45 protein-coding genes, 1 tRNA gene, 1 rRNA gene, 1 other RNA gene, 2 riboswitches and 2 other annotated features (2 of these 52 running past the window's edge) are annotated in these 50,000 nt (G+C 47.8%); of the genes, 14 read left to right on the top strand and 34 right to left on the bottom strand.

What is annotated here, in order from left to right; genetic code table 11:
• From recR to rpoE, 12 genes are all read right to left on the bottom strand, one after another.
• Positions 1–579: the 5' portion of a recombination mediator RecR gene (recR, locus tag E6W40_RS21460; RefSeq protein WP_136607633.1), read on the bottom strand. The gene continues 21 nt to the left of window position 1, outside the view; 579 of the gene's 600 nt are visible here — the first part of the coding sequence; it begins with the start codon at positions 577–579; the stop codon falls past the left edge of the window.
• Positions 580–604: 25 nt separating this feature from the next.
• Positions 605–916, bottom strand: a complete 312-nt coding sequence (locus tag E6W40_RS21455) for a YbaB/EbfC family nucleoid-associated protein (protein ID WP_136607632.1) — start codon at positions 914–916, stop codon at positions 605–607.
• Positions 917–963: 47 nt separating this feature from the next.
• Positions 964–2,712, bottom strand: a complete 1,749-nt coding sequence (gene dnaX, locus E6W40_RS21450; RefSeq protein ID WP_136607631.1) for a DNA polymerase III subunit gamma/tau — start codon at positions 2,710–2,712, stop codon at positions 964–966.
• Between the two features lie 223 nt (positions 2,713–2,935).
• An RNA gene (ffs, locus tag E6W40_RS21445) (signal recognition particle sRNA large type) lies at positions 2,936–3,203 on the bottom strand.
• Between the two features lie 106 nt (positions 3,204–3,309).
• Complete coding sequence (gene rpmE, locus E6W40_RS21440) at positions 3,310–3,507, bottom strand: 50S ribosomal protein L31 (protein WP_127607030.1); 198 nt, start codon at positions 3,505–3,507, stop codon at positions 3,310–3,312.
• A 110-nt stretch (positions 3,508–3,617) separates the two neighbouring features.
• Positions 3,618–4,898, bottom strand: coding sequence for a radical SAM family protein (locus E6W40_RS21435; protein ID WP_136607630.1), 1,281 nt, complete (start codon positions 4,896–4,898; stop codon positions 3,618–3,620).
• A gap of 28 nt (positions 4,899–4,926) precedes the next feature.
• A complete protein-coding gene (gene rho / locus E6W40_RS21430; protein ID WP_136607629.1) occupies positions 4,927–6,258 on the bottom strand; it encodes a transcription termination factor Rho in 1,332 nt (443 codons plus the stop codon).
• Between the two features lie 181 nt (positions 6,259–6,439).
• A complete protein-coding gene (locus E6W40_RS21425) occupies positions 6,440–7,693 on the bottom strand; it encodes a UDP-N-acetylglucosamine 1-carboxyvinyltransferase (RefSeq protein ID WP_136607628.1) in 1,254 nt (417 codons plus the stop codon).
• A gap of 201 nt (positions 7,694–7,894) precedes the next feature.
• On the bottom strand, positions 7,895–8,749 hold the full coding sequence (gene fba, locus E6W40_RS21420) for a class II fructose-1,6-bisphosphate aldolase (RefSeq protein ID WP_136607627.1): 855 nt from the start codon (positions 8,747–8,749) through the stop codon (positions 7,895–7,897).
• A gap of 177 nt (positions 8,750–8,926) precedes the next feature.
• Entirely contained in the window at positions 8,927–9,310 is a 384-nt protein-coding gene (locus tag E6W40_RS21415; protein ID WP_136607626.1) for a response regulator, read from the bottom strand.
• A gap of 173 nt (positions 9,311–9,483) precedes the next feature.
• Positions 9,484–11,088: a CTP synthase gene (locus E6W40_RS21410; protein WP_136607625.1), complete on the bottom strand. Its 1,605-nt coding sequence runs from the start codon at positions 11,086–11,088 to the stop codon at positions 9,484–9,486.
• A gap of 396 nt (positions 11,089–11,484) precedes the next feature.
• Positions 11,485–12,033, bottom strand: coding sequence for a DNA-directed RNA polymerase subunit delta (gene rpoE, locus E6W40_RS21405; RefSeq protein WP_136607624.1), 549 nt, complete (start codon positions 12,031–12,033; stop codon positions 11,485–11,487).
• A gap of 404 nt (positions 12,034–12,437) precedes the next feature.
• On the opposite strand from rpoE, the gene E6W40_RS21400 reads away from it, so the two are divergent.
• On the top strand, positions 12,438–13,604 hold the full coding sequence (locus E6W40_RS21400) for a S8 family peptidase (RefSeq protein ID WP_136607623.1): 1,167 nt from the start codon (positions 12,438–12,440) through the stop codon (positions 13,602–13,604).
• Between the two features lie 74 nt (positions 13,605–13,678).
• Here E6W40_RS21400 and argS read toward each other — a convergent pair whose 3' ends face one another.
• Together argS and E6W40_RS21390 are read right to left on the bottom strand one after the other, a co-directional pair.
• Complete coding sequence (gene argS, locus E6W40_RS21395; protein ID WP_136607622.1) at positions 13,679–15,358, bottom strand: arginine--tRNA ligase; 1,680 nt, start codon at positions 15,356–15,358, stop codon at positions 13,679–13,681.
• Positions 15,355–15,780, bottom strand: coding sequence for a YwiB family protein (locus tag E6W40_RS21390; protein ID WP_136607621.1), 426 nt, complete (start codon positions 15,778–15,780; stop codon positions 15,355–15,357). Before E6W40_RS21390 ends, argS begins: the two co-directional genes overlap by 4 nt.
• Positions 15,781–16,008: 228 nt before the next feature.
• On the opposite strand from E6W40_RS21390, the gene E6W40_RS21385 reads away from it, so the two are divergent.
• The gene (locus tag E6W40_RS21385; RefSeq protein ID WP_136607620.1) at positions 16,009–16,557 is read left to right on the top strand and encodes a GNAT family N-acetyltransferase; all 549 of its coding nucleotides are present in this window, start codon (positions 16,009–16,011) and stop codon (positions 16,555–16,557) included.
• Positions 16,558–16,616: 59 nt separating this feature from the next.
• Here the strand turns inward: E6W40_RS21385 and E6W40_RS21380 are convergent, their stop codons facing one another.
• The 3 genes from E6W40_RS21380 to speE form a co-directional block, all read right to left on the bottom strand.
• On the bottom strand, positions 16,617–17,813 hold the full coding sequence (locus E6W40_RS21380) for a WD40/YVTN/BNR-like repeat-containing protein (protein WP_136607619.1): 1,197 nt from the start codon (positions 17,811–17,813) through the stop codon (positions 16,617–16,619).
• Between the two features lie 183 nt (positions 17,814–17,996).
• Positions 17,997–18,866, bottom strand: coding sequence for an agmatinase (speB, locus tag E6W40_RS21375; protein WP_136607618.1), 870 nt, complete (start codon positions 18,864–18,866; stop codon positions 17,997–17,999).
• Positions 18,867–18,880: 14 nt separating this feature from the next.
• Complete coding sequence (gene speE / locus E6W40_RS21370; RefSeq protein ID WP_136607617.1) at positions 18,881–19,708, bottom strand: polyamine aminopropyltransferase; 828 nt, start codon at positions 19,706–19,708, stop codon at positions 18,881–18,883.
• 358 nt (positions 19,709–20,066) lie between these two features.
• Here speE and E6W40_RS21365 point away from each other — a divergent pair, with 358 nt between their 5' ends.
• The 3 genes from E6W40_RS21365 (at position 20,067) to E6W40_RS21355 (ending at position 24,013) form a co-directional block, all read left to right on the top strand.
• Complete coding sequence (locus E6W40_RS21365; protein ID WP_136607616.1) at positions 20,067–22,118, top strand: transglycosylase domain-containing protein; 2,052 nt, start codon at positions 20,067–20,069, stop codon at positions 22,116–22,118.
• Positions 22,119–22,284: 166 nt separating this feature from the next.
• Positions 22,285–23,346, top strand: a complete 1,062-nt coding sequence (locus E6W40_RS21360; protein WP_136607615.1) for an endonuclease/exonuclease/phosphatase family protein — start codon at positions 22,285–22,287, stop codon at positions 23,344–23,346.
• A gap of 19 nt (positions 23,347–23,365) precedes the next feature.
• The gene (locus E6W40_RS21355) at positions 23,366–24,013 is read left to right on the top strand and encodes a DNA-3-methyladenine glycosylase (RefSeq protein WP_136607614.1); all 648 of its coding nucleotides are present in this window, start codon (positions 23,366–23,368) and stop codon (positions 24,011–24,013) included.
• 94 nt (positions 24,014–24,107) lie between these two features.
• Here the strand turns inward: E6W40_RS21355 and E6W40_RS21350 are convergent, their stop codons facing one another.
• On the bottom strand, positions 24,108–24,617 hold the full coding sequence (locus tag E6W40_RS21350; protein ID WP_136607613.1) for a YwhD family protein: 510 nt from the start codon (positions 24,615–24,617) through the stop codon (positions 24,108–24,110).
• A 203-nt stretch (positions 24,618–24,820) separates the two neighbouring features.
• On the opposite strand from E6W40_RS21350, the gene E6W40_RS21345 reads away from it, so the two are divergent.
• From E6W40_RS21345 to E6W40_RS21320, 6 genes are all read left to right on the top strand, one after another.
• The gene (locus E6W40_RS21345; RefSeq protein ID WP_136607612.1) at positions 24,821–26,809 is read left to right on the top strand and encodes a M1 family metallopeptidase; all 1,989 of its coding nucleotides are present in this window, start codon (positions 24,821–24,823) and stop codon (positions 26,807–26,809) included.
• An 11-nt stretch (positions 26,810–26,820) separates the two neighbouring features.
• On the top strand, positions 26,821–27,654 hold the full coding sequence (locus tag E6W40_RS21340) for a hypothetical protein (RefSeq protein ID WP_136607611.1): 834 nt from the start codon (positions 26,821–26,823) through the stop codon (positions 27,652–27,654).
• Between the two features lie 266 nt (positions 27,655–27,920).
• Positions 27,921–28,060: riboswitch (cyclic di-AMP (ydaO/yuaA leader) on the top strand.
• Between the two features lie 5 nt (positions 28,061–28,065).
• On the top strand, positions 28,066–28,530 hold the full coding sequence (locus E6W40_RS21335) for a C40 family peptidase (protein WP_136607610.1): 465 nt from the start codon (positions 28,066–28,068) through the stop codon (positions 28,528–28,530).
• 386 nt (positions 28,531–28,916) lie between these two features.
• Positions 28,917–29,054, top strand: a riboswitch (cyclic di-AMP (ydaO/yuaA leader).
• 4 nt (positions 29,055–29,058) lie between these two features.
• On the top strand, positions 29,059–29,550 hold the full coding sequence (locus tag E6W40_RS21330) for a C40 family peptidase (protein WP_136607609.1): 492 nt from the start codon (positions 29,059–29,061) through the stop codon (positions 29,548–29,550).
• A 245-nt stretch (positions 29,551–29,795) separates the two neighbouring features.
• Positions 29,796–30,287, top strand: a complete 492-nt coding sequence (locus E6W40_RS21325) for a GNAT family N-acetyltransferase (protein ID WP_136607608.1) — start codon at positions 29,796–29,798, stop codon at positions 30,285–30,287.
• Positions 30,288–30,443: 156 nt separating this feature from the next.
• A complete protein-coding gene (locus E6W40_RS21320; RefSeq protein ID WP_136607607.1) occupies positions 30,444–30,803 on the top strand; it encodes a c-type cytochrome in 360 nt (119 codons plus the stop codon).
• Between the two features lie 91 nt (positions 30,804–30,894).
• Here the strand turns inward: E6W40_RS21320 and E6W40_RS21315 are convergent, their stop codons facing one another.
• Positions 30,895–31,200 (bottom strand): 4a-hydroxytetrahydrobiopterin dehydratase, encoded by a 306-nt coding sequence (locus E6W40_RS21315; protein ID WP_136608188.1) that lies wholly within the window; start codon positions 31,198–31,200, stop codon positions 30,895–30,897.
• Positions 31,201–31,390: 190 nt separating this feature from the next.
• Positions 31,391–31,684, bottom strand: a complete 294-nt coding sequence (locus tag E6W40_RS21310; protein WP_136607606.1) for a hypothetical protein — start codon at positions 31,682–31,684, stop codon at positions 31,391–31,393.
• Positions 31,685–32,020: 336 nt separating this feature from the next.
• On the opposite strand from E6W40_RS21310, the gene motA reads away from it, so the two are divergent.
• Positions 32,021–32,821, top strand: a complete 801-nt coding sequence (gene motA / locus E6W40_RS21305) for a flagellar motor stator protein MotA (RefSeq protein ID WP_136607605.1) — start codon at positions 32,021–32,023, stop codon at positions 32,819–32,821.
• Positions 32,805–33,614, top strand: a complete 810-nt coding sequence (motB, locus tag E6W40_RS21300; RefSeq protein ID WP_136607604.1) for a flagellar motor protein MotB — start codon at positions 32,805–32,807, stop codon at positions 33,612–33,614. The genes motA and motB overlap by 17 nt, the downstream gene beginning before the upstream one ends.
• An 89-nt stretch (positions 33,615–33,703) precedes the next feature.
• Here motB and rluF read toward each other — a convergent pair whose 3' ends face one another.
• Together rluF and E6W40_RS21290 are read right to left on the bottom strand one after the other, a co-directional pair.
• Positions 33,704–34,408 (bottom strand): 23S rRNA pseudouridine(2604) synthase RluF, encoded by a 705-nt coding sequence (gene rluF, locus E6W40_RS21295; protein ID WP_136607603.1) that lies wholly within the window; start codon positions 34,406–34,408, stop codon positions 33,704–33,706.
• A 14-nt stretch (positions 34,409–34,422) separates the two neighbouring features.
• Positions 34,423–36,717, bottom strand: a complete 2,295-nt coding sequence (locus E6W40_RS21290; protein ID WP_136607602.1) for an ATP-binding protein — start codon at positions 36,715–36,717, stop codon at positions 34,423–34,425.
• A 343-nt stretch (positions 36,718–37,060) separates the two neighbouring features.
• Between E6W40_RS21290 and tadA the strand changes: the two genes are divergently transcribed.
• A complete protein-coding gene (tadA, locus tag E6W40_RS21285) occupies positions 37,061–37,567 on the top strand; it encodes a tRNA adenosine(34) deaminase TadA (protein WP_281281493.1) in 507 nt (168 codons plus the stop codon).
• A gap of 87 nt (positions 37,568–37,654) precedes the next feature.
• Here the strand turns inward: tadA and E6W40_RS21280 are convergent, their stop codons facing one another.
• The 12 genes from E6W40_RS21280 to rrf form a co-directional block, all read right to left on the bottom strand.
• Positions 37,655–38,737, bottom strand: a complete 1,083-nt coding sequence (locus tag E6W40_RS21280; protein WP_136607601.1) for a hypothetical protein — start codon at positions 38,735–38,737, stop codon at positions 37,655–37,657.
• Positions 38,738–39,037: 300 nt separating this feature from the next.
• Positions 39,038–39,196 (bottom strand): small acid-soluble spore protein P, encoded by a 159-nt coding sequence (locus E6W40_RS21275; RefSeq protein WP_136607600.1) that lies wholly within the window; start codon positions 39,194–39,196, stop codon positions 39,038–39,040.
• Positions 39,197–39,217: 21 nt separating this feature from the next.
• Complete coding sequence (locus tag E6W40_RS29590; RefSeq protein WP_168929000.1) at positions 39,218–39,394, bottom strand: hypothetical protein; 177 nt, start codon at positions 39,392–39,394, stop codon at positions 39,218–39,220.
• Between the two features lie 20 nt (positions 39,395–39,414).
• A complete protein-coding gene (locus E6W40_RS21270; RefSeq protein WP_136607599.1) occupies positions 39,415–39,759 on the bottom strand; it encodes a hypothetical protein in 345 nt (114 codons plus the stop codon).
• 158 nt (positions 39,760–39,917) lie between these two features.
• Positions 39,918–40,006, bottom strand: a tRNA-Ser gene (locus tag E6W40_RS21265).
• Positions 40,007–40,083: 77 nt separating this feature from the next.
• Positions 40,084–41,370, bottom strand: coding sequence for a serine--tRNA ligase (gene serS, locus E6W40_RS21260; protein ID WP_136607598.1), 1,287 nt, complete (start codon positions 41,368–41,370; stop codon positions 40,084–40,086).
• Positions 41,371–41,630: 260 nt separating this feature from the next.
• Complete coding sequence (gene pdxT, locus E6W40_RS21255) at positions 41,631–42,209, bottom strand: pyridoxal 5'-phosphate synthase glutaminase subunit PdxT (protein ID WP_136607597.1); 579 nt, start codon at positions 42,207–42,209, stop codon at positions 41,631–41,633.
• Positions 42,210–42,232: 23 nt separating this feature from the next.
• Positions 42,233–43,114, bottom strand: a complete 882-nt coding sequence (gene pdxS / locus E6W40_RS21250) for a pyridoxal 5'-phosphate synthase lyase subunit PdxS (RefSeq protein ID WP_136607596.1) — start codon at positions 43,112–43,114, stop codon at positions 42,233–42,235.
• A 140-nt stretch (positions 43,115–43,254) separates the two neighbouring features.
• On the bottom strand, positions 43,255–44,562 hold the full coding sequence (locus E6W40_RS21245; RefSeq protein WP_136608186.1) for a D-alanyl-D-alanine carboxypeptidase family protein: 1,308 nt from the start codon (positions 44,560–44,562) through the stop codon (positions 43,255–43,257).
• 231 nt (positions 44,563–44,793) lie between these two features.
• Positions 44,794–46,251, bottom strand: a complete 1,458-nt coding sequence (gene guaB / locus E6W40_RS21240; protein ID WP_136607595.1) for an IMP dehydrogenase — start codon at positions 46,249–46,251, stop codon at positions 44,794–44,796.
• Positions 46,252–46,515: 264 nt separating this feature from the next.
• Positions 46,516–47,829: an S-layer homology domain-containing protein gene (locus tag E6W40_RS21235; RefSeq protein WP_136607594.1), complete on the bottom strand. Its 1,314-nt coding sequence runs from the start codon at positions 47,827–47,829 to the stop codon at positions 46,516–46,518.
• Between the two features lie 136 nt (positions 47,830–47,965).
• Positions 47,966–48,082: ribosomal RNA gene (gene rrf, locus E6W40_RS21230) — 5S ribosomal RNA — on the bottom strand.
• 224 nt (positions 48,083–48,306) lie between these two features.
• Positions 48,307–49,167 (bottom strand) — a sequence feature (23S ribosomal RNA rRNA prediction is too short).
• Between the two features lies 1 nt (position 49,168).
• Positions 49,169–50,000 (bottom strand) — a sequence feature (most likely nonfunctional fraction of RNA operon) (it continues 193 nt past the right edge of the window).

Genomic DNA, 50,000 nt, shown 5'->3' with positions numbered 1-50,000 from the left:
TTCAAGCGCCTTGGATAATGTCACTTCATCCGCATATTCCAAATCTCCGCCTACCGGGAGTCCATGAGCAATTCGGGTAACGACAATTTCAAACGGGCGAACAAGCCGCGAAATGTACATCGCCGTTGCCTCGCCTTCGATGTTTGGATTCGTTGCCAGAATAAGCTCTTTAACGCGCTCATCACTGAGACGGGTCAGAAGCTCCTTCAGCCGGATGTCATCCGGGCCTATACCTTCCATAGGTGAAATTGCTCCCTGAAGAACATGGTAATAGCCGTCAAACTCTTTGGTGCGTTCCATGGCCACAAGATCCTTGGGATCCTGTACCACGCATATAACGGATGGATCGCGCGTTTTATCCTGGCAAATCCGGCAAGGATCGGTGTCGGTGATATTGCAGCATACGGAGCAATAGTGAAGATTACGCTTCACGCTGACGAGTGCCTTCGCAAAATCAATTACATCGTCTTCCTTCATATTCAGCACATGAAAAGCCAGCCGGGCCGCAGTTTTCGGCCCTATGCCTGGCAGTCTTGTAAATGCGTCGATCAGCTTCGCGATCGGTTCGGGATAGTACAAACGCAGGATCTCCTTCTGCCTTAAATTAGAACAAGCCCGGGATTTTCATTCCACCTGTAAACTTGCTCATGTCTGAATTGGCAATGTCATCAGCTTTAGTCAATGCGTCGTTAACAGCGGTCATAACCAAGTCTTGCAGCATTTCCACATCTTCTGGATCAACGGCTTCCGGCTTGATTGTAATGGACAGTAATTTCTTATGTCCATTCACTTCAACGGTCACCACACCGCCACCGGAGCTACCTTCTACTTTTTTGTCAGCGAGAGCTTCTTGGGCTTTCAGCATTTGTTCCTGCATTTTTTTCACTTGCTTCATCATTTGGTTCATATTATTCATAAGTATCGTCTCCTCTTAGGCTTATTGGGGTGCACTCAACGTGCGGATCAATCCTTTATGATCACGAGATCTTCTCCAAAGATTTGGAGTGCCTCATCAATCCATGGCTTTGCATTCGGGTCTTTACCTTCATGCTCATTCTCCAGCTTCAATTCCTCTTTCTGCTGGGTACCTGCGCCTTCCAGCGCCTCAGTCCAATCCTTTTGCATCATGGTGACCAAATGGTAGGGCTTGCCAAACTTGTCATTCAGCACGCCCTCAATAACCTGTTTATTCGCAGGCTTCTCCGTGGTTTCCCGGTGGATATTGTTTTTGAAAGCAACCAAAACAGCATCCTCCAGCACCGAAACCGGATCCCCATCCATAAACCAAGCGTGAACAGTGACCTTCTCTTCCTTGACTCCCTGAAGAACCTGTCCCCACTGCCGATGTACTTCCACAAATTCCGGGCTGCTCTTCTGAGCCAGAAACTGCTCCATATTGGATGGAATTTTGGCCGTAGATGATACTCTCGGTGCGGGAGCACTATGTGAAGATCGGGCGGACGCCCCTGTGGAAGCCCCAGAAGGCACAGTGCCTGTCTGTATGAGCTTCTCCAGTTTCTTCTCCAGCGCGGCAACCTGCCGCTTAAGCTGATTCACTTCATCGGGGTTTGCAGGTGCTGCAGCTTGATGCTGCGCTTGGGAATGATCATATTCTGCAGCAGCCCCTTGCGGAATACCGCAGAGCTTCAAAAGTGCTACTTCAAACAGCGTTTGCGGCTGGGAAGCATATTTCATCTCACTTTGGTAACGATTCAAGGTGTCGATCATATGGAACAGCTGTTGCCTTGAAAAGGTCGCGGCCATCTCTTTGTATTCCTCGGGATGCAGAACCCGGTCCGTCAGCTTGTCAGCATTCGGAATCATTTGAATCATCAAAAGATCGCGGAAATAGTACAGAAGGTTTTCCATGCACTTATCCGCACTTTTACCTTCCTGCATAAAATCTTCCACCATTTGCAGCACAAGACCTGCATCGCCCTTGTGAATGGCTCCAGCCAATCTGCCAAACTGCTCAGAGGCTATTCCCCCTGTCATGCTCAGCACCTGTTCATAGGATACATGACCGCCTGTAAAGGATGCAATCTGATCCAGAATGCTCAAGGCATCCCGCATACCGCCATCCGATAAGCGGGCTATATATTGAAGAGCCTCATTATCTGCTTCCATTCCCTCTTCTTGGACAATTTGACGAAGTCGCTGCGTCTGTTCCTCCAGAGAAACCCTCCGGAAGTCAAAACGCTGACAGCGTGAAATAATGGTGGCCGGCAGCTTATGAGGCTCCGTTGTTGCCAAAATAAACATGACATGCGGAGGCGGTTCCTCCAGTGTCTTTAGCAGCGCATTAAACGCTTCTGTCGTCAGCATATGCACTTCGTCGATGATGTACACTTTTTGTCTAACTTCTGTCGGCGCATATTTAACTTTCTCACGCAAATCGCGAATTTCTTCCACGCCCCGGTTCGATGCGGCATCAATTTCCTGAACGTCCATGACTGCTCCGGTCGTTATTCTCCGGCAGGATTCACATTCATTGCAGGGCTCGGCTGCTGGACCGCGTTCACAGTTGACGGCCTTGGCCAAAACTTTGGCCGCGGTTGTCTTACCGGTTCCACGCGGACCGCTGAACAGGTATGCATGAGAAACCCGCTGTTCGCGAATGGCGTTCTGCAGTGTCTGAATAATATGCTGTTGTCCAACCATGTCCTGAAACGACTGTGGCCGCCAGGCACGGTAGAGCGCTATATGTTTCACTTTGCTATACCCTCTTTCAACTTCCACTTGCGTGCGTGTTCATCGCTTCATCATTATACTATAATCCGGCGCTATACAAAACGTCTACACGCTATGGATGTATTCGCTTTTTTTAACAATCCACCCAAATAATATCGGCAGCAGGCTTCACTTTCGGTTAAAGAAAATAAAAAGCACCCTTGCCCCTTCGGGCAAAGATGCTGACATTTTATCATAAGTTATACCGTGCACCCGTTATTGATAATTGCGATCCAAGCGGCACCCCTGAGTAACAACTCGGGCTAGGCCACCCTCCGGCACAAAAGCTGACTTGCTTATGGCTGCTTCCTTCCGGACCTGACCAGATTCACAAGTGCTCATTGCGGAGGACCCAACCGTCAACATTGCACGCAGGGACCAAACCTCACATCGACAAAACCTCTAACAGGAATTCAACCTCGCTACAGCGGATTGCGAGTTACAGGGCACCGCTACCTCCCCGTCTAGCACGGTAAGGATTAGTATAGTTCATTTCAAGATAAAGTGCAACCCACGGCAAAAGTTGCCTAAAAAAAATCCCCTGTTCGCGTGGCGAACAAGGGATTTGTTGTATGCGTATTAGATACCGTATTTCTTTTTAAATCTATCAACACGGCCGCCGGCATCCAGGAATTTCTGTTTGCCTGTGAAGAATGGATGGCAGTTGGAGCAAATCTCAACGCGCAGGTCTTCTTTAACGGATCCTGTTTCAAACGTATTGCCGCAAGCACATGTTACGGTCGTTACGTGATATTTTGGTTGAATTTCTTGTTTCATGTCTTTCACCTCTTTTTGCCCTGAGTCTCATGCGTACACAGAGTTATAATGACACAATATATATATTATAACAGGGACAAACATAATAATCAATGGATTGTTGGAAACTGTTAGTCTCGCGCCAACACAGGCTTTTTCGGTCGTCTCAAGGCCTCAGGAGGCACATGGGTATAAGAACCAATGACGACATCCGGCAGTTCTTCCTGGAAGATCTCGATCATTTGCTTCATACCCAAAATTTCACCCTTAGCTGGAGAAATCAGTTCCAGATAGCTTTCCGGATCAATATTCAAATTACGCATCTGAATCAGCTTCAATCCCGTACGGCGTGCAAACTCCACCATTGCCTCAATTTCTTCCTCACGATCGGTTACGCCCGGGAAAATGAGATAGTTAATGGATGTATAGACCCCTTGGTCGGAGGCATATTTTAATGATTTTTCCACATTGGCAAGCGTATATTTACGCGGCTTGTAATAAGCGTTGTAGTGGTCATCCAGCGCACTGATTGTACTCACCCGCATTAAATCAAGACCCGCGTCAACGATACCACGGATAAAATCCGTTAGACCGGCGTTGGTGTTGATATTAATATACCCCATATCGGTAATGGAGCGGACTTCACGCATCGCTTCAATAATGATCTTGGCCTGTGTGGACGGTTCACCTTCGCAGCCTTGTCCAAAGCTGATAATGGATTCCGGTGTCTTCAGATGCTCCAGCATGATCTGAACCAGCTCTTCCACCTTTGGTTTAAAGTTCATGCGCGTCTGGGGAGCCACAAAGCCACTGTCATCCGGCTGCTCCGAAATACAGCCAAAACAGCCTGCGTTACAGGAATAGGATACCGGCACAGCTCCCTCCCAGCGATTCAAGAAGGTATTGGAGGCTGTAAGGCATTCATAACCAAGAGCACAGTTGGACATATGTTCATACAAACGGTTATCCGGATATTTCTCGGTCAGACGCTTTACACCAAGCTTAAGATCCTTTAAATCGCAATTGAGCGGATTCCACTTTTCGGGGTCATCTGAAAGACGTGCAGTCGTATAGAAACGGCCGTCCTTCCATACCACTGCGGAATATCCGAACAGCGGCAGCTTGTATTCCTTATCTGTCTTCACATATCCAGGCAGACACAGCCGGGTAAATCCTTGAGGAAGCAGAGCCCCAACGGCTTGAGCATCACCAGGTAGTGGCTGCATCTCCCCGGTTTCAGGGTCCATGCCAATAGCCCGGGTATTCGGAAGTCCCACCAGCGTGGCTCCATCCGGCAGCGGAATCAGTTCATCCTCCAAGATTTCTACGATCATATCACCACTGCGGGCTAACCCGTAGAGCGAGGGATGATCGAATACATTGCCTTTCTCATCTGCATATACCAGGTACATGATGGTTCTCCTCTTTGTTCGTAAAAGTTTAGGTCGACGGCACGGATGCTGCAGCAGGTCTTGATGTTCGGCGGTTCCCGCTGCTGCTATGGCTGCTGGACCCCTTGCTGTTCACACTGCTGACATCAAACGATGCCAAGAATTCCGCATTAGTTTTACAATCACGCAGCTTCTTTAAGAAGCCTTCGACAAAATCAGCCGATTCATTCATATTTTTACGGATCGCCCAAATGGTATCCAGTTCTTCTTTAGTTAACAGCACTTCTTCGCGGCGTGTTCCTGAGCGGCGAATATCGATGGCAGGGAAAATACGGCGTTCTGCCAGCTTACGGTCCAGATGCAATTCCATGTTGCCCGTTCCCTTAAATTCCTCGTAAATGATGTCATCCATCCGCGAACCAGTATCAATCAGTGCCGTCGCCAAAATGGTCAGGCTGCCGCCTTCTTCCACATTCCGGGCAGAACCAAAAAAGCGTTTCGGACGGTGAAAAGCAGCCGGGTCGATACCACCGCTTAGTGTACGTCCGGATGGAGGAATCACCAAGTTGTAAGCACGGGCCAGACGGGTAATACTATCCATCAGAATGACAACATCCTTCTTATGCTCTACCAGACGAAGTGCACGCTCCAAGACAAGCTCTGCCACTTTGATATGGTTCTCCGGCAGTTCATCGAACGTCGAAGCAATCACTTCACCTTTAACAGAACGCTGCATGTCCGTCACTTCTTCAGGACGTTCATCGATAAGCAGTACAAAAAGTTCAATTTCGGGATTGTTGGTAGAGATGCTGTTGGCAATTTCTTTTAAGAGGAGCGTTTTACCTGCTTTCGGAGGTGCAACGATCAAACCGCGCTGTCCCAAACCGACGGGCGCAAGCAAATCCATAATCCGGGTAGACAAATGGTTAGGGGATGTTTCAAGCACGAGCTTCTTTTGCGGAAATAGAGGTGTAAGTGCAGGGAAGTGAAGACGTTCCGCGGCTGTTTCCGGGCTTTCTCCGTTGACCGCATTAACCTGGAGCAAACCGAAGTATCGTTCATTCTCTTTTGGCGCCCGGCATTTCCCCGAGACTACATCTCCTGTTCTAAGATCAAACTTGCGGATCTGTGAGGCAGAGATATAAATATCCTCCGTACTCGGCAGGTAGTTGATCGGTCGCAGGAAGCCGTAACCTTCAGGAAGGATCTCCAGAACACCTTCCATGAACATAAGTCCGCTATGCTCTGCCTGTGCTCTCAAGATAGCAAAAATCAGCTCTTTCTTCTTCAGCTGGCCGTAGTACGGGATCTGATACTTCTTCGCAAGCTTGTACAGCTCGGTCAGCTTCAATTCTTCCAAATCGGCAATTTGCAAATCCATGTAATAACCACCTATTCAATTTTATAAGTCCAGTCAAACTATACGTTATGCAGCTTTCTATCAGTCTATGAAAATCCTCATTAGGATAGCATTACCCAAATTAGAAGGAGATATGCAATTCCACTAGAAAATAGTTGCTCCGGCGTAAACCGCCCTGCAAAATCCCCTTCAGATATATGATTTATTCTGTTTCACGCCATACGTCTGCACCCAACAGGCGCAAATTGGTTACCAGATGGTCATAACCCCGGTCGATATACTCAACACCGGTGACTTCTGTGACACCATCGGCAACAGTAAGTCCGGCAATAACCAGCGCAGCTCCAGCCCGAAGATCCGTCGCCTTCACTTTGGCAGCATTTAGCCGGCTGCGTTCTATAATGGCTGAGCGTCCTTCCACCCGGATTTTTGCGCCCATGCGAACAAGCTCAGGCACATGCTTGAACCGGTTACTGTATACAAAGTCGCTCAGCACGCTCACGCCTTCCGCCTGCGTCAACAGACTGGTCATCGGCGACTGTAAATCCGTAGCAAATCCTGGATAAATCAGTGCTTTCACGTCGACATGCTCATAGTTCGGTTGACCGAGAACACGAATGCTTTCGTCCAGCTCCTCGATACGAACTCCCATTTCAATCAGTTTTGCCGTAACCGCCTCAAGGTGCTTGGGAATGATGTTGTCGATCAAAACATCTCCGCGGGTTGCGGCAGCGGCAATCATATATGTGCCCGCTTGGATCCGGTCCGGGATAATGGAGTGACGGCAGCCGTGAAGTTCAGAAACACCCTCAATGCGGATAGTTTCCGTGCCTGCACCTTTAATCACTGCCCCCATGGAATTGAGAAGAGTTGCTACATCTATAATCTCAGGCTCTTTAGCCGCGTTTTCGATAATTGTAGAGCCTTTGGCTTTGGAAGCCGCCAGCATAATGTTAATCGTCGCACCCACACTGGATACGTCCAAATAAATTTTGGCGCCCTTCAGCTCTTTTGCGTGAAGGTGAATCGCTCCATGTTCATTTGTTACAGTAGCTCCTAACGCTTCAAAACCTTTAATGTGCTGGTCAATCGGACGAGGTTCAAAGTTGCATCCCCCAGGAAGACCGATAACAGCTTCTTTGAAACGACCGAGCATGGCTCCCATCATATAGTAAGAAGCTCTCAACTTCTTAACAGGGCCGTTAGGCATCGGTATAGACTTAATATCGGAAGGGTCGATTTTCATCTGACTGTCCTTCCAGCTGACTATCGCACCCAGCTCCTCTAGAATCTCGGCATAGACGGCCACATCACTCAGAAGCGGCAGGTTGTCGAGCACGACTTCGGACTCGGCCAAAATCGCAGCAGGTATCAGGGCAATGGCGCTGTTCTTGGCTCCGCTGATTGTTACGGTGCCATTCAGTGGGCGTCCGCCACTTATCATCAATTTTTCCATACGTTTCAGGTTCCCTCCACATACTTCGCTGCAGCAATGGTGTTAATTTTAGTGTATGAAATGGAAAAACACCGGCTAAGCGGTGTGCTTTCCATTCCAGCCTATTCGATTGGACAGACCCCGGCAGGGGCTGTCCGCTTTCTTATCAAACCACACTTAAGCTCTCTTGTGCGGCAAAGCACAGAAACAATGAAAAGCGTCTTACGCTTTGTTGTTGGAGCCGAATTCGCGGATCTTTCCAACGACAGTTGCTTTAATAGCGTCGCGACCTGGCACGATGTATTTACGCGGATCATAAGCATCCGGTTTCGCAGCGAGCACTTCGCGAACAGCTTTTGAAAACTCGATTTGGTTCTCCGTGTTTACGTTGATCTTGGATGTTCCCAAAGAAATGGCTTTTTGAATATCATGAGTAGGAATGCCTGTACCACCATGAAGAACGAGTGGAAGGTGAATTTCATTCTTGATTTCTTCCATTTCTTTAAAGCCGAGGTTTGGTTCGCCTTTGTAAGGACCGTGTACGGAACCAAGCGCAGGAGCCAGGGTATCGATACCGGTTTCTTTCACGATACGAACGCAATCTTCAAGCTTCGCGTACATTACGCCGCCGATAACATCATCTTCCTGTCCACCGACAGTACCAACTTCAGCTTCAACGGAAACACCTTTGGAATGAGCATATTCAACCACTTTTTTAGTAGTTTCAATGTTTTGCTCGATCGGGCTATGGGAATCGTCGATCATAACGGAAGTAAATCCGGCGTCGATCGCTTCTTTACATTTTTCAAAGCTGGAACCATGGTCCAAATGAATGGCTACAGGAACCGTAATTTTCATATCATGAATAAGGCCTTCAACCATTTTTACTACCGTATAGAAACCGCTCATATGACGGGCTGCACCTTCAGATACGCCAAGAATCACAGGAGATTTTTCTTCTTCCGCTGCACTCAGAATGGCTTGTGTCCACTCAAGGTTGTTGATGTTGAATTGACCCACCGCGTATTTTTCTTTAAGTGCTTTGTTTAACATGTCAGTCATAGATACTAATGGCATGGTTTCAATCCTCCTAAAGTATTTGTATTTTTCTATGGTTTTTAGCCGACTTCTCTCATTCGGAATCATTATACCACATCATGTCACAAATACTAAACAAGCATTTGAAATTAGGCTGTGCTGTATGATACATCAGGGCAAAAAAAGAATTCTGCACTAAGCAGAATTCAGGACGGGTTACCCGAATTGCACCGGGTTATGTTTAAGCTGCATGTTTACGGCAACGCGCATTTCATCGATATCGAACGGCTTGGTAAAATGCATTAAGGCGCCAAGATCGGTGGCCTCCTTGATCATGTCCAGCTCACCATAAGCGGTCATCATAATGACTTTAATGGCGGGGTTCATTTCCTTGATGTGCTTTAGAATTTCCAGCCCGTCCATTCCGGGAATCTTCATATCGAGCAAAACCAGATCGGGTGCGTCGTTCTCTACAATTTCTAACGCAATTTTGCCGTTGGCTGCCTGATACGTCGTATAGCCCTCGCTGCTGAACACTTCCATTAATAAAATGCGTATTCCGTTTTGGTCGTCAACGATCAAAACCTTTTTCTTATCCACTTCAGCAAACCTCCCAACATCAGCCTGACCAGCCTATCCATAAATCTTCATTTTTTGTCAAATCCATACTCCGCATATCCAATTAATGTTATTCGCTCCCCTGGCTACGAATTCCTGCCTCTGCGCAAAAATGAAAATAGGACCTCCGAAGAGGTCCATAAATGAAATTTATATTATAGGGATTTATGTTCAAGCGACGCTTTAACAAACTCGCGGAACAACGGCTGTGGACGGTTCGGACGGGATGTAAACTCAGGATGGAACTGTACAGCCAGGAACCACGGATGACCCGGAAGCTCTACAATTTCAACCAGACGGCCATCCGGGGAGGTACCGGAAATGCGCAGTCCTGCTTTTTCAATCATCTCGCGGTACTGATTGTTGAATTCATACCGATGACGGTGTCTTTCGTAAACCAGCTCATCATTGTAGCATTTCATTGCCAGTGAGTCATCCACAAGCTTACATGGATACAGACCAAGACGCATGGTACCACCGAGATCCTCGATATCCTTCTGCTCAGGCAGCAGATCGATGACAGGATACGGCGTAGCCGGGTTGATCTCCGAACTGTTGGCTCCTTCCATGCCAAGAACGGAACGAGCATACTCGATAACCGAAACCTGCATGCCAAGGCAAATGCCGAAAAATGGGATCTGCTGTTCACGCGCATAACGAATCGCAGAAATCTTGCCTTCGATACCACGGTCGCCGAAGCCGCCCGGAACCAGAATACCGCCGATACCATGAAGGAGATCTCCCACATTCTCATCGGTAATTTCTTCCGCGTTCACCCAGCGTACCTTGACCTCTGCATTGGAGTCGAATCCGGCATGGGAGAGCGACTCAACCACACTCAAATAAGCATCATGGAGTGCAACATACTTGCCGACAATGGCAATTTCCACTGTTTTTTCGAGCTTGTTAATCCGGTCTACCAGACCTTCCCATTCGGTCATATCCGGTTTTGGTGTGGTGAGTTTCAGGTAATTCACGACGATTTCGTCGAGACCTTCGTCACGCAGGTTCAGCGGAACCTCGTACAAGGTCGACGCATCGCGGCACTCCACAACAGCATTTTCATCAATATCGCAGAAAAGAGCAATTTTAGCCTTCATGTCTGCAGACAATTCATGCTCAGTACGGCATACGATTACGTTCGGTTGAATACCGATGCTGCGAAGTTCCTTCACACTGTGCTGAGTCGGCTTTGTTTTCACTTCTCCAGCAGCTTTAATGTATGGAATCAGCGTCACATGAATATACATGACATTCTCACGGCCGATCTCGCTCTTAATCTGACGGATCGCTTCAAGGAAAGGCAAGCTCTCGATATCGCCTACTGTACCGCCGATTTCTGTAATAACAACATCCGAACCCGCTTCACGGCCCGCACGGAATACGCGCTCTTTAATTTCATTGGTAATATGAGGGATGACCTGAACGGTACCGCCCAGATATTCGCCGCGGCGTTCTTTGCTGATAACCGACGAATACACTTTACCGGTGGTGACATTGCTGTTCTTGGACAGGTTGATGTCAATAAATCTTTCATAATGTCCCAAATCGAGGTCCGTCTCGGCTCCATCATCAGTTACGAAGACTTCACCGTGCTGATAAGGACTCATGGTTCCTGGATCCACATTCAAATAGGGATCGAATTTCTGGATCGTAACCTTTAATCCTCTGTTTTTCAGCAGCCTGCCAAGTGAAGCCGCAGTAATCCCTTTACCCAGGGAAGACACAACCCCGCCTGTCACAAAAATATACTTTGTCACTATAAAAACCCTCCTATTAAAGTCCAGTAAATTCAGGCGACATATGATGTTTAGCGTAACCCTTTTTCATGATTTCCACCCGAAAAAGAGGCTGCGCCGGTTTTATTGCTTTTTACCGTCCGCTTGAACAACAATGCGCCATTTGAAATCAAATGGCACAAAGTAGGTTATACGGCATCTATATAGAGTGAACTCTTAGCAAATCAGTCCAATCTACAGAAGCAAAACACCCTGAAAAACAGCTGTTTTTGCCTCAAAAAAACAAAAAAAGTGACACCCGTAGGACGGGGCACTTTTTATTATTTTGCGCATATTTAAATCTTAATCATAAGCCCATGCAATAGTTTACTCTGTGCCTTGTCCCCTGTCAAGAGAGAAAGGCAAACGGATTGATTTTTAGTCTTCCTCTGATTCGTCAGCGGAATCCTCTTCATCTTCATCCAGATCTTCTTCTTCATCCTCGATCTCTTCATCTTCCAAGATGCCCTCTTCTTCAACCTCTTCCTCGGAATCGTCGTCGGAATAGATATCATCATGATCCTCGTCGATGCGATCGAAATCCTCGTCGCTGTCATCCGCACTGAAGGTATCATCTTCATCAGTGAAGTCGTCATCGTCATCATCATCTTCGTCGTTGATGATACGCGGACGCTTCGCGCTTGCGATCGGATCCTCGGAGCGGTCAACCGGGTACCAGCGCTTCAATCCCCAAAGATTTGTGCCGACACAGGCAAAACGACCATCGATATTAATTTCTGTATATAGCTGCGCAACGGTATCTTTCATTTCCTCTTCCGTCAAGCCGCGAAGCTTGGCAACCTCTTTCATCAGGTCAAGATAGTAAAATGGCGTATTCGCTGCCTTCAGTACGGCAAAAGCCAAATCCACCAGAGGCATTTCCCTGATCTTTTCAGGGTCCAGCTTTAATTGGAGTGAGTTACTCACTAACGGACACTTCCTCTCACGCAATGTTCACTTATACGGAAATCTTGAAGTAGTTCAGTCCGTATAACATCCTACTTTATAACAACATATCCATTATCAAAACTAAGTAAAACCTATTTAGAAATAAATTGCAAGTTTTAATGTTGTGAACATCCTCGCAGTCGTCCAAACGAAAAAGGCAGGGTCGCCCCTGCCCATTGACTGTATCCTTCCCGAGGCAGAGCCTGCCCACCGGGAATATTGAAAGAGCCGCCTGGGACTCTTCCATTTATCTTATGTTTACGGGCTTTATTTGACATTCAGGCAGGGCCTATTTCCATAAAAAAGGGCAAGTTCCCACTCGAAGCGGCAGTCTCCCACATACAATGCAAAAGCAGGGTTCATTATGAGGGGGACTGCCCAATATGGACTACACCGGATTGATACAGATGCTGCTTGAGAGCATGGAAAGTCCCGCGCCATCCGGAGCCAAACGAATACTCACTTTTGTAAATCCCCAGCATTACGAAGCATTCCAGCAAACATTGCAGGAGCTCAAAGTTCAATATCCTGATTGGCCCGACCTGCCGTCGTCCAATCTGCTTAAGTCCGTCATGACGCCCCTGTCCGGCAGTATAAAGCATCTGGATTCTTACAAAAACCAAATTCGGGTCGAGGAAGACAGCCTTATCCAGGTGCATACGCTGGCTAACAAGGTCAACCAAGGCCCAGGCGTTCCCTATGGTGTCAAACAAATCCAAGCACCAAAGGCTTGGTCCACTTCAACCGGATACCGGGTAAAAATCGGCGTCATCGACACCGGTGCTGATTATTACCATCCGGATCTTCGTCAATCCCTGGCAAAGGGGATTAATCTGCTTAACAGGCATATGATGCCGCTCGATGACAATGGGCATGGCACCCATATTGCTGGCACCCTTGCGGCTGCCAACAGCACGGAAGGCATGATCGGCGTCGCGCCTCGGGCCACCATCTATCCGGTCAAGGCCTTCGACCATAACGGCTCGGCTTACGTGTCTGATATTATTCAGGGAATTGACTGGTGTATCCGGAACCACATGCATATCATCAACATGAGCTTCGGGATGAAAACACGCAGCAAGACCCTGCTGGATATTGTGAATAAAGCCTATCTGTCCGGCATTTCCATCGTTGCCTCCTCCGGTAATGACGGAAAACGGCGCAATATAGACTACCCCGCAAAATATCCCCAGACCATTTCAGTCGGTGCAACAGACCGTCAGCGGCGCATCGCCAGCTTCAGCAACCGCGGTGAGTTTATTGATATTTATGCGCCTGGAGACAAAATTATTTCTTCCTGGACTCATGGCAAATATCATGAAATGAGCGGCACCTCCATGGCGACATCGCATGTGAGCGGCGCTATTGCCCTGCTGCTTGCACAAAATCCTGATCTGCAGCCTGCGGAGATCAAAGCACTGCTGCTGCAAACCGCCACACCGCTGCGCACCAAAAAGGGGCAGCGGCGTTCCAGCGAAGGCTTGGAGGTTAATGCACTGAGGCTGCTAAAAGAAGGGATGAAGAGGAAGCCCTTGAATCCGCAATATTAAAAGCCGTCTCTGCTGATGCTAACAGCAGGACGGCCTTTTCTTTTTCGCTATGTGAACAAGGTCAATTCCAGAAATTACATTTGTTCCGGCGCACTCACGCCAACCAGTCTCAATACATTGGCAATGACCGTACGGACGGCTCCCAGCAAGGCAAACCGGGCCTGTGTTTGAGCGGCATCCTCAGAAATCACACGCTGCGCTCTGTAATAGCTGTGGAACAGAGATGCCAGGTCATAGACATAGCGCACCATCCGGTGAGGCGCGTAGTTTGCCGCTGCCGTGGCAATTTCTTCAGGAAGCTCACCGATTTTGCGGAGCAAATCGTATTCATGCTCGGTATTCAGCATACTTAGATCTACTTCAGCCAGCGGCAGCAGCGCAACGCCCTGTTCCTCTGCCTGACGATAGATGCTGCAAATACGGGCATGAGCATATTGCACATAGAATACCGGATTTTCATTGGATGTCGAAATGGCCAGATCCATGTCAAAATCCAGATGAGAATCCATACTGCGCATCGTAAAGAAGTAGCGAATCGCGTCGATGCCGACTTCTTCCATCAGATCTTCCATAGTTACGGCTTTGCCTGTCCGCTTGGACATCTTCACCTTTTCGCCGTTCTGGAACAGACTTACCATCTGCGCTATGAGTACCGTTAGTCTTGCCGGATCATAGCCAATCGCTTCCATAGCTGCCTTCATCCGCGGAATATATCCGTGGTGGTCGGCACCCCAAATGTTGATCAGTTGGTCATAGCCACGCTCAAATTTATTGCGGTGATACGCGATATCCGGCGTAAGGTACGTATAGGTACCGTCATTTTTTACGAGTACACGGTCCTTGTCGTCACCATAATCCGTGGTACGGAGCCAAGTTGCGCCGTCCTGCTCATACACCTGTCCCTTGGCCTTGAGTTCGTTCAGGGATTCTTCAACTAGTCCATTTTGATACAGCGAGGTTTCGCTGAACCACTCGTCAAAATTCACTCTAAACTTGCCCAAGTCGCGCTTGATCTTGTTCAGTTCCTTTTCAAGTCCATACTGACGGAAGAAAGCCGCCCGCTCTCCCGGATCCATGGACAATAACGAGTCGCCCTTCTCGGCGGCAAGCTCTTTGGCAAAGCCCTTGATGTCTTCTCCATGATATCCATCCTCAGGCATCTCAGCATTTTGGCCAAGCTCCTGCAGGTAACGGGCTTCAATGGATTTGCACAGGTTCTCGACCTGGTTGCCGGCATCATTGATGTAATACTCACGCGTCATTTTGTATCCGGCAAAATCGAGCACATTACAGAGCGCATCCCCTACGGCTGCACCGCGCGCATGACCCAAATGCAGGCTGCCTGTCGGATTGGCACTGACAAACTCCACCTGAATTTTTTGACTTTGACCGAGATTTACGCGTCCATAGTTGTCACCTTGCTCAAGAACCTGCTGTATAACGGGGTACAGGTAGCTTTTATTTAAAGTAAAGTTGATAAAGCCAGGTCCGGCAATATCCGCCTTTTCAATAGAGGCCCTTTTCATGTCGAAATGCTCTAAGATCGCCTCGGCAATCTGGCGTGGGTTTTTCTTGGCGATTCGTGTCAGCTGCATGGCTGCGTTCGTAGCCAAATCGCCGTGGGACTTGTCCTTCGGCACCTCAAGCGCAAAGACGGGCAGCTCCTCGCGGCTGACGATGCCCGCAGCAACCACTGCGTCGGCAAGAGCCTCGGTCACCAGCTGATTAATATGTTCTAATGGATTGGTTGTCATTGATTTTCCTCCTGTATATGCAAACTGATGTCGAAATGTCCTGTGCATTCCTCATAAACGTACAGATCATATGTCCAGGCAACCGTGCCTGAAAACCCGCCATCAAGGTCAACCTTGAGCGAGCTCGTCTGTGTTGAAAGATTAAATGTAGTATACGGTGAGCGGTAAAAGCCGGGCAGCATATGCCCTTCCCGAAACGTTTGTTCCGATTCCACCGCACCGTGCCGGATCATTTTCAGAATGTCCGGGGTGATCTTAAGCAGAGTCCGGGTCTTTTGCCCCTGCAGATCCACTTCCGGTTCTTCATATTTGAGATAAAGCGCGCCGCCGCGTTCGAACACTTCGGCCTCTATCTCCTGCTCCACACTCTCACCTTCTTGCCGGCTTTGAAGACGAATGCGGGCTTTTCTGGCTTCTTGCATAAGTATTCGGCTCCAATCTGTTCTTTCCTATTGTAATACTATATCCAGTTCAGTGGTTCAATTCAACAAGAAGAAACATATCGAAAATAGTATTCCGTCCCTTTTCCCTTCTGCTATTATACAGGAAAAAACGACATTCACTACGAATATAGGTATATCGCCTGATTCTATAATAACCAGATCATTCTATCTGCAAAAGCTGTCAAAGAAAAATTGGGAGGTCTTCGATTGCTATCAAATAAAGACAACAACCTCATTATCCGGCCAATACTGGAGAAAGATCTCCCCACGTTATGGGAGCTGTCTCTTAAGGAAGATGCGCCCGAGTGGAAGAAGTGGGACGCCCCTTATTATGAGCACAAGGCCATCCCTCTTGATACATATATGGAGAAGAAGCAAAATTGGCTTGCCCAGGACGATTATTGGGCGATAGAAGCGGATGGGGAGCTAATCGGGACCGTCAGCTACTATTGGGAGCATGAGCCCTCCCACTGGCTTGAAATGGGCATTGTCATTTACCACCCATCCTATTGGAGCGGAGGCTACGGGACCCAGGCGCTCACGCTGTGGATTAACCATCTGTTTGCAACCCTGCCGTTGGTCCGCGTGGGTTATACGACATGGTCGGGCAATCACCGGATGATCCGGGTCGGCGAAAAGCTGGGCTTCACAATGGAAGCCAGGCTCCGAAAATGCCGGCTGTATAACGATGTCTATTATGATTCCATCCGTATGGGTATTCTCCGTGAAGAATGGAATGCACTTCAAGGGAAATAAAGAAAATGCCTTTAAAAAAAGGGATAGACCTTGTCGGTCTATCCCTTTCCTTGCTTCAATTATGGCTGGAGCGCTTCCTTAAAGGCAAATTTCCGGCTCCAGCTAGCACCCCCGTCCAGCGTTTCATAAATGGAGGACTTGGTAGAGCTGGTGACAACCAGCCAACCCGTTTTGCCATCTACGAAGGAAATGCGTCCGTCATAACCATTTACCGTTGGTTTTACATTCTTCCACGATTTCCCTCCGTTATAGGTGACACCGATAGAAACGACACCACCTGCAGGAGAGCCGCCAGCCAGGAATGCTGTCTCTTGACCAAAGAGCTGCATATTGCCCGGATGTCCACCCGGCTGTGCAGGTCCTTCTTTAACCACCGGTGTCCAGCTCCCGGGAGCGGGGCCTCCTCCTGCTGTGTCCTGTGCAATCACCCGTTTCCAGTGCGAGCCTTGATCCGTGCTTCCATACAGGGAGTACGATACTTGAGACATACCGGCATCCCCGTAAAGGACCGTCCAAACCTGATTATCCTTGCTGTAAATTTCACCGCCAGCCATCGATGGCGTTTTCACCGTCAGCTTCGTAGTCCAGCTGTGCCCACCATTGCGTGTTTGCAGAACTTTATAGCCTCCACCTGGAACAACCGTCAGGACATACCCGGTTTTCGTATTATTGAAGTTAGTGTAGCGAGTATTGGCAGGGGTAGGAACCTTCACCCAGCTGTTGCCGCCATTATCGGTGCGATAAGCCCCCGTGCCGGTGTATCCGTATCCCGTATTCTTGTCGATCACTTGCATCCGGTCGAAATGAATTTTCCCAGTGTAAACACCTTTCCAATGTGAGCCGCCATCTGTTGTCTTGATCAAATATGAGGTCTGCTGCAAAGGCATCGTGGCCAGCGCCCAGCCGTTGACATTATCAACAAAATCCATTTGCTTAAACTGCCATTGTCCTTTATAAATTTCCTGCCAGTGACATCCGGCATCCGAAGTTCCAATCATAAAGCCTGTACCGGCTGCTCTACCGGTCTTCCCGCTGAGGAACTGAATGTCTGTAAAATGCAGCGGATCCTGATCCGGTCCGGAATGTTCTTTCTGAAGGCTTTGCAGCAGACCATGATCGCCGCTGCCGCAAGGAGCCAGTGTTTGCTGCGCCGCAGCCGATGCCTCCCGCGCCGGAGCAGCCCAGCTCATCGGTACGGCCAGCAGCAGGGCTGCAGCAGCCAGTGAGGAACGCTTCATCCATTTGTGTAATATCATCTCAACACCTCCGTGTACTATGAACTTACCCGTTTCGGGAGAGTATCACACGAATATTTCAATATTGTCATATGCCGTTTCAAAAATGAAAAAAATACAAATAAAAGCATCTCTACGTTCAGCCGGGGGCAGGCTTTCGTCTGCGCTCCCGACATCCCGTTAAAGATGCTTCTATAACCTTATTTATTTTACAAAACCGAGCAGCATTTCGCGGATCAGCTTGGCTGCCACGATTTGTGTTTGCTGTGTTGGATCATAGATCGGTGCCACTTCCACCAGATCACAACCCACAACGTTCACAGCCGAACCGGCAATCAGGTGCACGGCTTCCAGCAGTTCCTTGGAAGTAATGCCTCCAGCTTCGGCTGTACCTGTGCCAGGCGCAGCTGACGGATCAAGCACGTCAATATCAATGGTCACATAAACCGGACGGTTACCCATCTTTGGCAGTGCTTCCTTAAGCGGGGCAGCTACTTCAAACGGGTGGAAGTTAATATTTTCGTGTCCGAATTTAAACTCCTCACGCGAACCGGAACGGATACCGAATTGGTAGATGTTTTTTCCACCCATCAGTGCAGCCGCTTTACGGACCGGCGTGGAGTGCGACAATGGCTCGCCCTCATACTGCTCACGCAGATCGGCGTGTGCGTCGATGTGGATCAGAATGAGGTCAGGGTACTTCGCGTACACCTGCTCGATGATCGGCCAAGTCACCAGATGCTCGCCGCCAAGGCCAATCGGGAATTTGCCGTCGTCAAGCAGTTTGCCGACATACTCACGGATAACATCCAGGCTGCGCGCTGCGTTGCCGAAAGGCAGCAGCAGATCGCCGGCATCGAAATACGTCATATCGTCGATGCTTTTGTCCAGATAAGGACTGTACTCTTCCAGACCTACGGAAGCCTGGCGGATATGGGAAGGGCCAAATCGCGAACCTGGACGGAAGCTGACGGTATAATCCATCGGCATACCATAGATGACGGCTTTGGAGCCTGCATAATCCTCGGAGCTGCAAATAAATACGTTTCCTGAGTAAGCTTGATCAAGTTTCATCGTATTAGCGCCCCCTATTTTATCAAATCTTCCACAAATTTAGGCAGGACGAACGCTGCTTTATGAAGACGAGATGTGTAATACTTGGTATCCATTTCTGGAATGTCCGCTTCGTTTACTTCAAGCGGATCATATTTCTTGCTGCCCATCGTAAACGTCCACAAACCACTTGGGTATGTCGGAATGTTAGCACCATACACACGAACAATCGGGAAAATTTCCTTCACGTCGCGGTTGACCTGTTGAATCAGATCGGCCTTAAACCAAGGATTATCCGTTTGTGCCACGAAAATACCGTCATCTTTCAGCGCTTCGTAGATCCCTTGGTAGAAGCCGCGTTCAAACAAAGGCGCTGCCGGACCTACAGGCTCGGTAGAGTCAACCATGATAACGTCATACTCGTTTTTGTGCTGATGAATATGCATAAAACCATCATTCACATGCACTTCGACACGTGGATCCTCAAGCTTGCCAGCAATCGAAGGAAGATATTTTTTCGAATATTCAATGACTTTACCGTCGATGTCGACCAGTACCGCCTTTTCCACTTCCGGATGCTTGATGATTTCGCGGATTACACCGCCGTCACCGCCGCCGACCACAAGAACATGCTTCGGATTCGGATGCGTGTTCAGTACAGGATGCGCTACCATTTCATGATAAACGAATTCATCCTTCTCTGTGGTCATCACCATGCCGTCCAGCAAAAGCATATTTCCAAATTCTTCAGTCTCCACCATAGCCAGATCCTGAAAATCGGTTTTCTCACTTACATATGTTTGTTTGATTTTAGCCGTAATCCCGAAAGCGGGGGTCTGCTTCTCCGTGAACCACAATTCCATCGCTATTACCTTCTTTCCGCTAGAATAGAGGGGATTTCGTTCAGTTCTTTCTCACTCCCGGATGATTCCGGTCAGGCTGAATCCCCGCCTTGTCCATAGACGTTAGTCCATGCTTTGTTATTGTACCAAACTATGGATGTATAAACACATCCTTTGAATTATACGTGATGTGAGAAATAACTGTAAAGATGCAGTTCATCTCTCTTTTTATAACAAAAATATACAGGCTCCGCGCCCGAAAAATGCCGATTCTCCGGTTATTCTGTACCTGATCCCTGCGTGTTTATGATTATGAAGTGAATATCCTGTCGCCTCCTTTCCCATAATGGTTGTATATAAATGGAAGGGACGAAACGCCATGCCGCAGCCACGTCACTCTAAGCTCAAACATAAAAGCCGGTTTGCTGCATTCATCAAGCTGATCCTGGCCATGACCGTCGCCATGCTCATAGCTGGAGGTCTTTTGCTTGGGTACCTGTATCAGAAAAGCCTCCCCGTCGCCGACACGGACCGCAACTCCCGCCTTCTGGACAGTCAGGGCAGCATTATCGCCACCTTCTCAGCCAGCGGCCGCAACTATGAACCCGTCGAACTCAAACAGATATCTCCTATGCTTATTCAAGCGACACTCGCTGTTGAGGATCGGAAGTTCTATGACCATATCGGGTTTGACCTGAAGGGTATGGGCCGGGCCATTCTCGTTAATCTGAAGGAAATGGAGCGGGCGCAGGGAGCCAGTACATTAACCCAGCAGCTGGCCCGTAATCTGTATTTGTCTCATGCCAAGACCTGGACCCGTAAGATAAAAGAAGCTATGTATACCGCACAGCTGGAGATGAAATACAGTAAAAATGAAATTTTGCAGATGTACCTCAATGAAATCTATTATGGCCACGGGGCCAATGGGATAGAAGCCGCATCGCAGATGTATTTTGGAAAGCCGGCGGCTGATCTTGATCTAGCGGAAAGCGCCATGTTAGCAGGAATTCCCAAAGGGCCAACCTACTATTCCCCATATAATCATATGGACAGTGCCAAGAAGCGTCAGAAAATCGTGCTCGGTACCATGGTGGACACTGGTGATATTACGCAGCAGGAAGCAGACGAGGCCGCAGCTGAGGTACTCCACTTCAAACCGCAGAGGCAGCAGCAGGCCCGTGTGACCGCGCCCTTTTTCCGCGACTATGTTAAAAATCTCGTCACTACCCAACTCGGCATCAGCGAGGAGCAGCTGGATCATGGCGGACTGAATATCTATACGACGCTGGATCCCCATGCGCAGATAGCTGCGGAGGAGGCCGTCGCACAGGGAATGGACCCGCAAAGCGATCTGGAAACGGCCCTTGTATCCATTGACCCCCGTACGGGCTATGTCAAAGCCATGGTTGGCGGCAAGAATTATAAAACAAGCCAGTTTAATCATGCACTCGCCAAAACACGCCAGCCGGGTTCTTCCTTCAAACCGATCATGTATTTGGCAGCCTTGTCTTCGAAAACAATGACCGGTTTGAGTACGTTCAATAGTGAGCCGACTTTATTCCACTATGACAACAACCGGAAGACATACCAGCCCAGCAATTTCGGAGAAAAATATTTGGGTGAGATCAATATGCAGGAGGCTATCGCCGCATCAGACAACATTTACGCGGTCAACACTCTTCTGAAGGTAGGCGCTGACAATGTCATTGACATGGCTAAAAAGCTCGGGATTATCAGCCCGCTTCAATCCGTTCCATCCTTGGCGCTTGGCACTTCGCCGATCAGTCCATTTGAAATGGCCTCCTCCTTCGCCGTGATGAGTAATGCCGGTAAGCGCATGCCTCCTGTTGCCGTTCTTAAAATCACCGATGCCGCTGGCGAAGAACTGTACCGGGCCCCGGAAACAGTCGGTGAGCAAGTTGTTGATCCTGCGGCAGCCTACGTGCTTACACATCTCATGGAAAGTGTATTTGAGTCTGGCGGGACCGGCAGCCGTGTCTCCTCCCTTATCAAAAGACCTGTTGCCGGTAAAACCGGCACGACGGATACTGATGCCTGGATGGTCGGCTATACGCCGGAACTGGCGACCGCCGTCTGGGTCGGCTATGACAAAGGCCGCGATATTTCCACCATGGATGGTCACCGGGCGGCACCAATCTTCGCACAGTTTACCGAAAAGGCATTGGAAAATGTACCCCCGAAAATTTTTTCCATACCGAGCGGAGTCGTAACCGTGTATGTGGATGAAGCATCGGGCAAGCTGGCCTCCGCCGATTGCCCGGCCAAAAAGCTTGAGGTGTTCGTTGCCGGCACAGAACCGACCGAATACTGCTCGCTTCACGGCGGAGAGAAACAGCAGCCGTCTACAAAAAGCGGCAGCCCTGAAGAGCGCTCCTGGTGGAGCGACTTCAAACGTTGGCTGACAGAATAGAACAAGTGAATAAGGCCTCCTCGCGGTCATCCACATGATCACGGGGTTGGCCTTTTTATAATCTCAGCTCACGCTAGACCTCCCTCATCGCGCGTGATACATTAGGATTGCATCCAGAATATGGGTGATATTCGCTATGTTATTTTGTAGATAAAGGAGACTCTGAATGGCCAAAAAAATCATGTGGATCCTCGGGAGTATCGTGCTTGCCGCCGTTTTGTTCGTCGGGGGGTTTTTACTGTACGTGACATTGACAGACTATAAGCCGGATGCAACTGAACCCGTTGCAATCACGGATAATCAGGAAAATATGCTGAAAAAGGGGACCGCGTTCACCGTCACGACGTTTAATATCGGTTATGCCGGACTGGATAAGGGTGAAGACTTCTTTATGGACGGCGGAACTCAGTCACGCTCAAGCAGCAAGGTACAAACGGTTCTAAATCTGAACGGCATTGGAACCTTTTTAAAGAGCAATCATTCCGATATGATCTTTCTTCAAGAAGTTGATATCAAGTCATCGCGCAGCTATAACATTGATGAGGTTGGTGCTCTGCAGAATTTCCTTAAGGGCTATAGCTACTCCTATGCGGATAATTACAAGGTGCCTTGGGTTCCCGTGCCGGTGATGCAACCTATGGGCTCTACTCACAGCGGGATGCTGACGCTCTCTTCCTATAAAAGCACCAGCGCGACCCGTTATGCTCTTCCCGGTAAAGAAGCATGGCCGCAGCAGTTGTTCGATCTGGACCGTGCCTTTATTGAGAATCGGATTCCTGTGGAGAATGGAAAAGAGCTTGTCCTCGTCAATCTTCACCTGTCAGCGTTCGATAAAGGGGGAAGCATACGCAAGCAGCAGCTGCAATTTTTAGGTGAATATATAAAGAAGGAAGCCGAAAAGGGTAATTATCTGATTGTGGGAGGCGATTGGAATCACTCGCTGCCCGGAACCGATCCTAAAGCGTTTAAAGCTACCCAGGATTGGCCGGAGTGGCTGCAGCCGTTTCCTGAAAGCTTCAAGCCGGAAGGCTTCCAGTGGGCGGTGGACAAAAATACACCCTCTGTACGAACGGTGGATGTCGCTTATCAGGAGGGTGTGAATTTCCGGGCTGTCATTGACGGCTTTCTCGTCTCTACGAACGTGGAGATTATGAAAGCCGAGGGCCATGACTTGAAACATGAGCACAGTGATCACAATCCGGTTACAGCTCAATTTAAATTGAAGTAAAACAAGGAAGGTCTGTGACATGCACGAAACGAATCTGATCAGTCCTTCGCTGCTGTCACCGACAGCACTGGAGGCAGCCCCGCTCCTACTTGGACAAACGCTTGTCCGCGTGACCGAGGACGGCGAAATCCGCTGCCGCATTATAGAGACCGAGAGCTATGGAGGTGCAGAGGATCAGGGCAGCCATGCCTTTGGCAATCGGCGCACTGCGCGGACGGAGGTCATGTTTGCCGCCGGTGGTATCGCCTATGTGTACCTGATCTATGGTATGTACTCCTGTCTGAATGTGGTTGTGGGGGATAAGGATGATCCGCAGGCAGTTCTTATCCGTGCCGTTGAGCCATTAAGTGGTAAGGATGAGGAGCTTATGCGGAGATACCGGGGTCCGGTTTCAGGAAAGACCGTCAATCTGAGCAACGGACCCGGCAAGCTGTGCCGCGCACTGCGCATTGACAGAAGCCTGAATGGATGTTCATTGAACCAAATGAATGGACCCCTTCGTATTGAGAGCGGAGATCCCGTGCAGGATCTTCCTATTGTGGCGTCTCCGCGGGTCAACATCGATTATGCCGGTGACTATGTATCGAAGCCATGGCGCTTCTATATAGAAGGAAATCCGTATGTATCCGTCAAAGATAAACATCCGATTCCATTTATACAAGCATAAATCTTCATTTATAAAAAAAGGGTCTGACCTACTCTTGTTGATTACAACAAGCAGTCGGCAGACCCTTTTGATATTTTCGATGCCTCTTCTAAGATTAAGCTTCCAGCGCTTGCTTCAGCTCTTCAGGGGACTTCTCCCACCATTCCTCGTTATGGGAAACCAGCAGGTCCTTAAGCAGCTTCTTCTCCTCGGCACCTAGCTCATCCAGCATAAATTTGCGTTTGAGGGCAGAATCCATCCGATTGACATGCTCCGCGAGAATTTTCCAGCCCCGGCGCTCTTCCTCATCAACCCACATCTCACTGGCTGTGGCTCCGCCGTAGAACTGACCGTCCTCATTACGGTCAACCGCTACCCAAATGATCCACACCTGGCGTCCGTTTGGTACATCTTCACGGTTTGCGGAGAAACGGATCCGGCGTTCCGGCTTACTTTTGGCATGCATGGCACCGATGTCAATCGTCGCCACGCCGCGGTCAATAATGACCGGCGAAATATTATTCAGATCAATAGAACCTGCGCCAAATCCCATTTTATGCTTGCTCTTGCCACTGACAATATTCAGTGCGATTTGTTTTTTGCCTATCTGCTCCTTATTATCCATACCCTCGTGTTCCTCCTATTAGAAAAACGTCTACTCGGGCTTGCCTCTCGCTGAAGCGGGAGCCGCGTTTTTGCGGAACTGACCGAATAGGCATCCTGCTTTGATATTTTGATATCCATGAACTTAATTTTATTTTAACTAATAATCGCTGGAAAGCCAACATATACATGCTTTAGATGCTTGTCAACGGGAGGTATTCGTATATGGCTCCAGCACGCGCCAAAATCGTCATTTCGTCGTTACTCGCCCTTTGTATCCTGCTCGCGGGAACAGGGTGGCTCTTCTTCAGGGATACACCGGAAACCCAGCCTTCCTATGCTCCGGATCAGGCCAAGCCTCCCAAGGTATCCACTCCGATCGTTCAGCAAGAGAGCGTACAGAAACCAACGGCTGAGATTCTCAGCAAGCGGGTTGTGGAGTACCACATCGACACGACACTCGATCCGGGGAACCGTGTGATCAAAGGAACCCAGACGTTGACATGGACTCACCCCGGTAAAAAAACGGTGAACGAGCTTTACTTTCATCTGTATCCCAACGCCTTCTCATCCATGGACTCCACTTTTATGAAGGAATCCGGAGGCAAGCTCCGGAATGACTCCATGCCTGCGGATGGCTTTGGCTCCATGATCATTACCGATATGAAAACTGCTGAAGGCCTTTCACTTATGCATCGTATCCAGTATGTCCAGCCTGATGACGGCAACGCAAAGGACAAGACTCTTGTCAAAGTCCGGCTTCCCAAACCCGTCAAGGGTGGAGAAAGCATCACGCTCAGCATCCAGTTTGAGGTCAAGCTCCCCAAAATATTCGCCAGAATGGGTGTCGCAGACGATTTTGTTATGGCCGGACAGTGGTTCCCAAAAATCAGTGTCTACGAGCCTGCGGGCGTGAGGGGGCGGACGACAGAGGGCTGGAATCTGCATCAATACCATGGAAACTCCGAATTTTATGCTGACTTTGGCATCTACAGCGTCCGCATTCATGTACCGGACAACTATACCGTCGCCGCCACCGGATTTCCTGTACAGTCCGCACAGGTTCGCAACAACGAAAAAATCTATCAGTTCTATGCCGACGATGTTCATGACTTTGCCTGGGCAGCGTCACCAAACTTTGTTGTCGCTGAGGAGCCCTTCTCCTCTGCCGAGGTTCCGGGCGTAAAGATCAAGCTTTATTTGGACCCTGCTCATAAAGACTTGAAGGAGAGATATTTCTTCGCCGCCAAAGCTGCTCTCAAATACTTCAGTAAATGGTATGGTTCATACCCTTACTCTACCTTGTCCATAGTCGTTCCGCCTGAATCAGGCAACGGGGCTGGCGGGATGGAATATCCAACGCTGGTAACAGCCTTCGGCGCCAAAGATGAATCGCCCGGTTACGATCTGGAGCGGACGGTCATCCATGAGATCGGACATCAATATTTTTACGGCATGCTGGCCAGCAATGAGTTTGAGGAGGCTTGGCTGGATGAGGGCTTCACTTCTTATGCTGAGGATAAGCTCATGGAGCAGGAGTATGGTGTAATACCAAACCTGCCGATCCAAGCCTCAATCATCTCCTCACCCATGTCTTTAACGCAAGAGGCATGGAAATACGGCTCACAGGATCAATACGCGCTCAATGTATATTACCGCGCCAAGCTGCTTCTGAAAGGGATGGAACAGCAGGTCGGCTCGCAGACCATGAGTAAAATTATGAGCACCTATGCTAAAAAGTATCGGTTCAAGCATCCTGCATCAGCTGATTTCCAAAAGGTGGTCGAGCAGGTCACCCGTGAATCATGGCAAACCTTCTTTGACCAGTATGTATACGGCAAACAGATGGCCGATTTCGCTGTAGACTCCATTTCTGTACACAAAAAGGATAACGATACAGCACCTGTCTATGAATCCACCGTCAAGATTTCGAAAAAAGGTGGCGACTACCCTGAGGTTCCGATCATGTTCACCTTTACCGACGGCCATACGCTGAACAAGGTTTGGAACGGAACTGGTGACAGCGCCGAGTTTAAGCTGGAATACAGCGCGCCGCTGGCTTGGGCAATGGTTGATCCGAAATACTCGATTGTGATGGAGAACAAGCATATTAACAACTATCTAAAGGCGGATATGGATAACAAGGTGCTGATCCGCTGGAACTTGAGCATCACCAAGCTGATTGAGACTCTGCTTGGAAGTCTGTCCTGGTGAGGTGAGAACTGGTGAAATCCCATATTTTAAATGGCTGGAAAAGTCTTAAAAATCAATTCTATATCGTCATCATTCTCTTTTTGTACCAGCTGATCTGGGGATACTTCCTGTACCGTCTGGTCCATTCGGCCGTCGTTCCGCTGCTCATGCGCTATCCTGATCCACCACCCAATGAGCTGAGCCAGCTGCTCTACTATATTGAAGGCAAAATGAGCCTGTCCACGAGCGGAACCGTTCATACGTACATCTGGATCCTAATCTCCATGTGCGTGCTGCGCATGCTGGCCACACCTTTCATCCATGCTGGGATCTTCTACGGACTGCACCGGGAACGCGAGGGTGAAATTGGTCTGTACTTCTTCCAGGGGATGAAACGCCATGGAAAGACCGTGTTTTTATTCCACCTGGTGGAATGGATATTGATTGCGGCACCTGCCTATTGGATCGTTCCTAAGATCTATGAAATTCTGCTGAACGGTATGCAGCTGCAAACCCTTGTCCTGCAAATCCTTCCTTATGCAGCAGCATGGCTCCTGTACAGCTATATCATTCATCAGCTCAATCTCTTTATGCAGTTTGGCAAGACCAGCGGTACCGGCCTCCTTGCTCCCTTATGGCATTGTCTGCGCGGCGCGGCGCCTTTAATCGGTATTTCGATTGTGCTTGGTATAACAAGTCTGCTCCTATTTAGTCTCTGTACAGGCATCTCACTGATCTGGGCCGGGATTATCGCGCTCATTCTCCAGCAAGGCTATCATCTAATCAGTTGTACGATGAGATTATGGGGTATTTCCGCCAAGTTTGATCTATGGCATCACCAAGCTCACAAAAATATAGAAAAATAAAATTTTTAATGGTTAATTTTTTGTCATCACTTCAATCCCTTGATAGAAGAAAAACCCCACCCTTTCGCATGGAAAGGGATGGGGTTTTATTTGTTTTTAAGTGCCGGATGTATTTGCCAAAGCGGCATTCCTCTGATACAATAATCCGGTACGAACTTAGTAACAACTTTGTAATAATTACTGTAACTATTCAAATTGTGCTGTAAACGAATTTCAACAACAAATACCAATGAATTAAGATACCATGCCACCAGTCACTTTCAGGTGCTTGATCAAGGCCGAATTCCTTGGCACCGGGAAGCGGGGGAACCACTTTGGGTGAATTGATCTCGTAACAGAGGGATCATAGGGGACTACCTTCTACCGAATCCTTAAGCTAACCTCGCAGGCAATCGGAAGGGGTTTATGTTTTTGAAAAAGAAGTTTGCAGCAGCCGCACTTGGCTTAACACTTATGTTCTCGATGGGAACCAGCGTATTCGCGGATTCATCACTAAATAATGTTGTCCATAAAACGATCGGGGTTACTTACAAAACCGGCGGAACCACCACAAACGGGTTCGATTGTTCTGGTTTTACACGTTATGTATTTCAAAAGCTGGGTGTTTCCATTCCACGCCAATCCAGTGCCCAGTTTAAAACAGGCACCGCAGTCTCCAAGAGCAACCTAAGAGCTGGAGATCTGGTATTTTTCAATACGACTGGCGCAGGCGTTTCCCATGTCGGAATCTACGTTGGTAATGGAAATTTTGCACATTCATCCTCTTCCAAGGGTGTTACAATCAGCAAACTAAGCAATAGTTATTTCGCCAACCGCTACATTGGCGCCAAACGAGTCATGAGCACTGCTAAATATAAAGCAGCTGTTTACAACTAATACTTACCCATAAACATACGAAGCACTTACACGCCCGCGCTGGAGATTTTTGCCGAAATCCCCTCCGCGGGTTTCTTGTTACCTATTAGACGTATGAAACGGCTAAAAGGTAACAACTTTTCATAAAAAAATTTATTAAAGCTTGAAATATCTCTTCTCGCTTACCCCTCAATTACCCATTCCATCAACAAATAAACATATTTTCCTATAAAATCAACCAAATATTCCCTTATTTCTAAAAAAATTTGATTTTTTTTGCTTCTTAATGATAGAAACAATTGCCAAATTAAAAATCCTTTGTTACAATAGTCCCAGTGAGTTAGTAACAACTTTGTAATCTTTGCAGAACCGTTTGATAAAGAAACGTTTCCTGATTTATATAGTGTAGAGAATATATGCCGAATTTCCTCACACTAGGGAAGCGGGGGAACCATTACGGGTGAATTGATCTTGCAACAGAGGGATCATAGGGGACCTTCTACCGAATCCTTAAGCTAACCTCGCAGGCACCGGAAGGGGTATATTTTTTTGAAAAAGAAGCTTGCAGCAGCAGTCATGAGTTTTGCAATCGTATTTACCGTTGGAGCCGGAAGCGCTTTCGCAGACTCCAAAATGGACAAAGTCATTGATGATGTTATCGGTACGAAATACAAAACCGCAGGAACTACGACGAGTGGTTTCGACTGTTCCGGATTTACAGCATACGTATTCAAGCATTTGGGTATTAACCTGCCGCATCAATCCGGATCGCAGTTCAGTATGGGCTCGGCCGTTTCCCGCAGCGACCTGAGAGCAGGAGATCTTGTATTCTTCAATACCTCTGGCGCAGGCGTTTCCCATGTCGGAATCTATGTCGGCGACGGAAAGTTTGCACATGCCTCTACATCCCGCGGAGTTATGGTTAGCTCGCTAAGTGATAGCTACTACGTCAACCGCTACGTTGGCGCGAAACGAGTCATGAGCACGGATACTTATCAAACCGCCGCCGTTGATTCCGAAGACAATGATGACGTGCAGTAATGCCTTTTAGCATCTGCCAGGTTTGAACGAAAGCCCGTACCTTGAGATTTTTGCCGAAATCTCAAGTAGCGGGTTTTTTTGTCGGCATCTTTTCTGTATTTAATTACCAGTGTACTGCCTACATTATTTCTTTACCCCTCCTACTGGCAAATAAACATGTGAAATGACAAACGCAAGGAATATATTTTAAAATATTTTCAAATCCTAATGATCAGCGCTTTCTCTAACAAAAGGGGGCCTACGCTATGAGCGTTTCAGAAGATGTTTTCACCGTTGTTCCCATGAATCATGAGCAAGCTGAGATGTGCTGCAGTTGGAGATATGAACCACCTTACGACCGGGTTTATGGTTGGCTTCCTTGGGAGCAAATGGAGGCGCTTGGAATTGAGCTTGGAGATCCTGAAGTACGGAGACAGCAGTATATGTCTGTTCTGGACGCTGAGATGGCTCTATGCGGCTTTGCGCAGCTCTTCCCCATGGTGAATGTAGTCCGGCTCGGAATCGGCATGAGGCCTGATTTATGCGGTCACGGACTGGGTAAAAGCTTTGTATATGCTATCGTCCAGGCAGCGAGAACACGCTATGCCGGACTGCCTGTAGATTTGGAGGTCCAAGACTGGAATGAACGTGCCATTCGCGCCTACCTTAAGGCAGGATTTGAGATTACCGATACTTATGAAAGGCAGACACCGGAAGGCGTCGGCCGCTTTCACTGCATGGTCTATAAAGAGGATTAAATTGCGTCAATGATAAATGGTACAAAATTGTGTATTTTTAATGGCCTTTCCGCTGCTTTCGTTTACCTTTTTGTCACAAACTATTTGATGTACCGGCTTGTTCCGTTATAATGAAGAAATGAAGAACCGTAGTTTACATAGAAAGGACGAAAACGGATGCAAAAATGGATCTTGAGCGGTGTGTTAGCGATCGCATGTGTATTTGCCATCGTGCTCATGTTTACGCTGCCTGGCAAAGAACAAGTAGCTGAAGAACAAAAACCAACGATGCCTGAAGTGACCATGGATGCTACAGCGGCTGAAGCAACGATTAAAGCCCAAAGCTGTATTAGCTGCCACGGTGACCAACTGCAGGGTGGTGTCGGACCTAACCTGCAAAAAATCGGCTCCCAGCTTTCTGCCGAAGAAATTTATACGATCGTTACTAAAGGTAAAGGCGGCATGCCTTCATTCAAAGACAAGCTGAAGAGTGAAGAAATTGCCAACGTAGCCCAGTGGCTCGCAGCCAAAAAATAATGATCCTTCTTCTTGTGAAGAAATAGAAAAACACGCTTCGAGACCGTGAGGTCTTAACGAAGCGTGTTTTTTGCTGTGCGAACGCCTGCGTCTAACGTTTCTCGCCTGAGCGCATCTTTTCGAACAGTTCATTAAACTGATGCGCTTCCTTGATGTCAAGGGCGGTAATACCGCCGTCATCCCAGGACGTCAGGCGTAATGTTACATTCTTATAATCAATCGAGATAAAAGGATGATGATCGAAGGCTTCAGATATCGCCGCAACCTCGTCGACAAATGAAATCCCCTTCATAAAGTTGGAAAAAATATATTTGCGCACGATCCAGCGCCCTTCTTCCAGTTCCCAGCCTTCCAACTTCGCTAAATGTGCTTCCACTTCTTCTTGCGTATAAACCATATTCTTATTTCCTCCCTGAAACCAAACACCCTTCATTCGAGAGCGTAAAGGATGTGTCTTTACCTGGCTTTCCTTAGCTTTTTCCATTGTATTCCGGTCATTAAATATTTATGAATATGGCCGTCCTCAAGGCCAAGCACTTGTTATATCTTAACACGCCAGGTATTCAAAAATCCATTCGGCCCATGGACTAGATGAGTGGGACTACAGTCAGCTCCTCATCCCCGATCAACAGGTTAATGCGGTGATTATCCTTGTCATACATGACGACACCGCTTCCAACTTCAATAACAGGCTCAGTACCCAAACCATAAAAGAGATCTTCCGCCAGCGCCTCATGGACCTCCCGCTTCTCATCGGGACTCAGCTGCTGCCATTCGCCTTCTTCCATTTCAAAAAACTGATAGCTGTCAGGGATCTCACCCACTGCATTCGTCAGATCCTTCAAAATTCCGTCATAATCACGCCCATGCTTTACTCCCATAGCTATTCCCTCCGTCTGGTTACATATCGCCCTGAACTATGCAGGCAACTCCGTTTGCTTTCAATTATCCCGATTGTTCTGCCGCTAATGAACGTTTGTTTTATCTATAGTTCATTTTATATAGGGTTAGTGCTTGTATATTGGCCGTTTTAACCAAGCGATGATAGGACTGATGAACCCCTTTGTTTCATTATAACGGAAAAATCCCCTTAAAAAAAAAGAGAATCCTGACGATAAATAATATATTACGTTTTTTGGTGCAGCACATCATTTTGCAAGGATGCAAACATGGTGCACGAAAGGATTCAATTTTATTTCTCATGGATGAGGTGTGCAATGGAAATTTCAACAATTATCGGCCTGATACTCGGTTTGGTCTCGGTCTTTGTCGGCATGATACTCAAAGGGGCACCTTTGATATCTCTGCTTACCCCCGCCGCTTATGTCATTATTCTCGGGGGCACGGCCGCTACGTTATTTATTGGTTTTCCAATGTCAGAGCTTAAGAAATTTCCTAAGCTGCTGAAAATGGTATTTGTTAAGCAAAGACTGGTGGAGCGCCGTGATTTAATTACCATGTTCATGGAATGGGCGTCCATTACCCGCCGTGAAGGACTTCTTGCCCTGGAAACCAAGGTGGAGGAGATCGATGACGACTTCCTGCGGAACGGCATGCGGATGATTATCGACGGCAATGACCAGGACTTTGTACGTGATGTTTTGATGGAAGATATCACAGCTACGGAAGAACGGCACCGTGCGGGTGCACTGCTCTTTTCCCAAGCCGGTATGTATGCTCCTTCCCTCGGGGTGCTCGGGGCCGTTGTCGGCCTGATCGCCGCCCTGACCAAAATGGAGAATATGGGCGAACTGGCGCATGCGATTGGTGCGGCTTTTATCGCGACACTACTTGGTATTTTTACAGGCTATGTGCTGTGGCACCCGATTTCCAACAAGCTGAAACGCTTATCCAAGAAGGAAATCGAACTGAAACTCATGATGATCGAAGGACTGCTGTCCATTCAATCCGGGGTTTCCACGATTGCGATCAGTCAAAAGCTATCTGTCTTCCTAACCCCTTCCGAGCGCGCTCAAATGAATGAGAAGGAGGCTGCTGCAGGTGAGCAAAAAGACTAGACATGAGCCTCATGAGGAGCATGCCGATGAATCGTGGCTCCTTCCCTATGCCGACCTTTTGACCCTGCTGTTGGCGCTGTTCATCGTGATGTACGCGATGAGCGCCACGGATAACAAAAAATTCGAAGAAATGAGTGCGGCTTTTAACACAGCGCTCAGTACCGGCAACGGAGTTCTGAATTTCAGCTCGGCCCTGCCTTCGGACAAAAACCTCGATAAAGGCAAGAAAAACAGCGAGGAAAATGTCGTAAACAATGCCGATAAGCAAAAACAGAAATCCCAGCTGGCGAAACAGGAACAAGAAGACCTGGAGAAGCTGAAAAAGCAGCTCGATCAATATATTAACAATAATGGACTGACCACTCTGCTCAATACGAAGCTGAATCAATCCCAGCTGACGATTACGATTAGTGACAACGCGCTCTTCGCATCAGGCAGCGCTGTCGTGAAGCAGGAATCCCGGCAATTAGCTGGAGCGATCAGCAATATGCTGCAGCAGTTCCCAACCTATAATGTAGTCGTGTCGGGCCATACGGATAATATGCCAATCTCTAACAGTGAGTATGCCTCCAATTGGGACTTAAGCTCCGACCGGGCGCTTCACTTTATGAAGATTCTACTGCAAAATACAAAACTTGATCCGGTGAAATTCACTTCAACTGCTTATGGAGAATTCCATCCTATCGCTTCTAATGCGACGGACGCAGGCCGGGCGAAGAACCGCCGTGTTGAAGTGTCCATCATCCGTAAATATACGGATGAAGCACAGCAAACATCGGATAAAACCAAATAACAACTTAAAAAGCTAAAAGCTGTATTATTCGTTATATACGATAAATACAGCTTTTAATCGTTATTTTTATCATTTAACGCGTATGGCCTCTACTGAAGCTCGTAATTGAGCAAACCACTGAGTTCCTTTTTCTCGGCATCGGTCAAGTCACGCCACTTTCCCTTCGGGAGAGATCCCAGGGTGATATTCATAATCCGGATACGCTGAAGCTTCCGTACGCTGTATCCAAAGGCGCTGCACATTCGGCGAATCTGCCTGTTTTTCCCTTCTGTCAAAATGATTTTGAACACCCGCTCGGATATACGCGTAATTATACATGGGCGTGTCATCTCGCCGAGGATCTTCACACCTCCGGCCATCCCCGTTAGGAATGAGGTCGTAATGGGCTGATCAACCGTCACGATATATTCCTTCTCATGCTTGCCCTCGGCCCGCAGTATTTTGTTGACGATATCTCCGTCGCTGGTCATGAGAATGAGCCCTTCCGAATCCTTGTCCAACCTTCCGATCGGAAAGATCCGCTCGGTATGCCCTACAAAATCAACGATGTTGCCCTTGATATGCTGCTCTGTCGTACTCGTAATGCCCACAGGTTTATTCAGGACAATGTAGACATGGCTTTTTTTCTTCTCATTCAGAGGACGGCCGTCAATGCGTACATCATCCCCTTCCTTTGCCTGGCTGCCGAGGACCGCTGTCTCGCCATTAATAGTTACCTTACCGCTCTCTACCCACTTATCCGCTTCGCGACGGGAGCAGAACCCCGTCTCGCTAATAAATTTGTTAATCCGCAATGGGTTCTTCCCCCTTATGATTTGGTCTGTTCTGTATCTCCTGCCACAGGCAATATGATGTCAACCCGGGTTCCTTGTCCCGGCTTACTGAATATTTCCATCATCCCCTTATGGCCTTCAATAATACCTTGGCTGATCATGAGCCCAAGGCCGGTACCATTTTCCTTGCTGGTAAAGAAGGGTTCACCCAGCTTCGGCATGATATGGCTCGGAATACCAATGCCCTGGTCGGTAATGGTTATCCCGATTTCCTCAGGATTTAATCTGAATAATTCTATTCTGATGACACCGCCGTTTTCCATAGCTTCAATCGAGTTTTTGATGATATTAATAAAGACCTGCTTCATCTGATTTTCTTCGCAATGCACTTTGAAGTTCTCATGTTCAAATTCAAATTTAAATTCGATGCCGAATAAATGTGCCTGGCTGTCGAGAAGAGAAATCACATCATTTAAAATACTCCGGATGCTCTTCACCTGGAATTGGATGGCCTGCGGCTTGGCCAGAATCAGAAACTCGCTAACGATCAGGTTAATCCGATCCAGCTCCGACAGCATAATTTCATTATGGAGTGGTGATAAGCGGTTATTCTCACGCTGCAGCTGCAAAAATCCCCGCAGGGTCGTCAGTGGATTTCGTATCTCATGCGCTACGCCTGCGGCAAGCTGCCCCACCGTAGTCAACTTTTCAGAGCGCCGCAGGAGCTCGTCCATCTTATTGCGTTCTGTCATATCCCTAGAGACGCTAATAAAAGAAATAATATTGCCTTCCTCATCCTTTACAGGAGCCGTACTTATACTTACCTCTACCAGAGTGTCATCTCTTTTCAGGCGCAGGGTTTCCGATGGAGGCAGCTGATCACCTAGTCGTAGCGCTTTCAGCCTTTTTTGCTCTTCCTCCTCCAGGAAGTCGGGAACAATCTTCAAACGCCTGCCGAGCACCTCGGAGCTGCTCCAGCCATAGAGATTCTCAAAAGCCTTGTTAACCTGGAGAACACGGCCTGACCAATCAACGGTATGGATCGCATCCGCCGTTTGCTGGATAATGGACTCCAAATGATCTTTTACCGATTTGTTCTCCTCTACTGCCTGCTTCAGCTGATTGGTGTAATCGCTTAAGCTGGCGGTCATGGTGTTAATCTTCGAGGACAGCAGACCCAGCTCATCCTTGCTGTTGATGATAAGGGGTGTGTCGAAATGCCCTTCCGATACATCCCTGACCTTCACCAGAATAGACTTAATCGGGCGGATAAAATAGCCGGCCAGTACATAACTACCAATGATAACAACCAAAAGCAGGACCGCCGATATCGCAATGTAGTTAAATAACTGCTCATGAAGGATCTGTGAAATGATCTGATAGTCCATGACAATACTGATAATATAAACCGATTGATCGGGATTAAAGACCGGAATGAAACCTTTAATTACCTTCTTCCCATGAATGCGGGTATCGAATACAACATTGGATCCTGTTTTAATGGCTTGGGATACGGCTTGTTTATCCCTGGATAAATCTCCGTAATTATAGGTACCGTACTGAATTGGACGGTTTCGCAATTTTATATTAAAACTGTCAAATCCATTGTCCGCCATGTTCTCATTGCCAAATGTCTGCGGATTAATGCATGTGATCTCCAAAATTTGCGGGTTCACTGCCTTGGTCTTGTCCAGGACAGCCTCTGGACTTACCATCTTAGCATAATCGTTGACGGCATCGCTTCTGATATAAGGGTCAATCATATAATTTCGCTTGCCATCATAGTAATAGCCCCATTTGTCGATGTAACCAGGGTTTGATGTTGAATATTCAAAAGGGCCTGACCAAAACTTATCTATATACATTCCTTGGGATACCGTAACCTTCTGCATGTTAAACAGCTGTTTAAATGCAGTGAACCAAAATCCCCAATCCTGTGTGGACATGCCTATTTCCTTAGGATCAGAGGATTTAATAATGACCACATCTTCTCTTGTGCGTACCATAAGGGAAATATCGGTTACGCCTACTTCCTGGCTCAACTTTTTAAGCTTATTGTTGTCGATATCATGATAATCCTCCGGCAGCTCCTTGGCTGCCAATATCGAGGCCATCCTAAGCATTTCGCCGATCTGGCGCTCGACATAATCTGAACTGTATCGGCTTTGCTCAATAGATGCAGCGACTTGCCTGGCAGCGATGAGCATTTTGCTCTCACTGTCCTTCTTCAGATTGGCTTGGGTCGTGTAGAAGCTAAGAAGTATGTATAAAAGCAGTATCAACAGCAAGGAGCCAGACATGATGAGGGTTATTTTATTTTTAATGGACAAAGGACCACCTCTTGGCAAGTAAAGCTTTGAAGCTAAATAAATACACCTTTCATCATAACTCCAAACCCTCTCATTTGAAAAGACTGCCGTAAAAACTGGATCGCTTCTTATAACCCGGAAAAATCGGAAATTAATCACTTTAGATTGATATTCGGCTAATCCTTCTCTAAAATAAGAAGATGATTTGCACACCTTATGCACATATCCACATTTTATCAAGGAATAATTGTGGATAAATCTGTGAGTAACGAAATTGTTATCCACAAAAATATACACAGCATGTTAACAACCGAATATTTGTTCGCTGAATAAACCGTTTTTTGACAAGAGGAGGTCTTTAACCTTGAAAGAACAGCAGAAGCATCCCCTAACTGTGGATGAAACTGTGGATAAAATTGTGCATGAGCACTGGATGAGGGAAGCCATGGTGCAGGCTAAACTGGCTGAAGACATTGGCGAGGTTCCGATTGGGGCCATTATTGTGCGCGGTGAGGAAATTATCGGACGGGGGTACAATCTCCGTGAAACCTCACAGGATGCCACCGCACATGCGGAAATTGTGGCCATCCGGGAAGCCAGCCAAACCATCGGAGCCTGGCGCTTACTCGATTGTCGTCTTTACGTGACGCTTGAGCCTTGCCCCATGTGTGCAGGAGCCATTGTTCAGTCTCGAATTCCGCAGGTGATATACGGAACTGGAGATCCCAAGGCTGGATGCGCCGGTACACTGATGAATCTGCTGCAAGAGCCGCGTTTTAATCACCGTACGGAAGTTATTGACGGTGTACTGCAGGAGGAATGCTCCTCCATGCTAACCCTGTTTTTTCGCAAGCTGCGTGGGAAGTCATAAAAACATCTTATCGGTGAATCCCAAAATGGAAAAAGCCTGGTCCGGGTTCATCCCGGCCAGGCTTTTTATTGTATCGGTTTTCAGCGCTTAGTAAGACGCACTGCCCATTTGTTTTTGGAGATCATCCATAGTGATAACTTCGCTGTCTTTTGGAATGCCGATTTTAAAGGTTTGTTTTTCGTTAACCTTGCTGTATTGGTTCGTCATTTCCATCGAAAGCATCATGTTATCCTTTGTTTCAGGGTCATTCATCTCAACGTTGACAACAGCATCCTGGTAGGAAGGGAAGTCCTTCTTGTCAATGGCTGTATTCACGTTAAACTGGTTAATCTTCAGGTAATTCTTAAGGTCGTTCAGCCCTTTGCTGAGCTCATCCTGATTCGCCGAATTCAGATCTGATTTCGCTTTATCAATATCTTCTTTTGTCAGACCCAGCATTTCACGGTACTCATCCTTCGCGACGATATCCAGAATTTTAGGCATCGCCTTGTTCACGAAGATTTCCGCTGCTTCCTTCACGTTCTCGTTGGTTACATAGAACTGAACCACTTGCTTAGCATCTACACCCTCAGGCAGGTTCGCGTCCTTAACTTTAATGTCTTTGAAGTATTTATTTCCGTCATATTCACCGTATAACGTATTCATGATTTCATTGGAGAGCTGCTGTGTTTTCTTCGTATCCATTGAATCCGGATTAAATTTCGTTCCCTCTTGCTCAGCCAGTTCCTTCATATCTAGCACCAGATATTTACCAACCACATCTTCCGGAAGTGGCAGCATTGGAATGCTTGGAATTTTAACATACAGCTTTTCCTTAGTCATTACCATTGGAATATTAAAGCTCATGGACATATCGCCCTTCAGATTAATACCCATGGTAAGCTCAGTTTGCATCGGATCGTTTTGATATACCCCATCAACTGTCAATTCCGCATTTTTGAGCATGCTCATTACTTGCTCGGTAGCCGACGTGTTTTCAGTATCCGCGCTGGTTACCTTCAAATCTTTAATGACCACCTTGCTTTTCATTTCATATGAAGTCATCTTCATCGCATTCCCCGTTGCGCTCTTCATCGCGTCTTTCGGTTCCTGCTTACTCGTGCATCCTGCAAGGACCACCGTCATGGACATGAGCAGTGTAAGAATCAGGATAGCAAACTTCTTGTTCATGGATTTCTCTCTCCTCTCGGTTCTCTAAAACGATAACACACCTATTAATCATAAACGATTTTAATCTTAACTGAAACAGATTTCTGGAAATTTTATGTTTGCAAATTAAGTAATTTCCTTTTTTTCCTGTTGCGTGAGCTCACATTTTGTAATACGGAACGATTCTTATGAGGTTGCAAAAATACGAAAAATGACAGCTGCTACGTATTTTTTCACATATAAAGATCATAAAATTTCAACAAAAAAGCACTCCAGCGGTTGCTGGAATGCTTCTTGTCGTTTCCAATTTTGCGAGAGATTTTAGCCCTCTTTATTCAAATGATCCACATGATTACGGTTTTTAACCTTTTTCGAGCCAGAAAGCGGCTCCTGCATCGAGTTTCCACCGTTGTTCCGGTGATGCTCGCGCTGGTCTTCCCTCTGGGCTTCAGGTACGGGAATGGCTTTTGGTTTGCTCATCGGTATTCCCCCCATTTTGGATTAAGAATGCGGATGTGTCAGATCCGTAGGCTTGCGATGATTGCGGGCGTCTTCATGCCGGCGATCGTTTTCGTCCTGCTGGATTTGCTGAGCATGATGACTATTTACAGGTGCTTCGTTCAGCTCATCAATGACATTGCTCAGGTTCTTATCCAGTCCGGGTTTGGCCTTAGTCATCTTCTTCCCTCATTTCCCTTTTAAGAGTGATGAGTCACATCATGGAGCGCTTGAGCGCATTCATGGATCTGACGGGAATACCCCTGTGCCATATCCTGAATGATCTCAGTCCGCTCATCCACCGTTCTTCCATCCCGTTCCACGTCCACCAAATCGACCTTCACTTCGCGCGTATCCATATAAGAGCACTGGAAGTCAAAGGAGTACAATTGGCGCCCTGCGGAATCAATATGGATTCTGAGGGCATAAGGGTTCGCCTCATCAGCAAGGACCTGGGCGGAATCCGACGGATCAAGGTTCTGCGGCAGCTGCGACTGCCAGGCATGGACTAACTGGTTTTGGTTCAGTTGAAAGTCTCGGTTCATTTCATCACACCTCCCCTACACTTTAATGTGCGGAGAAGCTTAAAAATTTATTCGTTATTATAAGCATCATCGCGCGAGCCGAATTGTTTTCCAAGAAGAAAAACGGCATAAAAAAAGAAGCCTTTCTTTTAAAGAATGACTTCTGTCGTTGTTATATATGGCGGAGAGGATGGGATTCGAACCCATGTGGAGTTGCCCCCTAACGGTTTTCAAGACCGCCCCGTTATGACCGCTTCGGTACCTCTCCAGGTGGTAAAAGAATTTTTTCAATTACATAAAGCGTAACAAAAATATCTTACCACAGATTGTTTTATTGATCAAGCTTTATTTATTTTTAGGACTAATAACCTTCACATTGCCCATGTAAGGCTGCAGTACCTCTGGTACTGCCACACTGCCGTCAGCCTGCTGGTAATTCTCCAGGATGGCAGCGACCGTCCGGCCGACTGCAAGCGCAGAACCATTCAGTGTATGCACAAATTCAGGCTTGGATTTCGGTTCAGGACGAAACCGGATATTCGCCCGGCGAGCCTGGAAGTCCTCTGTATTGGAACATGATGAGATTTCACGGTACATACCGCTCTCAGGCAGCCATACTTCGAGATCATACGTTTTTGCGGCGGAGAAGCCCATATCACCTGTGCAAAGCGCCAACACGCGGTAAGGCAGCTTCAGAAGCTGCAGCACATGCTCAGCATTGGCGGTCATTTTCTCCAGCTCTTCATAAGAGGAATCCGGAGACACAAGCTTCACCAGCTCTACCTTGTTAAATTGATGTTGACGAATCAGTCCGCGGGTATCACGACCTGCCGAACCGGCTTCAGAACGGAAGCAAGAGCTGTACGCAACAAAATGCTTCGGCAGATCCTCTGTCGACAAAATTTCATCGCGGTAATAGTTCGTTACAGGCACCTCAGCAGTAGGGATCAGGTAATAGTCCGTGTCACGGATTTTGAATAGATCCTCTTCAAACTTCGGCAGCTGACCTGTGCCACGCAGGCTGTCTCCATTTACGATATAAGGCGGAAGCATTTCCTCATAACCATGCTCACTGCTGTGCAGATCCATCATAAAGTTAATCAGAGCACGTTCCAGACGCGCCCCAAGTCCCTTATAAAAGGTAAAGCGCGAGCCCGTTACTTTGGCTGCTGCTTCAAAATCAAGAATGTCCAGCGCCTGTGCAACGTCCCAGTGAGCCTTGGGTTGAAAATCGAATTCCTTTGGCTCTGCCCAGCGGCGCACTTCCACATTTTCCTCTTCAGAAGCCCCAATAGGGACCGACTCATGTGGAATATTGGGAATCGCCATCATCAGATCAGAAATGAAAGCCTCAAGCTCACGGACTTCTTCATCCATGGCTTTGATCCGATCTGACACTTCACGCATCTCAAGGATTAATTCTTCCGCGTCTTCCTTGTTCTTTTTCCGTTTAGCTACTTCACCCGACACGATGTTACGGCGGTTTTTCAGTGCTTCACTTTCCTGCAGCAGTTCTCTGCGGCGCGTATCAAGTTCAGGAAAACCTGCGATCAAATCCAGCGATTTGTTGCGGTTCTTCAGCGCCTGTTCGACTTTTGTATAGTCGCCCCGTAATATTTTGACATCCAGCATTGGACAATTCCTCCTAAGAATCTTGCATGTATCCTTACTTCATAAAACTAAAAAATCTTCTAAGATCTACTCCCGTTTGCAGACATACCAAAAAAATAACCCCGACCCTTGTGGAGATGCCCAGCCTGCCATCCGATTCGCATCGGCAGAGGCAAGCTGTATCATTCCCCTTATCTAAAGCTTACCCTATTGGGGTCTTTAGATATCATAAAAAGAGTCAAGGTGTTTGTCATGTTATATATCGGTTTAAAGGCAGGGTTCTATGACGCTCGACTGGCCTTTACCATATCCACGAAATACTGATGGAACCGGTAATCATCGGTGAGCTCCGGATGGAATGAGGAAGCCAGCAGATGCCCTTGTCTCGCCGCTACGATCTCACCGTTGTAAGAGGATATTACGTCCACTTGTTCTCCCACGCTGCGAATCAACGGCGCTCGAATGAACACAGCCCGGACCGGCTCATCGACCCCTTTGATGTCCAGGTCGGTCTCAAAGCTCTCCCGCTGGCGTCCAAAGGCATTACGGGCTACGGTCATATCCATCAGCTCCAAGTGAGCCTCTTCCTGACCCTCTATCGATTTGGCAAGCACGATCAGGCCCGCGCAGGTTCCAAAAACAGGCTTACCCTCTGCGGAGAACTGGCGTATGACATCCATAAAATCGTATTTACGCATCAGCTTGCCGATTGTCGTGCTTTCACCGCCAGGAATGATCAGGCCCTGAATCTCCTGAAGCTCTTCCTTCTTCTTAATCGCGACGCCTTCTGCGCCTGCAAGCTCAATGCTGCGAATATGCTCTGCTACGGCACCCTGAAGTGCCAATACCCCGATTTTCATATGTCGTTAGCCTTCTCTCTCGTTTACCAGCCGCGATCCGACATCCGTTCAGACGGACTCAGCTTCGAAATCTCGATGCCTTTCATCGGCGCGCCCAGGTTCTTCGAAACTTCAGCGATCAGCTTGTAGTCTTGGAAATGAGTCGTTGCCTCAACAATCGCACGGGCAAATTTTTCAGGACTATCCGATTTGAAAATACCGGAGCCTACGAATACGCCGTCTGCACCCAAATGCATCATAAGCGCCGCGTCAGCTGGTGTTGCCACTCCGCCAGCAGCAAAGTTTACAACTGGCAGCTTGCCGTTTTCATGTACGCCAACGAGAAGGTCGTAAGACACACCCAGGTTTTTCGCTTCGGCATAAAGCTCGTCCTTCGACATGTTTTGTACTTTACGGATTTGGCTGTTAATAAAGCGCATATGGCGGACAGCCTCAACGATGTTGCCTGTTCCCGGCTCACCCTTTGTACGGATCATGGATGCACCCTCGCCGATACGACGTAGCGCTTCACCCAGATCTTTGGCTCCGCAAACGAACGGAACGGTAAAATCCCATTTGTCGATATGGAATACTTCATCAGCCGGAGTCAATACTTCACTCTCGTCAAGGTAGTCCACACCCAGAGATTCCAGCACTTTAGCCTCCACAAAGTGACCGATACGGGCTTTTGCCATAACCGGGATGGATACCACTTTCATCACTTCTTCGACAATCGTCGGGTCAGCCATACGGGCTACGCCGCCAGCTGCACGAATATCGGATGGTACGCGTTCCAAAGCCATAACCGCTGTTGCACCTGCGGCTTCAGCAATTTTTGCCTGTTCAGCATTCATGACGTCCATGATGACGCCACCTTTTTGCATTTCTGCCATACCTCTTTTAACTCTCGAAGTTCCCGTTTCCATGTCTACGCCTCCCGAAATGTATATCATGTCATCTGTTTTCCCTCTAAAGCAGATAGGAAATTACAGTTCCACATTCAATTTGACTAACTCGAAATTAAGAAAACCCTCTTACTTCTTTTCAGAACGCAGTTACTGATATGTTAAAAAAGATTTTTAATCCCGTTAAACAGGTCGCCAAACATATCTTTGATTGCACGGAAGAACAAACGGAACCAGCTGCCCTTTTCCACTTCATCGGAAGTCACCAGGTTGACCGTTTTGGTCTGAGTCTGATCCATCCCCTCAGCCTTGTACGAATAAGTAATCGTGCCAACTTTGGTTCCCTTCTTAATCGGCGCTACCAGCTTGTCTTCAGATTCGAGTTGGGTTTTAAACTGAACACCCTTCACTTCGGCACCCTTCGGCACCACGAAGCTGACATCCGCATCGGTTACTACACCTACGCTGGTTGCCACACCTTTTTTCACAGGAACCGTATCAAGCCCTTCGACCTTGGACTTGCCGGCCACAACCTGCTTGACTTCAAAGTTATCGAAGCCGTAATCGAGTAGTTTCTTGGTTTCCGTAAAGCGGTGTGCCTCGGAATCGGCCCCCATGACAACGCCGATCAGGCGCACACCGTTACGGACTGCCGTTGAAGTGAAACAGTTGCCCGCGTTTTGCGTATGCCCTGTCTTTAGACCATCCAACCCCGGGTAAGCATAAGCTTTAAAATTCTGAATATTCTTGTTGCTTTCCAGCATCCAGTTATAGTTAATAATTGGAGCTTTATCCCGCTCACGGAATTTATATGATTGGATCGAAGTATATTTGGCATAATCCGGATGGTCGGTAACAATATGCTTGCCCAGAATGGCCGCATCCATTGCCGACATGACGTCTTCTTTATCGGTATCCGGCCGGAACTCTTTCGGCATATCAGCTCGGTCAAGACCAGTTGCATTAATAAAATAGGCCGTCTTCATACCCATTTCCTGAGCGGTCTTGTTCATCAGCTTCACAAACTCCTGCTCGGTTCCCGATACCTTCTCGGCCAGTGCTACCGTTGCGTCGTTTGCGGATCCAACAGCCATCGCTATGTACAGTTCCTCTACGGTATGTACGTCCCCTTCAGCAAGAAAAATACGCGAGCCGATGGTTTTTTCGGAGTTTTTGCCTACGGTGACCTGATCCGTCCATTTCAGCTTCCCTTGCTTGATCTGTTCGGCGACGATGTACTCCGTCATCATTTTGGTCATGCTTGCCGGAGGCAGTGGCTCATCCGCATTCATGGCATAGAGAATTTGACCCGTTGTCGGCTCGATTAATACCGCGGACTTCAGGTTCAGTTCAGGCTTTTGAATGCTGCTTGCAGTGCTTGTCGCGGTGCTGGTTGCAGCAGTGCTTGCCGGAGCAGCGAATACCATGGCTGCTGGCAGAGCGGATAGACACAGCATATTCAATAGCATAACCGAAGCTATGCTCTTTTTAACGAGATGACGTTTGTGTTTTTGTTGTCCCGCCTTCCGGCTTGGACGATTCCAATGCTTACTCAATGAATGTATAACTCCCCTCTTGCCTAACTTAAATTCTTACTTGTTCTATTCTATCACAGGGGATAAAGCAAAAAAAGACAGACAGGGCGAAATTCGACCTGTCTGTACAAGAAGATGTTGGATTTATGCAAACATCCTTCTGAATTATACGGAATAGTTTGGAGCTTCTTTGGTAATTTGCACGTCATGCGGGTGGCTTTCGCGCAGGCCCGCACCCGTAATACGAACAAATTGGGTATCTTCACGAAGCTCATCAAGAGATTTCGTTCCGCAGTATCCCATACCCGAGCGTAGTCCGCCGATCAATTGGTGAATCGTATCCGCAAGTGGTCCTTTGTATGCGACACGTCCTTCAATGCCTTCCGGGACGAGCTTCTTGTCATCATCCTGGAAGTAGCGATCCTTACTACCTTGCTTCATCGCTGCCATGGAGCCCATGCCACGATAAACCTTGTAACGGCGTCCTTGATAAATTTCAGATTCACCAGGACTCTCTTCTGTACCGGCAAACATACTTCCAAGCATAACGGCATGTCCACCTGCAGCAAGTGCCTTCGTAATTTCACCAGAATATTTAATACCGCCGTCGGCGATCAATGGGATACCATATTCACGTGCAACCTGTGCACAATCATATATTGCAGTAACTTGCGGTACGCCGATACCAGCGATAACGCGAGTCGTACAAATGGAGCCAGGACCGATACCAACCTTCACCACAGATGCACCGGCTTCGATCAAATCACGAGTCGCTTCACCCGTTGCAACGTTGCCTGCGATGATCGTCAGCTCCGGATACAGGCCACGCAGCTCGCGAACCGCATCCAGAATGTTAATATGATGTCCATGGGCTGAATCCACAACAACCACATCCACACCCGCTTTAACCAATGCCTCAGCACGGTCGAATCCATCTTTAGAGATACCGATAGCTGCACCGACTAGCAGACGTCCCTGTGCATCTTTTGCTGCGTTCGGGAACTGGATCGCTTTTTCAATATCCTTTATAGTAATGAGGCCCTTCAGGATGTTATGGTCATCGACCAAAGGAAGCTTTTCAATTTTATGCTTTTGAAGAAGTACTTCCGCTTCCGCCAGCGTAGTGCCGACCGGTGCAGTTACGAGATTTTCATGGGTCATCACTTCTTTGATTTGAATGCTGTAGTCATGAACAAAACGCAAATCCCGGTTCGTCAGAATACCAACCAGCTTATTCTGCTCATCCACAATCGGTACTCCGGAGATACGGAATTTTGCCATCACTTGCTCAGCATCCGAAACCAATTGCTCAGGTGTTAAGGAGAATGGATTCGTAATTACGCCGCTTTCTGAGCGTTTTACACGATCTACTTCTTCGGCCTGCTGCTCTACTGGCATATTCTTATGAATGATCCCGATTCCGCCTTCTCTTGCTATGGCAATAGCCATTGCTGATTCGGTAACGGTATCCATACCCGCACTGATGAGTGGAATGTTGAGTTTCACATGTTTGCTTAATCTTGTGGACACGTCCACTTCCTTTGGCAATACCTCAGACTTGCGCGGCACCAGCAATACATCGTCAAAAGTAAATCCTTCTTTACTGAATTTGTCTTCCCACACCTCGGAATTTCCCCCTCATTTGTCATGTATTGTATTCGTCAAAACCCTTATTGCAAGGCTTGAAAATCATTTTCTGAAAATATATTATTGCCATCTTAGCAAAGGCGCTGTGAAGCTGTCAAGGAATTGAGGCTGGTAAAACTAACAGAACAAGGACCTGTCTAATCCCTGCAAATACATGTCCACTGGTACTAGACAGCACTTCAAAAAAAGACATCCCTTGGTGGGATGTCCAATTTTCATAAGGTTCATTCAAAAATATGATTAATTTCCTGTTTGAGACTGTGCAGCTGCAGACATTTGAGCCGTGTATTCCTCCAGTGTCAAAGCCTTCTTAGCCTCATCTGGCAGCTTAATCGATTGTGGCTCATTATACTTGCTGTATCCCATGTTCATCGTCATGTCCATCGAGATTTCCGGTGTTTCCTGAGCAGCTGGCATCGTATAGGACATATTCATATCGGCTTTATATAGACGATGAGTCTCTTCATCAATCCAGTATACAATGTTGGCAGCCACCCCCATATTCTCCACGGCTGCTTGGCCTTCACTTGGCAGAGAACTCATCATATCACCCATTCCGGTCAAGCTTTGCGTGTCATTAAGCAGCCCTTTCAGTGAAGGAATTTTACCGTACAATGCCACCTTCGCATACGATTTGCCCTCAATGATGTCTTTGCCCAAATCACGGAAAATAAAATACTTCTGATTGAGGCTGCTGAGCTGAGTCGCATTTTCCTTTTGGAGCTTCATGAGCTGATCAAAGGAAGGCATTCCTTTGGACATATTAATCCATTGCTTTTCTCCTGTTCCCATATCAGGGCTTTGCGTAAAGATCCCTTCTGGCACCATATACGTTAAAGACACCATATCACCGGATCCCATAAAATCCTTCATTGTCATCTTTTCCATCATGCCCTGTTTGTCGTCCAGATGAATCTGTCCTTCGACAGCCATCTTCATAGATACAGAGTTTTGTTCATCGCTGTTCTTGTCTTGAAGATCCTTATTAAAACTATTTTGATTCATATCATTGCCTTGAAAATGCATATTTAGAGACATTCCAACTTGGGATTCATAAGAGTGCAGGCTTGCCATCTCCGTCTGTACTGCATCCATCAGCTGAATCGCAGACTGATCATTGCGAAGTATCTTGGCCAAGGAAGACTGTACATCGGAAGCATTTAGGACCTGTTGGGACTGCCAATCAATACCCATTTCAGATTGTAGGCGTTTAATGCTTTCTTCGTCTTTAAAACCCAATACCCTTCCCAGAATCATAGAGGCATCTTTCCCGGTGATCAACTCGCTTGGACGCATACTTCCGTCCGGGAATCCTTTAATTACTTTACGTTCCAGCATCGCACTTACAGCATCTTTATAGGGAGAGTCAACCGCCACATCCTTAGGAAGTGGTGTAGAAGATGTCCCTGCAATATTTAAATCAGAAGTAACCAATTTCAGAAAATCACCGCGAGAAATCCCTTCCGATTCTGCCGCATAGGCGGGTAGAGAAATCCCCATGACCAAGACACCCGTAAGAAGCGCTGATACCAAGCCTCTTTTACTATTTTTCATATGTACTTACCCCTCTCTCATGATATATCAGGAATAATTTAACTATATTATGTTAGTATATCATGTAATTCTATTAAAAAATAATTCTAGACAACACAAAAAAACCACCGTCGATTGTTATCAACAGTGGTTCTTCGCTTGGCGGCATCCTACTCTCCCAGGACCCTTCGGTCCAAGTACCATCGGCGCTGGAGGGCTTAACGGTCGTGTTCGGGATGGGTACGCGTGGAACCCCTCCGCCATCGCCACCAAACAGGATTTTTGCGCTGTCTTCGCTTCGGTGATGACTCACCAGCAAAAGATCCATCCTTAGAAAGGACATGCAGCTTAAAAATCAGTTCAGATGTTTGATCACCTGAAAACTAGATACGAAACGAATTTGTGTGTTTAGAAACGGTCTCCGTAGCCCTTACTCGGATGCAAAGCGTAACGCTTCCGAAGCAAGTTTCCCTACGGAAAACTTTTTAGGATAAGCCCTCGACCGATTAGTATTGGTCAGCTCCATGCATTGCTGCACTTCCACCTCCAACCTATCTACCTCGTCGTCTTCAAGGGGTCTTACATACTGGGAAATCTCATCTTGAGGGGGGCTTCACGCTTAGATGCTTTCAGCGCTTATCCCGTCCGTACGTAGCTACCCAGCCATGCTCCTGGCGGAACAACTGGTGCACCAGCGGTACGTCCATCCCGGTCCTCTCGTACTAAGGACAGCTCCTCTCAAATTTCCTACGCCCACGACAGATAGGGACCGAACTGTCTCACGACGTTCTGAACCCAGCTCGCGTACCGCTTTAATGGGCGAACAGCCCAACCCTTGGGACCTACTTCAGCCCCAGGATGCGATGAGCCGACATCGAGGTGCCAAACCTCCCCGTCGATGTGGACTCTTGGGGGAGATAAGCCTGTTATCCCCAGGGTAGCTTTTATCCGTTGAGCGATGGCCCTTCCATGCGGTACCACCGGATCACTAAGCCCGACTTTCGTCCCTGCTCGACTTGTAGGTCTCGCAGTCAAGCTCCCTTCTGCCTTTGCACTCTTCGAATGATTTCCAACCATTCTGAGGGAACCTTGGGGCGCCTCCGTTACTCTTTAGGAGGCGACCGCCCCAGTCAAACTGCCCACCTGACACTGTCCCCGCACCGGATGACGGTACTAGGTTAGAACCTAGATACGATCAGGGTGGTATCCCAACGGCGCCTCCACCTAAGCTGGCGCTCAGGCTTCAAAGGCTCCCACCTATCCTGTACAGATCGTACCCAAATCCAATATCAAGCTGCAGTAAAGCTCCATGGGGTCTTTCCGTCTTGTCGCGGGTAACCTGCATCTTCACAGGTATTAAAATTTCACCGGATCTCTCGTTGAGACAGCGCCCAAGTCGTTACGCCATTCGTGCGGGTCAGAATTTACCTGACAAGGAATTTCGCTACCTTAGGACCGTTATAGTTACGGCCGCCGTTTACTGGGGCTTCGGTTCATAGCTTCGGGTTACCCCTAACCACTCCCCTTAACCTTCCAGCACCGGGCAGGCGTCAGCCCGTATACTTCGCCTTGCGGCTTCGCACAGACCTGTGTTTTTGCTAAACAGTCGCTTGGGCCTTTTCACTGCGGCCCCCTCGTGCTATTCACACTACCGGGGCACCCCTTCTCCCGAAGTTACGGGGTCATTTTGCCGAGTTCCTTAACGAGAGTTCTTCCGCGCGCCTTAGAATTCTCTTCTCGCCTACCTGTGTCGGTTTGCGGTACGGGCACCTTCACCTGGCTAGAGGCTTTTCTTGGCAGTGTGAGATCATGACCTTCGCTACTATAATTTTCGCTCCCCATCACAGCCCAGCCTTACGATGTGCGGATTTGCCTACACATCAGCCTCACTGCTTAGACGGACATCCATCAGTCCGCGTCACTACCCTACTGCGTCACCCCATTGCTCATAACGGTTTACGGTGGTACAGGAATTTCAACCTGTTGTCCTTCGATTACGCCTTTCGGCCTCACCTTAGGTCCCGACTTACCCTGAGCGGACGAGCCTTCCTCAGGAAACCTTGGGCTTTCGGCGGATCAGATTCTCACTGATCTTTTCGTTACTCATACCGGCATTCTCACTTGTATGCGCTCCAGCACTCCTTACGGTATACCTTCAATGCTGCATACAACGCTCCCCTACCCCTGATGCA

It is taken from the genome of Paenibacillus dokdonensis (genome assembly GCF_004916975.1).
GTDB classification, from domain to species: domain Bacteria; phylum Bacillota; class Bacilli; order Paenibacillales; family Paenibacillaceae; genus Paenibacillus_AQ; species Paenibacillus_AQ dokdonensis.
The sequence above is the reverse complement of the archived record's forward strand: the minus strand, read 5'-3'. Positions and strand labels throughout refer to the sequence as shown.

Coding starts and splice junctions, on each gene's coding strand:
- pdxT (WP_136607597.1), bottom strand. CDS start 42,209: ATGAAAATCGGGGTATTGGCACTTCAGGGTGCCGTAGCAGAGCATATT.
- E6W40_RS21355 (WP_136607614.1), top strand. CDS start 23,366: ATGCACGAAACGAATCTGATCAGTCCTTCGCTGCTGTCACCGACAGCA.
- E6W40_RS21400 (WP_136607623.1), top strand. CDS start 12,438: ATGGACTACACCGGATTGATACAGATGCTGCTTGAGAGCATGGAAAGT.
- E6W40_RS21275 (WP_136607600.1), bottom strand. CDS start 39,196: ATGAGCAAACCAAAAGCCATTCCCGTACCTGAAGCCCAGAGGGAAGAC.
- E6W40_RS29590 (WP_168929000.1), bottom strand. CDS start 39,394: ATGACTAAGGCCAAACCCGGACTGGATAAGAACCTGAGCAATGTCATT.
- E6W40_RS21270 (WP_136607599.1), bottom strand. CDS start 39,759: ATGAACCGAGACTTTCAACTGAACCAAAACCAGTTAGTCCATGCCTGG.
- speB (WP_136607618.1), bottom strand. CDS start 18,866: ATGAAACTTGATCAAGCTTACTCAGGAAACGTATTTATTTGCAGCTCC.
- E6W40_RS21425 (WP_136607628.1), bottom strand. CDS start 7,693: ATGGAAAAATTGATGATAAGTGGCGGACGCCCACTGAATGGCACCGTA.
- argS (WP_136607622.1), bottom strand. CDS start 15,358: ATGACAACCAATCCATTAGAACATATTAATCAGCTGGTGACCGAGGCT.
- rpmE (WP_127607030.1), bottom strand. CDS start 3,507: ATGAAACAAGAAATTCAACCAAAATATCACGTAACGACCGTAACATGT.
- E6W40_RS21310 (WP_136607606.1), bottom strand. CDS start 31,684: ATGGGAGTAAAGCATGGGCGTGATTATGACGGAATTTTGAAGGATCTG.
- E6W40_RS21365 (WP_136607616.1), top strand. CDS start 20,067: ATGCCGCAGCCACGTCACTCTAAGCTCAAACATAAAAGCCGGTTTGCT.
- rho (WP_136607629.1), bottom strand. CDS start 6,258: ATGGATTTGCAAATTGCCGATTTGGAAGAATTGAAGCTGACCGAGCTG.
- E6W40_RS21280 (WP_136607601.1), bottom strand. CDS start 38,737: ATGAACAAGAAGTTTGCTATCCTGATTCTTACACTGCTCATGTCCATG.
- E6W40_RS21245 (WP_136608186.1), bottom strand. CDS start 44,562: ATGCTATTGAATATGCTGTGTCTATCCGCTCTGCCAGCAGCCATGGTA.
- E6W40_RS21390 (WP_136607621.1), bottom strand. CDS start 15,780: ATGCAAGAAGCCAGAAAAGCCCGCATTCGTCTTCAAAGCCGGCAAGAA.
- E6W40_RS21435 (WP_136607630.1), bottom strand. CDS start 4,898: ATGTACCTGGTATATGCAGATGAGAAAGGCAATGTATTCGATCATCCC.
- E6W40_RS21235 (WP_136607594.1), bottom strand. CDS start 47,829: ATGAAAAATAGTAAAAGAGGCTTGGTATCAGCGCTTCTTACGGGTGTC.
- serS (WP_136607598.1), bottom strand. CDS start 41,370: ATGCTGGATGTCAAAATATTACGGGGCGACTATACAAAAGTCGAACAG.
- E6W40_RS21345 (WP_136607612.1), top strand. CDS start 24,821: ATGGCTCCAGCACGCGCCAAAATCGTCATTTCGTCGTTACTCGCCCTT.
- E6W40_RS21325 (WP_136607608.1), top strand. CDS start 29,796: ATGAGCGTTTCAGAAGATGTTTTCACCGTTGTTCCCATGAATCATGAG.
- E6W40_RS21315 (WP_136608188.1), bottom strand. CDS start 31,200: ATGGTTTATACGCAAGAAGAAGTGGAAGCACATTTAGCGAAGTTGGAA.
- E6W40_RS21360 (WP_136607615.1), top strand. CDS start 22,285: ATGGCCAAAAAAATCATGTGGATCCTCGGGAGTATCGTGCTTGCCGCC.
- motA (WP_136607605.1), top strand. CDS start 32,021: ATGGAAATTTCAACAATTATCGGCCTGATACTCGGTTTGGTCTCGGTC.
- fba (WP_136607627.1), bottom strand. CDS start 8,749: ATGCCATTAGTATCTATGACTGACATGTTAAACAAAGCACTTAAAGAA.
- E6W40_RS21350 (WP_136607613.1), bottom strand. CDS start 24,617: ATGGATAATAAGGAGCAGATAGGCAAAAAACAAATCGCACTGAATATT.
- pdxS (WP_136607596.1), bottom strand. CDS start 43,114: ATGGAAACGGGAACTTCGAGAGTTAAAAGAGGTATGGCAGAAATGCAA.
- speE (WP_136607617.1), bottom strand. CDS start 19,708: ATGGAATTGTGGTTCACGGAGAAGCAGACCCCCGCTTTCGGGATTACG.
- E6W40_RS21455 (WP_136607632.1), bottom strand. CDS start 916: ATGAATAATATGAACCAAATGATGAAGCAAGTGAAAAAAATGCAGGAA.
- E6W40_RS21320 (WP_136607607.1), top strand. CDS start 30,444: ATGCAAAAATGGATCTTGAGCGGTGTGTTAGCGATCGCATGTGTATTT.
- E6W40_RS21380 (WP_136607619.1), bottom strand. CDS start 17,813: ATGATATTACACAAATGGATGAAGCGTTCCTCACTGGCTGCTGCAGCC.